Genomic DNA, 57671 nt, shown 5'->3' on the forward strand with positions numbered 1-57671 from the left:
ATTAACCCGCGATCCTGACTTACCAGTCATCCTGATGACAGGTCACGGGGACATCAATATGGCGGTCACAGCACTAAAAAAAGGCGCATTTGACTTCATTGCCAAACCATTTGTCACTGATCACATGATAGGAAGCGTTCGGAGAGCCTTGGAGATGCGGCGCTTGGTTATTGAAAACCAACGTTTGCGCAAGGCTGCTGCTGAAGCTGAACAAGATTTCCCCTTACTTGGTGAGACACAGGTGATGGTCCGGCTACGTGAAACAATCAGGCAACTTGCGAGTGTCGATGTCGATGTGCTTATTGAGGGGGAGACAGGGACAGGAAAAGAACTAGTGGCTCGAATGCTGCATCGCTGGAGTGCAAGGCACACTCACAGCTTTATAGCCATCGACTGCGCCGCACTCCCCGACGCAGTTGCCGATGACGTTCTTTTTGGAAATCGTATACAGCGCGGAAGAATTGCAGATTCCGATCGCGGAACTCTTTTTCTGGATGAAATTGACAGCATGTCTTCCTCATTGCAAGGAAAACTTCTGCGTGTTGTTGAAGAACGTGAGCTACCCGGTATTTCTGGAGAACCACGCGCCGTTAATATGCGAGTAGTAGCGGCGGCCAAAGTTAATTTGGGCGAAGCTGTAAAACATGGCCAATTCCGTTCAGACTTATTCTATAGGCTAGAAACCGTACGATTACGAATCCCCCCTCTACGAGAACGTCGAAAAGACATAGGAATTCTATTTTCATACTTTCTTGATGAGGCAGCGGCACAGTTCCGCCAGCCCCGTCCCCGAATAGATGCGACAACCGAGCATCGTTTAAATTCAGATGACTGGTCAGGTAATGTTCGTGAGCTTCGCAACTATGCAAAGCAAGTCGTTCTAGGATTGAAAAACGACACATCAAAAGAAACAAGCACGCTTCCGCTTTCAAAGCAGATGGATATATTTGAAGAAAAAGTGTTGCGCGAGGCGCTTGAACGCACAAATGGTGACGTTGGATACGCGGCGAATATATTAGCGATGCCCCGCCGGAGCCTCTATGCGAAGTTACAAAAATTTTACATCGATGCAGCTTCATTTAGGAAGCGTAGCCGCCGAATATAATAATAAGCCCGCATTTCTGCGGGCATATTATTATCGTGCCAATGAAACTATTACAGAATTATTCCCACTCGATCGTGCCCGGAGGCTTCGATGTCACGTCATAGACAACGCGATTGATACCGCGCACTTCGTTGATGATGCGGGTTGCTGCATTGCCAAGGAAGTTCATGTCGTAGTGGTAGAAGTCCGCAGTCATGCCATCAACCGAAGTCACCGCGCGCAGGGCACAGACGAATTCATAGGTACGGCCATCACCCATAACACCCACGGTCTGAACAGGAAGCAAAACGGCGAATGCCTGCCAGATGGCATCGTAAAGACCAGCCTTGCGGATTTCATCGAGGTAAATCGCGTCGGCTTCACGCAGGATTTCTAGCTTTTCGCGGGTGATACCGCCCGGGCAACGGATCGCAAGACCCGGACCAGGGAATGGATGGCGCCCAATGAAGCTATCCGGCAGACCAAGCTCTTTGCCGAGAAGACGAACTTCGTCCTTGAACAATTCACGCAGTGGTTCAACCAGCTGCATCTTCATACGCTCTGGAAGGCCACCAACATTGTGGTGCGACTTGATTGTGACCGATGGACCACCAGTGAAGGAAACGCTTTCGATAACGTCCGGATAGAGCGTACCCTGCACAAGGAAATCTGCGCCGCCGAGCTTCTTGGCTTCTTCTTCAAAGACTTCAATGAAGAGACGACCAATCGTCTTGCGCTTCTTTTCAGGATCGGTTTCGCCTTCCAATTCGCCAATGAAACGATCAGCAGCATCAACAAGGATAAGCGGGAGGTTGTAATGCTCACGGAACATTTCAACGACTTGGGCAGCTTCGTTTTTGCGCATCAGACCGTGATCGACCAAGATGCAGGTCAACTGATCACCGATGGCTTCGTGCGCCAGAAGGGCTGCAACGGAGGAATCGACGCCACCGGAAAGCGCACAGATAACCTTGCCGCTACCCACCTGCTTGCGGATTGCTTCGACAGCCTGTTCGCGATAGGCGCCCATCGTCCAGCCCGGCTTTACGCCGACAATGCGATGAACGAAGTTCTGAAGAAGCTTTGCGCCGTCTGGCGTATGTACGACTTCCGGATGGAACTGCACGCCGTAATACTTGCGCTTCTCATCCGCGATTGCGGCAAACGGTGCATTTGGCGAAGTACCGATGATGGTGAAACCATCCGGCAACGATGTGACGCGGTCACCGTGGCTCATCCAGACCTGATGGCGTGTGCCCTTGGCCCAGATACCGTAAAACAGCGGGCTGTCCGACTGCACATCGAGGAATGCCCGACCGAACTCGCGATCATGACCGCTTTCGACCTTGCCGCCCAGCTGGGCACACATGGTCTGTTCGCCGTAGCAGATACCGAGAACAGGGATGCCTGCGTCAAATACAGACTGTGGAGCACGCGGCGATCCGATATCGGTCGTCGAGTGCGGGCTCCCCGAAAGGATAACGCCCTTCGGTGCGAGCCTTTTGAAAGCCTCTTCCGCTGATTGGAAAGGGACGATTTCACAATAGACATTGGCTTCGCGCACGCGACGCGCAATCAGCTGCGTGACCTGGCTGCCAAAGTCGATGATAAGAATAGTGTCAGGATGTGCCGTGGTGCTCATGCGCAGCATCTAGATAAAAAGTGCCGGAAATGCAATGGACGAAGTGCCATGTTTCAACAATCGCGCATAGAAATAGCGCCTATACTGACATATCCTTGTCAGGAAGTGTCAGCACCCCATCCCAAATTGCAGCCTCCAACCGCTCAACGACACCAGCCATTTTTTCATCAATGACATGAAGATACTCGGTCCAGTCGCCGACATGACTCAATTCGCGCGCGCCATCGGATATACCGCGCAGGCCGATAAGCTCTACACCGAATGTCTGGCAGACCCGCAGGCAGGCAAATGTCTCCATATCGACCATGTCGGTATCGATATCGTCATAGGCTTTTCCGGAAACAATATTCGCGCCTGTTGAAAGCGTGGCTTTTGGCAAGTTCGGTATCAGGCAAGGCAATTCAATCGACTTTGGCAGATCAAGAAATGGCGTACGGCCTTTTTCAAAACCCAGCGGCGAAGCATCCATGTCGCGATAGGCAACAGAGGAGACCTGATACACTTCTGTCTGTTCAAGCTTGGCCGATCCGGCAGAACCTATAGAAATAATGAGATCAGGCAATTCACCCTGCTGTTCCAGTACGGCAAGAACGCGCGTCAGATTGATTGAGGATTCGACAGGCCCGACACCAATCATCAGTGGCAAGAAGAGTGAACTTAAATAAGGACCATACTCGGCTTCTGTAGCCATTACGTACAGAAGACGTTTATCTGCAATCGTTCTGATCACCCCTGTAGCCCTTTACGATCTTGAACAACCATCATTGTGCCTGTCATGGTCGCAATAAGCCGCACTTCGGTGTCTGTGACAGCGAAAGCCTGTCCATCACTGACCATAATCGTTCGTCCGGGCTTGGTAACTTCGCCTCGGAAAAGAAACCGATCACCTCTGCCGGGGGCAAGCAGATTGACCTTAAACTCGATTGTAAGCACCGCGGCGTCGGAAGGCATCAGGCTGAGTGCCGCATAACCGCAGGCCGAGTCCAGCGCTGCGGAAATGATGCCTGCATGGAGAATGCCATGCTGCTGTGTCAGCTCGTCCCGAAACGGCATCTCGACTTCCACAATACCGGGCTCACAACGGGTAAGCTCGGCACCGATCAACTTCATGGCTGCCTGTCGACCGAAGCTTTCTTCGACGCGCTCTTTAAAATCAGGCTCTGCAATTCTTTGCGCTGGCATAAAGCACCCTGAAGTCAGCCTCGTTTATGTAGAACACTCACATAAAACCCATCTGTGCCCGTTGACAATGGGGAAAATACGCTGCCTCGAGCCGGGAAAACAGGGGCAATGTCTCCAGCATCAGGAACAACTTTGCTCCAGAGTTCGCGAGGGGATGTTTCCTCGAAATTGCTGTTTTCGGAAAGGAAGCGCTCAACCTGCCTCGTATTTTCTTCCGCAAACAGCGAACAGGTTACATAGACCAATCTGCCACCCGGCTTGACATAATGCTTCGCGGCTTCCAGCACTTCATGCTGATCCTGCACACGACGCTCGAGCTGCTGCTCATTGAGGCGCCATTTTGCATCCGGTCTGCGCCGCCATGTGCCCGAGCCCGTGCAAGGCGCATCGGTGAGCACGAGGTCCATGCGCTCGATCAATGGTGCCAGCGCATCGAGATTGCCGTGTATCTGCGTGTTGCGGACGCCTGCGCGCTGCAACCGATCACTCATTGGCGAGAGGCGCGCACGCTCAGCATCATAAGCATGGACTTGCCCACTGTTCTGCATGGCTGCGGCCAGCGCCAAAGTCTTTCCGCCTGCGCCTGCGCAATAATCCAGCACCTGTTCGCCGGGTTTCGCACCCGCGAACAGCGCCGCGAGCTGCGACCCCAGATCTTGCACTTCAAACCAGCCATCAAGGAACGACTGATCCGTCTGCACATTGGGATGACGGCCAAGCGCTTCTAAAGGCGGAATACGCAAAGCCTGATTAAGCAGCGGTGCCTGCGCAACGCCGGCTTTTTCCAGAGCGTCGATGACCGCCTCTGGTTTGGCTTTCAACAGATTGACCCGCAGGTCAACCGGCGGGCGCGTGGAAAGTGCCGCGGCTTCATCCACCCAGCGCTCCCCGAACAACTCTTCAAACGAAGGCACACACCATTCGGGCACATCTGCCCGAACATAGGCAGGGGCATCCATAATATCACGGCTTTCCCAAGCATCTCGCCGGGCTGCTTCAATCATTGCCGGCGCAAATTTGTCGCCTTCAAGCACAGTATCAATTGCGGCAAAATCCATACCGCCTTCAGAGACCAGCGCACCAAATGCCAAGGCACGGGCGTCGTCTGCATCCATGCGCCACCCTATCGATAGTTTTCGACGCAAAGCATCATAAACAATGTTGCCGATGACGGCACGATCGCCCGCACCGGCAAAGCGATGCGATGCACCCCAATCCTTCAGTGCGTCGGAAGCCGGGCGCTTGCCCGCTTCAATATCATTCAAAACCTCGATTGCCGCCTGAAGGCGTCCGCCAAGCCGCATTGCCGCTCCTTCATATTTGTTAAGTGGGGCATAGCCTTCCTTAATGGGAAAAGGCAATCGGGAATTCAACAATAGACTATTTAAGCTTACAACAAAGCAAAAAGCCGGAGCGGGGGCATCCGGCTTTTCACTAAATGAAGAAAATACGCGACTATTCCGCTGCGTCCACTTCTTCATTAACGGCGATCGTATTTGCCTGATAGCCATGGGCATCATGAAGGGCTTTGCGAACACCTGCTTCATAGTCAGGATGGATAAGCTTGAAGTGAGCAAGCTGACGTTCAACGATGAAGCCAGGAACCCCGCCCATCGCGGCAGCAATGTTCGAGAACAAGCGCGCCTTCTGCCCATCATCGAACAGATTGAACAACGCACGCGGCTGCGAATAATCATCATTGCCAATGCGATGATTATAACGATCCGCATCGCCGTTGATGCGTAGCGGTGGTTCTTTGGCTGATGGCTGCTCGACCGGACCGTTGAACGAATTCGGCTCGTAATATGCATCCGGGTTACCCGTTGCGATGCCGCCATACGTGTTCATCTGGCCATCGCGATGATAGTGATGCACCGGGCATTTTGGCTGGTTCACCGGGAGGTTCTCATAATGTGTGCCAAGGCGATGACGGTGTGCATCGGCATAGGAGAACAGGCGCGCCTGCAACATCTTGTCCGGCGAATAGCTGATGCCCGGCACGATGTTTGAGGGCGAGAACGCAGCATTTTCGATCTCGGTAAAGTAGTTTTCCGCATTGCGGTTGAGTTCCATGACGCCAATATCGATCGGCGGGTAGTCGGCATGGGGCCAAACCTTGGTGAGATCGAACGGATTGTATGGCGTCTTGTCGGCGTCCAGTTCCGGCATAATCTGCACCTGAACCTTCCACTTCGGGAATTCACCCTTCTCAATGGAGGTGAACAGGTCTTCCTGCGTGGATTCACGTGTGCGACCGATCACATGTTCGGCTTCTTCATTCGTCCAGTGCTTATGGCCCTGCAGGGTCTTGAAGTGGAACTTCACCCAGTAGCGTTCGCCCGCATCGTTCCAGAAGGAATAGGTGTGTGAGCCATAACCGTTGATATGACGCACATCGGTCGGCAGGCCGCGATCAGACATCAGAATTGTTACCTGATGCAGACTTTCTGGCGAAAGTGACCAGAAATCCCACATGGCGGTTGCCGAACGCAGATTGGTCTTGGGATGACGCTTCTGGGTATGGATGAAATCGGGGAATTTCAGTGGATCACGCACGAAGAAGACCGGTGTGTTGTTGCCAACCAGATCCCAGTTGCCTTCTTCGGTGTAGAATTTCAGCGCAAAACCACGCACATCGCGCTCGGCATCAGCGGCACCCTGCTCACCGGCAACGGTCGAGAAACGGGCCAGCATCGGTGTCTTTGCACCCGGCTGCAACGCCTTGGCTTTGGTATATTTTGAAATATCGCCGGTGATGGTCAGCGTGCCGAATGCACCCCAACCCTTCGCATGAACAACGCGTTCTGGAATGCGCTCACGGTTCTGATGCGTCAACTTTTCGATCAGCTGATAGTCCTGCAATAAAACAGGGCCGCGCTCACCGGCGGTAAGGGAATTCTGGTTATCCGGAATAGGCGCACCAGCACTTGTAGTCATAATCGGACGGTCTGCCATAGGAATTTCCCTTCTGAAAAATAAATTGGTCGATCCAGCATTCAGCCTGGCTTTTGGTATGAGCAGCCCTGCTGCATCACACTCTGGCTGGGTAACGAAAAGAGTTTAGACTCGTTCCAATAATAATCTCCAATTGCTTTTTATGTTATTATTGATAGGATTTACTTATCATGTTTACGATCAGACAAATGCGCTATTTTGATGCGCTCGCAAGCACCCTCCACTTCCGGAAAGCCGCCGAGCTGGCCCATATCTCGCAACCTGCCCTCTCGGCCCAGATTGCCGAGATGGAAGCTGTGGCGGGTGCGCCTCTATTTGAGCGCTCACAGCGTAAAGTCATCATGACAGAGCTTGGTCGTGAGCTGCTGCCCGGCATTCGCACCATTCTGAAAGAACTTCATGCACTTGAGGAGATTTCAGCGCAAAGCAAAGGCCTGCTGCAAACACAATTGCGGCTGGGGATTATCCCCACTGTAGCGCCCTATCTGGTGCCGCATCTCATCCCGCTGTTGCGAGATCGTCACCCGTCATTTCGCCTGCAATTGCGTGAAAGCGTGACAGCCAAGCTTCTCGACGAGCTTTACGCAGGCGAAATTGACGCCATCGTCGCCGTCCTTCCGATCATCGATGATCGCCTTGCACATGAGAAGCTTTTCGATGATCGCTTTCTGATCGCTACCTCCAGCAATGACCAGACAATTCTCTCCTCGCCCATTACGCAGGATAATGTGGCGCTGGACCGGCTTTTATTGCTTGAAGAAGGCCATTGTATGCGTGATCAGGCGCTAGCGGTGTGCTCGCTGCCATCACAGCGCCAGCTCGTAAAATATGGTGCAACCAGCATGACCACACTTTTACAGATGGTCAGCCATGGCATGGGTCTAACGCTGATCCCCGAAATTGCAGTGCATGCAGAGACGCGCAGCAATCATATGCGGATTGTGCCATTTGACGGTGAGCAACCAAAACGCGAAATCGCTCTGTTCTGGCGCAGACAAAGCAAACGTCGCAAGGATTTTCAAGCACTTGCAGACTGTATTGTTGAAAGTGCAAACAAACTTCTCATTGATGATGCAGAGCTTGCCAGCCTCGCATGAAAAAGGCGGCGATGAACGCCGCCTTGATCGATTATTACATCAGGTGTGGTATTACATGCCGGCCGGATAGTTCGGGCTTTCGCGAGTGATCGCCACGCCATGCGAATGGCTTTCACGCAGACCAGCATTAGAGATGCGTACGAAAGTTGCCTTTTCGCGGAATTCTTCCAGCGTCTTGGCGCCGACATAGCCCATCGAGGCGCGCAGACCACCAGCAAGCTGGTGCAGAACTGCCGAAATCGGGCCCTTGTAAGCGACCTGCCCCTCAATACCTTCCGGCACGAGCTTCAATTCATCACGGACTTCAGCCTGGAAGTAACGGTCGGCCGAGCCGCGCGCCATGGCGCCAACCGAGCCCATACCACGGTAGGATTTGAATGAACGGCCCTGATGCAGATAAACTTCGCCCGGACTTTCTTCCGTACCGGCCAGCAAAGAGCCAGCCATTGCAGCAACAGCACCTGCGGCCAGAGCCTTGGCGAAATCGCCGGAAAACTTGATGCCGCCATCAGCGATCACCGGAATGTTATGCTTGTGCGCTGCTTCTACAGCCGACATGATCGCTGAAAGCTGTGGCACCCCAACGCCTGCAACGATACGCGTCGTGCAGATTGAACCCGGTCCGATGCCGACCTTGACCGCGTCTGCACCAGCATCGATCAACGCCTGCGTGCCGCCAGCAGTGGCAACATTGCCTGCCAGGATCGCGACATTGGGGTAAGCCTTCTTAATGCGAGCAACTGCATCCAGAACGCGCTGCGAATGACCATGAGCCGTATCGACGACGAGAAGATCAACGCCAGCATCGATCAGGCGTTCGGCGCGTTCATAACCATCTTCGCCAACGCTCGTTGCAGCAGCCGCACGCAGACGACCCTGCGCATCCTTGGCAGCATTTGGATTGAGCTGTGACTTTTCCATGTCCTTGACGGTAATCAGGCCAACGCAACGCCCTTTATCGTCAACAACCAGCAGCTTTTCGATGCGGTGCGCATGAAGCAGACGCTTGGCTTCATCCTGATTGACGTTTTCGCGAACCGTGACAAGGTTCTCACGCGTCATCAGTTCGTAAATCTTCTGTGCAGGATCGGATGCGAAACGCACATCGCGATTGGTCAGAATACCGACAAGACGGCCCGGTCCCTTGGCGCCGTTTTCGACAACCGGAATACCGGAAATACGATGTGCCTTCATGAGGGCCTGCGCATCGGCAAGCGTTGCGTCCGGTCCGATGGTGACAGGATTCACCACCATGCCGGATTCAAACTTCTTGACCTGGCGGACTTCTTCAGCCTGACGTTCAGGTGTCAGGTTACGATGAATAACGCCGATACCGCCTGACTGTGCCATGGCAATAGCCAGACGCGATTCCGTAACCGTATCCATAGCGGCTGACAGCAGCGGTAAGTTCAATTCGATGTCTTTGGCAATACGGGTGCGCAGGTCGACCTGTCCAGGCATGACCTCGGAATGACCGGGCTGCAAAAGCACATCATCAAAAGTGAGAGCGAGCGCGCCGGTCGAAGATTCCACGATTTTAGCCATTGCCAATTCCTTTACCGGTTTTACCGAATGAGAAAAGCCGCCTCTCCGGCAATGAGACCGGGAGCAGCGACTACGGTTTGTTACATGTTGAATTGGCACCGGCTGGTAACATGCTTATGACCGATTGGAAAGTCTTTTACGGACAAGTTTCGGTTACCAGCAATCATATTGTTTATTTATTGCAAACTCTTTGCTGACTAATGTCCTTTCAGACCAAGGGGAGTGGGAATTAGGATTATGGACAGACGCACATTCACAAAATCACTTGCAGGACTTGGGACAATACCATTCATTGTCTCTCATGCAGAAGCGGCAGACGGGGGAAACACGAAAATGCTCAAACTGATGGGCGGAAGCATCAGCGATGTACCGGGAATAAAGCTCGGCCATCACACACTGACAAAACGTCCGACCGGCTGCACGGTTCTGCTCTGCGAGGAAGGCGCTGTCGCTGGCGTCGATGTGCGCGGCTCTGCTCCCGGAACGCGCGAGACAGACCTGCTTGATCCTATAAACCTTGTAGAGAAGGTAAATGCTGTTCTTCTATCGGGTGGCAGCGCCTATGGCTTGAATGCCGCAACAGGCGTTATGCGCTATCTTGAAGAGAACAATCTCGGCTTCAAGATTGGCAAGGGTGTCGTTCCTATTGTTCCTGCGGCTGTTCTCATGGATCTCGGCGTCGGTGATTTTTCGATCCGCCCGGATGAAGAAGCAGGCTATCTTGCCTGTAAGGCAGCGAAAACAGAAGCGTCGGGTGGAGGGAATATCGGTGCTGGTGCAGGCGCCACCGTCGGCAAGATGTTCGGCATGGATTACGCCATGAAAGGTGGCCTCGGCACTGCAAGCTACAAGGTGCCTGGTACCGAAGTGGTGGTGGGTGCGATTGTCGCGGTCAATGCTGTCGGCGATGTCTATGCGCCGAATTCGCAGCAAATTCTGGCTGGCGCACGCAATGAAGACGGCAAGGGCTTCCGCAATATCATGGATTCGATCATGCAGGGCCGCAATGTCGTCAAGTCTGGCGGCGCCAATACAACCATTGGAGCAATTGCAACCAATGTACCTTTCAACAAGGCTGAACTAAAGAAGATCGCTGGCATGGCGCATGATGGCTTTGCGCGAACGATTAATCCGATCCACACAATGTGGGATGGCGATACGATCTTCGCGCTCTCGACCGGCCAGGCAACCGGTATTGAAGCTGATGTAACGGCTATTGGCGCAATTGCAGCAACTGTCATGGCCCAGGCGGTAGCCCGCGCAGTGATTGAGGCAGAAAGTCTGTCTGACCTCAACTTGCCAGCACACCGCGATTATGTTTGATCGGAAAGTTCTCGATAACCACATATGCATGCAATGATTGAAACGATGCGTAAGATACGCGATAGGAGAAGCAGCTTTTACAACGCAATCTTATTTGCAGCAGATTACTTTTCATATGGAAAACGGGCTCGGAAACCGCATGGCAAAAAACTCCCTCAAATTCGGCACAAGCGGCCTCAGAGGACTGGCAACCGAGCTTAATGGCCTCCCTGCTTATGCCTACTCACTGGCATTCGTCCAGATGCTCCATACGAGAGGAAAACTTAAAGCGGGAGATCGTGTTTTCGTCGGACAGGATTTGCGCCCTTCGAGCCCCGACATTGCAGCGCTTGCCATGGGGGCTATCGAAGATGCAGGATTTACTCCGATCAATTGCGGCGTGTTGCCGACGCCTTCTCTAAGCTATTTCGCCATGGCACAAGGTGCACCGTGTATCATGATTACCGGTAGCCACATCCCGGATGATCGTAACGGCCTGAAGTTTTATCGGGAAGACGGCGAAATCGACAAGGATGACGAGGCTGCAATCAGTGCCGCCTATGCCGCCCTTCCGGACGACATTGTAGCGCGTAAAGCTGCACATCTGCCAGCAGACGATGAAGCAATCAACGCCTATGCCGAACGTTATATCAAACTGCTCGGAACGAAAGTCCTCGCGGGTTTGAAAATTGGCGTCTATCAACACTCTTCAGTGGCGCGTGATCTCCTCACCCAAGTACTCAAGAATCTCGGTGCGAAAACAGTACCGCTTGGCCGCTCCGATGTTTTTGTTCCAGTGGATACCGAAGCGCTGCGACCAGAAGATATTGATCTTCTTGCGAACTGGGCAAAGCAAGATAATTTCGATGCAATTGTATCGACCGATGGTGATGCAGATCGCCCGCTTATCGCTGATGAAAACGGGCAATTCGTGCGTGGTGATCTTGTCGGCGCCATCACTGCCGCTTGGGCCGGGGCTGATGTAATCGTTACACCGGTCACCTCCAATACCGCCCTTGAAGAATGCGGAAAATTCGCGCGCGTTCTACGCACACGTGTCGGCTCGCCTTATGTAATCGCGGGCATGCAGGAAGCACTGAACGAAAACGCAAAAAGTGTTGTCGGATTTGAAGCGAATGGCGGGGTATTGCTCGGTAGCACGCTGGAAATGAGCGGAAAGCAATTGTCCGCCCTCCCCACACGTGACGCGCTCTTACCTATTCTGGCATGCCTGAGCACCATAAAGCAGGCGCACAAGCCGCTTTCTGAAATTGCCCTTAGCTATGGGTTTCGCGTTGCGTTAAGCGATCGTTTACAAAACGTAGCTCAGGAAAAAACTGCTGCCTTTCTTTCTGTTATCACACAGGAAGAAGCGCGTTTGCGCCTGTTTCCCTTAACGGATGCAGTTATTCGTCTTGAAACAATCGATGGTGTGAAGCTCTTCTTTGCATCGGGTAACGCAATACATTATCGCGCCTCTGGCAATGCACCGGAACTTCGCTGTTATGTCGAAGCGTCTGACGCAGCGCAGGCCGCCGAACTATTGACGATGGGTCTTGAAATCGCCCGTAACGCTACAAAGGAAGCTTGAGAAAAATGAGCCTAATTCCAGTTATTATCAGTGGCGGTTCTGGCTCAAGGCTCTGGCCGCTTTCGCGTGATGCGCATCCCAAGCCATTTATCGAACTCCCGGATGGTGGAACGCTTATCGGTAAAACCTACGCACGCGCTGCGAATCTCGATGGTGTTGATCAGATCCTATCCGTCACCAATCGCGATTTTCTTTTCCTGACGCTTGATGCCTATGCCGCTGCCGGCGCTCGTAAAATTGAGAATACGTTCCTGCTGGAACCGCTTGGACGTGACACCGCTCCAGCCATCGCGCTTGCCGCTCTTCAGGCTGCCGCGACCTATGGTGAGAACACCGTTCTACTCGTCATGCCAGCCGACCACCTGATCGAAGATGAACCTGCATTCGCTGAAGCAGTCCGCAAGGCACGCGTTATTGCGGAGACGGGTCGTATCGTCACATTCGGCATTGTGCCGAACCGCCCGGAAACTGGCTTTGGTTATATCGAAGTTGACGGCACCGATGTGCTGCGCTTCGTTGAGAAGCCGGATGCGGCCACCGCTCAGGTTTACGTTGATGGTGGCCATCATTACTGGAATTCGGGTATGTTCTGCTTCCAGGCAGCCACGATGATAGCTGCAATGCAGCTTCACGCACCCGATGTTCTCGCTGGCGCAAAGGCCGCACTCGAACAGTCGCGACGTGGTGTAAATGGCGATACCAGAACGCTGGAAATAGCGAAGGATCAGTTTGCAGCAACGCCTGCCATTTCCATTGACTATGCAGTCATGGAAAAAGCGCAGAATATCGCTTGCATTCCAGTGTCCTGTGGCTGGTCGGACATTGGATCATGGGCAGCAATGGCCGATCTGATTACGCCAGATGCAGATGGTAACCGACTGCGTGGTGAAACGGTTGTTGAAGACACGACAGGCAGCTTTGTTCTATCGGAAACCCGCCTCGTAAGCCTTGTAGGTGTCCACGATCTGCTTGTCGTCGATACACCGGACGCGCTTCTGGTTGCCCATCGCGACAAAGCACAGGATGTACGCAAAGTTTTTAACAAGCTGCGCGCGCAGGGCCACGAAGCTGCCAAACTGCATCGGACGGCACACCGGCCATGGGGCACCTATACAGTACTAGAGGAAGGCGACGGCTTTAAAATCAAGCGTATTGAGGTGAAACCCGGCAGCCGTCTCAGCCTGCAGGCTCACCACCACCGGTCTGAACACTGGATTGTTGTTTCCGGCACAGCGAAGGTGGTTAATGGCGAACGCGAAATCCTTCTGACCAATAACCAGTCCACCTATATCCCATGTGGCTTCAAGCATCGTCTGGAAAATCCAGGCATTCTGCCGCTGATTCTGATTGAGGTGCAAAGCGGTGAATATCTTGGCGAAGATGACATCGTTCGCTTCGACGACATTTATGGGCGAACCTGATCCTATGGACGACGAATTAGCGGTTCTTCGCAAGTGCGAATCCGCTATAATCGCTTCATGACAATCCGGCACCTGAGCGAAACCATTATCAACCAGATTGCCGCTGGCGAGGTGATTGAACGTCCCGCCAGCGTGATCAAGGAACTTGTTGAAAACGCAATCGATGCGGGCGCAACCCGCATTGAAGTTGTGACTGCCGGTGGCGGAAAAACGCTGCTGCGCGTGACCGATAATGGTTCCGGTATTCCATCCTCTGAACTTCCGCTTGCCGTTTCGCGCCATTGCACCTCGAAACTCAGCGATGATGTGAATGATATTCGTGCGCTGGGCTTTCGTGGCGAAGCCTTGCCGTCGATCGGTTCCGTTTCAAAACTCACCCTCAAATCTCGACCGCAAGATGCCGAATCCGGCTTTGAAGTTGCCGTAAGCGGCGGGCATCTGGACGGCCCACGTCCCGCAGCACTTAATCGCGGTACGATTGCTGAAGTGCGTGATCTTTTCTACGCCACCCCTGCCCGTCTTAAATTCATGAAGACGGATCGCGCCGAAGCAACTGCGATCACCGATGTCATAAAACGCATTGCTATTGCCTTTCCCCATGTGCGCTTCTCCCTCTCGGGCTCTGATCGCACCCCGCTTGAGCTTCCGGCAACGGGAACAGGCGCCGAGGCAACACTGGAACGTATCGGACAGATTCTCGGCAAAGAATTTTCAGATAATGCGCTGCATATCGATGCCGAACGCGATGGCGTGCGATTGGCCGGTTTTGTTGGTATTCCATCATTTAATCGCGGAAATGCATTGCACCAGTTTGCATATGTGAATGGGCGTCCCATTCGCGACAAGCAGATTTTCGGCGCGCTTCGTGGCGCATATGCTGATGTGATCGCACGTGATCGCCATCCGGTTGCAGTCTTGTTTTTGACAATTGATCCGGCGCAGGTCGATGTGAATGTGCATCCCGCAAAAGCAGACGTCCGCTTCCGCGATCCCGGTCTTGTGCGCGGGCTGATCGTTGGCTCTATCAAACAAGCGCTTGCACAATCTGGAATACGCCCGGCAACCAGCGGTGCGGAAGCCATGTTACAAGCGTTTCGAGCCGAAGGATTTCAACCTCGCCCAGCCACCAACAATTATACCTCACAAAACTGGCGTACATCCGCTCCAGCCCCACGTAGTGAATGGTCGCCTCAAACAGCGCACCCCGCGCATAAGCCGCTCGATTTCGATCATCTTCCAGCATTTCGCGAAGAATCGCAGACTGTTATCGAGACTCTCGTGAAACCCGCTGCAGATGCGCGCGCCACAATTTCGGAAGCATCGGTTGAACTGATGCAGAAGCCACTCGGTGCAGCGCGCGCGCAAATTCATGAAAATTATATCGTCGCGCAAACCGAAGACAGTCTCGTCATTGTCGATCAGCATGCAGCGCATGAACGGCTTGTCTATGAAGCGCTGAAAAATGCACTGCATTCGCGTCCAATCCCTGGACAAATGCTGCTGATCCCTGAGATTGTCGATCTCGCGGAAGAGGATGCCGAGCGGCTGTCATCCCATGCAGAAACATTGGCCCGTTTCGGGCTGGGCATCGAACAGTTTGGCCCAGGCGCGATTGCGGTGCGCGAAACCCCTGCCATGCTGGGTGAAATGAATGTACAACAATTGATCCGCGATCTGGCCGATGAAGTCGCGGAACATGACACATCTGACGGTCTGAAAGCCATGCTCAACCATGTAGCCGCAACGATGGCGTGTCACGGTTCCGTGCGTTCAGGACGACGCTTAAAACCAGAAGAAATGAATGCACTCTTGCGCGATATGGAAGCGACGCCCGGCTCCGGCACATGCAATCACGGACGCCCGACCTATATCGAGTTGAAGCTTACGGATATTGAACGATTGTTCGGAAGACGGTAGAACTCTTTCGAGATCAAGGAATTATAACATGAACAAATTTGAATCACCGCGCTCGTCAGAAGCAGTGCTACGTTATCTCGACGGCGATTTTGAAATCGTGAAGCACGGCTCCTATGTCGTCTGTGCGGTAACAGGCGCACAAATTCCGCTTGATGAACTGAAGTACTGGAGCGTTGCGCGACAGGAAGCTTATGCGACAGGATTGATTTCCTATGAACGGGAGCTGGACCTAAACCCCGAATTGCGCAGCCGCAAAAAGAGCTAAGCTTTAAATCTCAATCATGAGATAATTTAAAAAACATCTTTCAGCGCTTAAACAAAAAAGCCCAATGGGAGATTTCCCATTGGGCTTTTTTATTATTCAACTTCGTATTGGAAGTTATGCTGCCAGCGCTTCAGCTGTGTCGAGCGGTACTTCTGAGATCGTCTTGAGAACCTGGGAAGCGATCTGATAAGGGCAGCCCTGCGAGTTTGGACGGCGATCTTCGAGATAGCCCTTATAACCGTTCTGCACGAACGAGTGTGGCACACGAATAGAAGCACCACGATCAGCAACCCCGTAGGAGAACTTGTTCCAAGGGGCCGTTTCGTGCTTGCCAGTCAAACGCATGTGGTTATCCGGGCCATAGACGTCGATGTGATCCTGAAGGTTCTTTTCGAATTGAGCCATAAGCGCTTCGAAATAAGCTTTACCACCCACTTCACGCATAAATTTCGTCGAGAAGTTGCAGTGCATACCCGAACCATTCCAATCGGTATCGCCAAGCGGCTTGCAATGGAATTCAATGTCGATCCCATACTGTTCGCAAAGGCGAAGAAGCAGATAGCGAGCGATCCAGATTTGGTCGGCAGCACTCTTCGAGCCTTTACCGAATATCTGGAATTCCCACTGACCTTTGGCAACTTCTGCGTTGATACCCTCGTGATTGATACCCGCAGCAAGGCAGAGATCAAGATGTTCTTCAACGATCTTACGCGCAATGGAGCCAACGTTCTTGTAGCCAACACCGGTATAATAAGGGCCCTGTGGTGCCGGGAAACCCTGCTCAGGGAAACCGAGCGGGCGGCCGTTTTCGTAAAAGAAGTATTCCTGCTCGAAGCCAAACCATGCGTCGGCGTCGTCGAGAACCGTCGCGCGGCTGTTGGATGCATGCGGTGTGACACCATCTGGCATCATGACTTCACACATAACAAGTGCGCCATTGGTGCGCGCTGGATCCGGATAGATCGCGACAGGCTTCAACACGCAATCAGAGCTACGGCCTTCTGCCTGCAATGTGGACGAACCATCAAATCCCCACAATGGCAGCTGTTCCAGCGTCGGGAACGCATCAAATTCCTTAATCTGTGTCTTACCACGCAGATTAGGGGTTGGAGTGTAGCCATCGAGCCAGATGTATTCGAGCTTAAATTTTGTCATAGCCTAGTCTCTTTTGTTCTGCGTAATCAACCAATCCGCGACACATCACAGTCCATCTCATGCAATTCATCGCGCTCCATTTTATAGAAGCAATTAGCGTGCCAGAACTGAGAAACCGAAAAAATCAGACATAAAAAATCATAACCAATTGAATACACTATATTAAAATATAGAATTTGATGCACTTGGATCTTCAAACGAAATGAACTCGCGACAAAGGCATGTCATGCATTCAGGATATGCTTGCAAAATAGACAGTTGATTAAAATTTAATCAATGATCGAGACAAATGAAGCACGCAGTCCTGCAATGGATGAAACAATTATCGCGCAGTCCCACCTTGAGAAAGTCCCAGCACTTCTAATTATGTACCTGAAAAGCGATGTTCACTGATCCGATCTGGTAAGGGACACGTATTATTCATATGCAACTGGGTGCCATTGAGGAATAATGAATGACTGCGAATGCGCTTGTCTGGCTACGCAACGATCTGCGACTTGCTGACAATCCTGCCCTTCATGCCGCCGTTAAGCTGGGTGGCAAGATCACAGCGCTATATGTACATGAAACCAATCCGCAGTTGCGCACCCCCGGTGGCGCCGTGCTCTGGTGGCTGGAACAGAGTCTCAGCTTACTTGAAAAAAGACTTAACGAACGCAATGTCGAGTTGCTTGTGGTGCGCGGCGATGCGCTCAATGTTATTGAAAGCCTGATAGCGGAGAATGGCTTTGATACTGTTTTCTGGAACCGTCGCTATGCTCCACAAGAGCGGGATGTTGATGCCAGCGTAAAGTCCATATTGAAAGACAAGGGACTTAATGTGGAGTCCTTTGCAGGCAATCTCTTGGCCGAACCCTGGGAGATCAAAAGCGGCAGCGGTGGCCCCTATCAAGTCTTCACACCCTATGCCAGAACTCTGCGACAGCAGGGTGTGAGCAAGCCGCTGTCATCGCTTGAATGGAATGTCGAACGGTCCGCGCTCAAGCACAGGCCTGCACGAGAGGCTCAAAAGCAGCCTTTCTGGTCAAAAAAAATGAATGGCCTTTGGGAGATAGGCGAAGCGGCTGCCATCAATCAGTTATATCATTTCTTCGATCAGACCATTCGCAACTATGCCGGTGATCGTGATCGTCCCGATATCGAAGGCACATCAAAACTTTCGCCCCATCTGCGTTTTGGTGAAATCAGCGCAAGACAAGCATGGTATGCCACGCTTTCGCTGATGGATGAACATCCAGACACCCAGACCGGTGGCGAAAAGTTCCTCTCCGAGCTGATCTGGAGGGATTTTCATTATCACCAGCTCTACTATCGTCCAGATATCGCCGAAAATGATATGCGCGATACGCTGACTGACATTGAGTGGCAGAGCAATCCGCAAGCGTTTGAAGCCTGGAAAAAAGGCAATACCGGCGTTCCGATGATCGATGCCGGGATGCGTCAACTCTGGGCGACCGGCTGGATGCATAACCGCGTGCGGATGCTGGTCGCTTCGGTCCTCAGCAAAAACATGCAGATCGATTGGCGCGACGGCGAAAAATGGTTCTGGGACACACTGGTGGATGCCGATATCGCCAGCAATCCGGGGAGCTGGCAATGGGTTGCCGGTTGCGGCATGGACGCAGCGCCCTATTTCCGCGTATTCAATCCCGTATTGCAAGGTGACAAGTTCGATACCAACGGTGGCTATGTACGCAAATGGGTGCCGGAAATCGCCGCATTACCGGATCGCTGGATTCATAAACCCTATGCCGCCCCGGAAGACGTGTTGCAGAAAGCCGGTATCGTCCTTGGTAAAACTTACCCGCTTCCCGTGTTCAAAGCACCCAAAGCAGGCAAATAAAGATTCTTAAACCCCGGCAAGAAATATTCCGCTGATTGTTCGAGGGGGTCCGAGCCTTAAGCTTACAGCGTGCAAAAAGCTTCATGCACAGCTGATACAAAGCAGAGTTTATCTGAGCGCTTCGAGTTCTGCGATACGGGCCGCGCTGTCTTTTTCTAGAACGCGGGTCATTTCACGAATGATCGTTTCGGCCAGCACGAAAAGTGCCGCCGATGAGTCCCATGCAGACGGCACAGCAATGCGGCCCGCAAGCACATGACGTGATACGCGCGCGACGGGCGAAAGCCACTGATCGGTAACAAGGATCACTTCCACACCTCGCCCCCGCGCTTTCTCAGCCAGCGTTAGGAGACTGTCCTGGTAACGTCGAATATCAAAGACCACCAGCACATCGCGTTTGCCCATATCAAGCAGACGATCCCGCCAGACACTTTCCTGTCCACCAAGATGGAAGACATTCGGGCGGATAACGGTCATATGCGCTGCCATATACTGCGCGATAGGGTCGGTGAAGCGTCCGCCGATCAGATAGACATTGCCCCTGGAATTACAAAGCGCACCAACCGCCTGCTTAAGCTGCTTTTCGCCCAAATGCCGGAAGCTTTCGCGAATATTTTCAAGCGTATGCTCGACAGCCGGATAAGCCTTGTCCTGCTCTCTATCCGGTCGCTCATTGCGGTGAAGTGGCGATTGCAATTGCGCAGCAAGTTCATCCTGCAAACAAGCCTGAAAATCAGGGTAATTCTGGAAACCGAGACGATTGACGAAGCGCAGAATTGTGGGCGAGCTGACCCCCGCCTGCGCTGAAAATTCGGCGACCGTTTTCAAACCCAGCATGGGATAATTTGCGATCAGTGTCTGCGCTGCGCTGCGCTCACCGGCGGGCATTGCATCAATCCGTTCATTGATCAGTTCGGCGATTGTGGCACTCGTCTGCACGCTGTTTCCATTCAAGTCTGCCCTTTTCAAATTTGGGCGAAATTGTGTTTGACAAATTATCATATGCCGTATCAAATAATCCGCAATAGCGCATAATCTGAAAAAACGTAACATAAGTTACAGCGCGGGGAACAAACCGAATGACGGACGAGCGAGAAAATCGCACGGCTTCGTGCATGCCTGTTATTGTCGTCAATGGGAATGGCAACAGCCCTTGGCTGCTTGTCTGCGAACATGCTTCAAACTTCATTCCTGAACGCTTCAAGGGTCTTGGTTTAAGTACTGAGGCACTGAAAGCGCATATTGCCTGGGATCCAGGAGCGGTTGAGGTTGCACGTCTGCTGAGTGCAATTCTGAATGCTCCTCTGATCGAGTCCGGGCTGTCTCGTTTGCTGATTGACTGCAATCGACCGCTCGACGCCACGGACCTGATCCCGGAGATCAGCGAAACAACGATCATACCCGGCAATCACAATTTGAGTGCGATTGAACGCAGCAAAAGGATCGATCATTCACACCGTCCTTTCCACGCTTGCGTCGAGGAAGTGATTTCAGAACGCGCCAAGCGTGGATTGCCATCGTGGATTGTTACCATCCACTCTTTCACACCGGTCTATCGCAACATTTCACGACCCTGGCATATCGGCATCATCCATGATGAAGATGATCGCATCGCAAAACCGCTGATTGCAGCGCTTACGCAAGACAAGAGCCTGAATGTCGGCATCAACGAGCCTTACGCGCCCGCCGACCGGGTTTATTACACGCTGGAACGCCATGCGCGTCCACGCAACACGCCTTGTGTGATGATCGAGTTGCGCAACAACGAAATCGCCAGTGCAGAAACGCAGGCACAATGGGCCGAGCGGCTCGCCACGATATTCGCAGTCATTGAAAACGAGTTTGCCTCTCAAGCACAATTCGCCGGATCGAGAGCCTGAAGGAGCGGGAAATGCCCAAGCCAATCAGACTGTTCGTCAAATATGTTGATGCACTGAACTACTATGTCGGCCGTTTTGCGATGTATTTGTTCTTCGTGCTCGGCGCATGTCTTCTTTATTCGACCTTCTCACGTGTCGTTTTGGGCGTTCCGGTGAATTGGGTGCTCGAAATGTCCCAATTCCTGCTTTCGGCCTATTATCTGCTCGGTGGAGCTTATGCCATGCAACAGGGCGCGCATGTGCGAATGGATCTGTTCTTTGATCGCCTTACCCCGCGCAAGAAGGCTATCACCGACATGATCACTATCCTCTTCATCATCTTTTACCTTGGTGTAATGGTGATGGGCGGGATTTCATCCACCAATTACGCAATCACCTACAGCCAGAAAAACTATACCGCATGGGCGCCGTTGCTCTGGCCGATCAAGCTCATCATGACGGTGGGCATCTTCCTCCTCCTTCTGCAATGCATCTCGAACTTCTTCAAGGATTGGGCGTCGTTACGCGGCAAGACAATTAGCACTGTTGCAGGCCCGGCGATTGAGGAAGGCCATCACATATGAGCTCCGAATTCATCACCCTTTTCATGTTCGCCACAATGATGTTGCTGCTGATGACCGGGCAGCGCGTCTTTGGCGTCATCGGATTTGTTGGCACAATCGCTGCACTTCTGTTGTGGGGCAAAGGCTCTTTCGAGATGCCCTACAACGCCACTTTCGCGGTACTGAACTGGTATCCGCTGATCACGGTGCCGTTCTTTGTGTTCATGGGTTACATGCTTTCGGAGTCCGGCATCGCCAGCAATCTTTATCGCATGTTTCATGTGTGGTTCGGCGGCATTCGCGGCGGATTGGCACTTGGAACCGTCGGCCTGATGGTCATCATTTCCTGCATGAACGGTCTGAGCGTGGCTGGTATGGCCATTGGTGCGACGGTCGCCCTGCCCGAACTTTTGAAGCGTGGCTATAACAAGGTTATGGTGACGGGCGTTATTCAGGCGGGCAGTTCGCTCGGCATTCTGATCCCGCCTAGTGTGGTTCTCGTGCTTTATGCGATGATCGCGCGTCAACCGGTTCTTCAGCTCTGGCTTGCAGGTATCGGCCCCGGCTTGCTGATGGCCGCCCTCTTTGCGATTTACATCTATATTCGCTGCCGTTTGCAGCCGGAGCTCGGACCGACCCTGCCGAAAGAAGAACTCCAAAGCATCACATGGCATGATCGTTTCGTAGCCCTACGTGCAGGCATCCTGCCGCTTGTGGTGTTCGGCGCCATGATGGGGCTGTTTCTGACCGGCGTAACCAGCCTTGTCGAAAGCTCCGCCGTGGGCGCCCTGCTTGCAACGCTGGCAGCAATTTTCACTGGCCGCTTCAATCGTCGGGTGCTGGAAACATCGACGCTGAACAGTCTCACCGTCACCTGCATGTTTCTCTGGATCATTCTGGCTGCACTCTGCTTCTCATCGGTCTATGACGGGCTGGGGGCAGTAAAGGCTATTGAAAAAATCCTGCTCGGCACCTTCGATCTTTCGCCGTGGTCGATCCTCATTCTCATGCTCTTGTCGTTTATCGTGCTGGGCATGTTTCTTGATGATACGGCCATGCTGGTGATCGTCGCCCCACTTTATATTCCTCTGGTCAAAAGCCTCGGCTTTAACCCGATATGGTTCGGTGTTCTCTACACCATTACCTGCCAGATCGCCTATATTACCCCACCCTTCGGGTACAATCTCTTCATGATGCGCGCGTTAGCGCCCAAAGAGGTGACATTGATCGATATCTATCGTTCAATCGTGCCATTCTTCTTTCTCATGGTGCTCACCATCATCATTCTGATGATCTTTCCGGAGATCGCGATGTGGCTGCCGAACTGGTACATGGGACGATAAGAGAGGACCGATGAAAACAATGACGGAGGAACATGCATAAGAGTGGTCAAAAGAGCCGGAAAGCGGCCAGGCCAGCAAGAGCGCATCCCGAAAAGTATGAGGCGGTTTTCGGATAAAGATGCGCGATAAGACAAAGGGAACATCAAACAACAATTGGGAGAATGGGCATGAGCGAGAATAACAAGCTTAATAAACGTGACTTTCTCAAAAGAGCGGGGCTGACAACCGTGGGGGCGTTAGGCGCCACCACACTGGCTACACCTTATGTACGGGCACAAAGCCCCATTAAATGGCGACTGCAGACCTATGCCGGTCCAGCACTCGCAGAACATGTCATCAAGCCGTCGATCGATGCCTTCAACAAGGCTGCAAACGGCGAAATGGTGATCGAACTTTATACTGCCGATCAGCTTGTACCACAGGGCGAACTTTTCCGTGCTGTGCAGTCAGGTACCATTGATGCAGCGCAGAGCGATGATGACTCCATGGCGTCGCCTGTCGATGTCGCCGTTTTTGGGGCTTATTTCCCGTTTGCATCGCGCTATAGCCTTGATGTGCCAGCGCTCTTCAACTGGTATGGCCTCAACGAAATATGGGAAGAAGCTTACAAGGAAATTCCGGGCGTCACATGGCTGAGCGCTGGTTCATGGGATCCGTGTAACTTTGTGACCACCAAACCGATCCGCAGCGTTGCAGACCTTCAGGGGCTGCGCGTTTTCACCTTCCCGACAGGCGGACGCTTCCTCACCAAGTTTGGTGTCGTACCTGTGACGTTACCATGGGAAGATATCGAAGTCGCTATCCAGACCGGTGAGCTCGACGGCGTCGCATGGTGCGGCGCAACCGAGGCCTACACGGTCGGCTGGGCCGACATTAACAAATATTACCTCACCAACAACATCAACGGTGCGTGGGCTGGCTCCTATTTCGCGAATACCGAAAAATGGGATGCAGTACCAGACCATCTCAAGACTCTTTTCAGGTTAGCGATGGATTCCTCGCACTATCATCGCCAGCATTGGTACTGGTGGGGTGAAGCGCATTACCGCACCACCGGGGGCAAACTCGAACTCACCACTATTCCGGAATCCGAATGGAAGCAGATTGAAGATGCCGCAGTGGAGTTCTGGGACGACGTCGCCAAGCAGAGCGAACGCAATGCAAAAGTGGTCGCAATTCTGAAGAAATATCAGGAAACCATGCGCAATGCGGGTGCGCCTTATCGCTACAGCTAACAATTCAGGGCGTCGCGCAACAATGTGCGGCGCCTATGGTTTTATCCCGTGAGGAGCGAAGCATTAAATGGCCGAACAGTTGACTTTCGACACACTGAAAAAAGCCGTCGCAAATGACGAGATTGATACCGTGCTTGCATGTTTTGTAGATATGCAGGGGCGTCTGATTGGCAAACGCTTCTACGGACCATTCTTTGTGGAATCCGCCCATGATGAAACGCATGGCTGCAACTATCTTCTGGCTGACGACATCGATATGGAACCGGTGCCGGGCTATGAGGCCGCAAGCTGGGACAAGGGCTATGGCGATTTCGTCATAAAACCCGATCTTTCCACCCTGCGCCGCGCGCCGTGGTTGGAAAAGACAGCAATTGTGCTCTGCGATGTGCTTGATCATCACGACCACGAAGACCTTGCGCATTCACCCCGCGCCATCCTCAAGAAGCAGCTCGCACGTCTGCATGAGCGCGGTTATCGCGCCTATTTCGCTTCGGAGTTGGAATTCTATCTCTTTGATGAGACATATAAAACAGCACGCGCAAAACGCTGGCAGGATATGGAAACCGCCTCTCCTTATGTGCAGGATTATGTGATCCATCTGACCACCAAGGAAGAGCAGGTTCTGCGCGCCATGCGCAATCATCTGGGTGCCGCAGGTATTCCCGTTGAAAACTCCAAAGGCGAATGGGGGCCGGGACAGCAGGAACTCAATGTTCGTTATGCTGAAGCGCTGGAAATGGCCGACCGCCATGTCATCATGAAAAATGCCATGAAGGAAATTGCCGAGGCCCATGGCAAGTGCATCACTTTCATGGCGAAGTATGATTATTGCAGGGCGGGAAGCTCAAGCCATATCCACAACTCCATCTGGAGTGCCGACGGCAAAGAACCGCTATTCTTCGACCCCAAAGCCCCCAATACCATGACGCCGCTTATGCGCTCATGGGTGGCGGGCCAGCTCAAATATGCGGTTGAGTATACCTATTTTCTGGCACCCTATATCAATTCCTACAAGCGTTTTCAGGCGGGCACATTCGCACCCACAAAGATCATGTGGAGTCAGGACAACCGTACAGCGGGTTTCCGGCTCTGCGGCGAAGGCACCAAAGGCATCCGCATCGAGTGTCGCATCGGCGGTGCCGATCTCAACCCTTATCTGGCCTTTGCAGCGCTTATTGCTGCAGGGCTTAAGGGCATAGACGAGAATCTGGAGCTGGAAGATCCATTTGTGGGGGACGCCTACAGCGCGGTCAAACTCAAGGAAATTCCATACACGCTGCGCGAAGCTGCAGAAGCTCTCAAGAACTCGGCGTTCCTCAAGGAGGCGCTCGGTGAAAGAGTGGTCAATCACTATGTCCACACCGCGCACTGGGAGCAGATTGAATATGACCGCCGCGTCACAGACTGGGAACTGCATCGCGGTTTTGAACGCTATTAAATTATATAAAGCATAGAGGAATTGCCCAATGAGCGGCACGGCCAGAATTATCTCCCCTATCAATGGCTCAATTTATGCAGAACGCGCCTACGCCAGTGACACCGCGATCCATGCAGCAGTCACGGCAGCGCGTCAAGCTCAGCCCGGCTGGGCAGCGACAAGCATCGCAGAACGTGCGCGCTATTGCCGTTTGGCACTCGACGCACTTGCCGCAATGCAGGACGAGATCATCCCCGAAATCGCATGGCAAATGGGGCGGCCAACACGCTATGGCGGCGAGAATGGCGGCGTTCAGGAACGCGGCCAATATATGATCGACATCGCCGAAGAAGCGCTGGCGCTTTATGTTCCATCACAGAAAGATGGTTTTCGCCGCTACGTAAAGCATGTTCCGCTCGGCGTTGTCATGGTCATCGCGCCTTGGAACTATCCCTATCTCACCGCCGTCAACACGATCATTCCGGCATTGATGGCGGGCAATACGGTTCTTCTAAAACACGCCACACAAACACTGCTGACGGGTGAACGCTTCGCGCAGGCCTTTGAAAAGGCCGGTATTCCAAAAGGTGTATTCCAGAATATCGTTCTTGATCATAAGTCTACGGAAAAGCTGCTGGCGTCTGGCTCAATCGACCATGTCAACTTTACCGGCTCCGTCGGCGGTGGGCGAGCAATTGAAAAGGCAGCCTCCGGCACCTTCATGTCACTGGGGCTTGAGCTTGGCGGCAAAGACCCCGCTTATGTGTTGCCCGACGTCAATCTCGACCATGCTGTTGCCAATCTGGTCGATGGTGCTTTTTTCAATTCCGGTCAATGCTGCTGTGGCATCGAACGTATCTACGTGCATGAAGCCGTCTATGACCGCTTCGTCGATGGCTTTATCGACCTCACGAAGCAATATGTGGTCGGCAACCCGCTGGATGCTGCAACCACGCTAGGACCGATGGCGCAGGCACGGTTTGCCGATCTCATCCGCGAGCAGAAGGCCGAAGCCTTGCGCAAGGGTGCCAAAGCGCACGTTAATATGAAGGTTGAGAGCGACATCGCCGGTTCTCCTTATATCGCACCAGAAGTGCTCACCGATGTCGACCACCAGATGAGTGTCATGCGTGAAGAAAGCTTTGGTCCCATTGTTGGCATCATGAAAGTTCGCAATGATGACGAAGCACTCGCACTGATGAATGACAGCATTTACGGCCTCACCGCCTCTCTCTGGACAAGCGACACGGACCATGCAGCCAGCCTCGGCGACCGCATCGAAACCGGCACGGTCTTCATGAACCGCTGCGATTATCTCGACCCGGCACTGGTCTGGACGGGGGTGAAAGATACCGGCAAGGGTGCTGCCCTTTCGCCCATTGGTTACGGCAATCTCACGCGACCGAAATCCTTTCACCTGCGTGAAAAAATCTGATCTCATTTGAATATCTGGAAAGCAATCGACATGACCACTCTGACTTCCAAATGGAATTTCCCGACCACCGTGCTTTTCGGGCCAGGCCGTATAAAGGAGCTGCCTTCAGTTCTCAAAGCAAACGGTATCGAACGCCCATTGTTCGTCACCGATCCCGGACTCGCAAAACTCCCCGTCGTCGCTTCGACACTCGCCATTCTTGACGAAGCCGGCGTAAAATATGCGGTCTTTTCCGATGTGAAGCCCAATCCGGTCGAAAGTAATCTTAATGCTGGTGTGCAGGTTTTCAAAGATGGCAAGCATGATGGCGTGATTGCATTTGGTGGAGGATCGGCACTGGATCTGGGCAAGCTGATCGCCTTTCAGGCAGGACAGAGCCGAGATGTGTGGGATTTTGAAGACATTGGCGACTGGTGGACCCGCGCCGACAGCAATGCGATTGCGCCAATCATCGCCGTACCGACAACAGCGGGCACTGGTTCAGAAGTTGGCCGTGCGGGCGTGCTGACCAACGAAGCGACACATACCAAAAAGGTAATTTTCCACCCAAAAATGCTGCCTGCTACGGTGATTGCCGATCCTGAACTCTCAGTCGGGATGCCCCCCTTCATCACGGTCGGCACTGGTATGGATGCGCTGGCGCATTGTCTGGAAGCCTATTGCGCACCGGGCTTTCATCCGATGGCTGACGGCATTGCGGTTGAAGGCATCCGTCTTGTATTTGAAAATCTGCCCAAAGCCTATGCTAATGGCGCAGATATTGAAGCGCGCGCCAATCTGATGGCCGCAGCTTCCATGGGAGCAACTGCATTCCAGAAAGGGCTTGGTGCCATCCATTCCCTCTCTCACCCTATCGGTGCGCTTTACGACACGCATCACGGCATGACCAATGCTGTTTTCATGCCTTATGTTCTGCATCATAATCGGGCAGCAATTGAAAAGCGCATCGAACGGCTTGCGAATTATCTGGGTATTGAAGGTGGCTTTGACGGATTTGTCGACGCAATTATGAAACTACGCAGTGATCTTGGTGTGCCGAATACGCTACCGGATTTCATCAAGGGACTCGACATGGACGAAAACCGTAAGACACTGATTGCTGAAATGGCAATCGTCGATCCGACAGCAGGGGGCAATCCAACTGAGCTCACGAAGCAGGGGGCACTTGATCTGCTCAATGCCTCCCTCACAGGCAGGGCTTGAAGTCTTAAGCCCCGCGTATTTTTCTATATGCGCGGGGCTTTTCTGAAAACGCATTCTAGCAGCGTTGGAAGATCAAATCGCTATTTTGTATAAAGGTCTCTTGAACGCTCCAGATGATGACGCATGGTAGCTTCCGCACCGTCAGGATCTCGGTTTGCGATACTATCAAGTATCTCTTCATGCTCAACGAGGGTATAGTTTTCCTTTCCGGTCCAGATCAGCATGTGGGTGTGATATTCGCGCAGCCACGCAAGCATGGATTCACTCACCGCGACAAAGATCGGGTTGCCTGAAATCTTCGCGATACGGATATGAAACTCCATATCGGCTGAAATGAATGCATCCGCATCACCCAACAATTCCCGCTGCCGCTCGACAATGGCACGAAGATCGGCAATGTCCTGATCGCTCGCTTTAAGGGCAGCTTCTCGTGCAATACCACGCTCAAAAAAGATACGTGCACTCTTGAGATGCTCCAGCGTATCAATCGATTGAGCGAGCATAATTTTCGCTGTGGGATCAACCTGCTGAAAGATAGACCTTGCAGTGAGCTTTAACACCTTAGCACGTTCGCCATGCGAAATGCTGACCAGCCCCATCTTGGCAAGTGACTGCATCGCCTCGCGGATCGCCGGACGGCCAACGCCGAAGCGCTCCATCAATACACGCTCCGACGGCATTTCATCGCCCGGCACCAATTCACCAGACGTAATCATGTTTTCGAGCCGGTCAAAAACTTCGTCAGATAACTTACGGCGAACGATGGGTTCTATGGGCTTGTTCATTGCATCTCACTGTTCATGAGCTTCGTCCCCCCTTATGCATCTTCAAGCGACGCGATGAAAGTTGTTACCCACATTCTCATGAATGGGCCAACAATTTTCCACTTGCAGATATTGGAATACTCATTATACCAGTTCACAATCAGAGCCAAGTGCTTCAATCGCATCCTGAGAAGTGAGGAGAACTTTCCGGCGAATGCGCGACATAAAATGTCAGTGTCTTTCTGACATGGGTGGAACACCAAAGCGCATCCCGAAAAGTGTGAAACGGTTTTCGGGATGCGCTTTAAAACAAGTAGCGAGCGACAAACGATCCGATGAATATCTGTCTGACCTATCGCATTGAGACAACCGGCAGCATCGAAAAGATGGCCGCCAAAATCGCCAGCGATCAGTCGACCGGCACTTTTGTCGCCCTCCCCGGCGAGACAGAGGAGCTAAAAGCTCGCGTTGCAGCACGTGTGTTGGAAATCCGTCCGCTTGAAAACGCAACAGTTCCAGCCTGGCCAGAGCTTGAACCCGGACACGGCCCTATCAAGCGCGCTGATGTCGACATTGCTTTTCCGCTCGATGCGATCGGTACTGATCTTAGCGCACTGATGACGATTGCCGTTGGCGGTGTTTACTCGATCAAGGGTATGACCGGCATCCGCGTGGTGGATATGAAGCTGCCGGAAGCTTTCAAAAGCGCACATCCAGGCCCGCAATTCGGCATAGCCGGAAGCCGTCGTCTGACAGGCGTTGAGAAGCGTCCGATTATCGGCACCATTGTCAAGCCAGCCCTCGGTCTGCGTCCATACGAGACCGCAGAACTCGTCGGTGAACTGATCCAATCCGGTGTCGATTTCATCAAGGACGATGAAAAGCTGATGAGCCCGGCCTATTCGCCGCTCAAGGAACGCATTGCCGCGATCATGCCGCTTATTCTCGATCACGAGCAGAAAACCGGCAAGAAGGTCATGTACGCCTTCGGCATCTCGCATGCCGATCCTGATGAGATGATGCGCAACCATGATATGGTGCTTGAGGCTGGCGGCAATTGCGCCGTAGTCAATATCAACTCGGTTGGCTTTGGCGGCATGAGCTTCCTGCGCAAGCGCTCCGGCCTCGTCCTTCATGCACACCGTAATGGTTGGGACATCCTGACCCGCAATCCGGGCGCGGGCATGGATTTCCGTGTTTATCAGCAGTTTTGGCGTTTGCTCGGTGTCGATCAGTTCCAGATCAACGGCATCCGCGTGAAATATTGGGAGCCGGACGAAAGCTTCGTCAACTCGTTCAAGGCTGTCAGCACGCCACTGTTCGACCCGTCAGATTGCCCGCTACCTGTGGCTGGTTCCGGCCAGTGGGGTGGACAGGCACCGGAAACCTACGAGCGTACCGGGCGCACGACAGACCTGCTTTATCTTTGCGGCGGCGGCATTGTCAGCCATCCGGGTGGCCCGGCCGCCGGTGTGCGCGCCGTGCAGCAGGCATGGGAAGCAGCAGTAGCTGGCATCCCGCTTGAAACCTATGCATCGGACCATCCTGAACTTGCAGCTTCGCTCGCAAAGTTCGGCCCCGTTAATTCAATTGGGGGAGGCGAATAATGACCAAAGATCTGCTTCTATCCTATTACGGCGATGACCTTACCGGCTCAACCGATGTCATGGAAGCCATGGCCTCCAACGGCGTTGATACTGTGTTGTTCATGAATGTGCCGGATGAAGAGCTTCTTTCGCGCTTTTCGCACTGTCAGGCTATCGGCCTCGCAGGAACGAGCCGAAGCGAAACACCGGAATGGATGCAGGAAAATCTCACGCCTGCATTCAACTGGCTCAAAAGCCTGAATGCTGCGATTTCTCATTATAAGGTCTGCTCGACATTCGATTCCGCCCCGCATGTCGGCAATATCGGCAAGGCTGTTGAAATCGGCAAAGCGATCTTCAACCAGACCTATGTGCCGCTGGTTGTCGGTGCACCGCAACTCAAGCGTTATACCGCTTTCGGCAATCTTTTTGCCGCCTATCAGGGCGAAATCTATCGTATTGACCGCCATCCGGTCATGAGCCGCCACCCTGTCACGCCAATGCATGAAGCGGACCTGCGCGAGCATCTTGCGCAACAAACAACACTCAAAACCGTGCTTGCCGATCTCGTCGCGCTTTCAGCCGCCGATGCGGATGAGCGTGTGAACGCAATTGTCAAAGATGCGGACGGCATGGTGTTGCTTGACGTTGACAGCCGCGAAAGCCAGCTCCAGGCAGGCGAACAACTCTGGCGCTTGCGTCCTGATGCTGGCTGGTTCGTTGCAGGCTCGTCAGGCGTTGAATATGCACTTCTGGCCGCATGGGCCAAGGCCGGACTGATTGGTGCGAAAAAAGAGTTTCCGCTTCCCGGCAAGGCTGACCGCATAGCAGTCGTTTCGGGCAGCGTATCGCCAACCACCGAACGCCAGATCCGCCATGCAACCGCTTCGGGCTTTACTGGCATTGATCTCAATCCGCTTGAGCTTCTTGGCGAAAACGGCAATCAGGCGATTGAAGCTGCCATTGTTGCAGGTGAGAAGGCGCTTCAGCAGGGCAACAGCGTGATCCTCAACACCGCCCTTGGCCCGGCGGCTGATCGCGGAACGGAAATCGATAAGATCGCAGGCAGCCGACACAAGCTGGCCCGCAGCCTTGGCTTCATTCTCCGCAGTCTTGTCGAGCGCGAAAAGCTTACCCGTGCGGTCATTGCAGGCGGCGATACGTCCAGCCACGCATTGCGTGAATTGCATGTCGATGCACTCACCACGCTTTTGCCGCTGCCACAAACACCGGGGTCGCCGCTTTGTACGGCGCACGGCGCTCACGCCGCCACCAACGGCCTTCAGATTGCTCTCAAGGGCGGTCAGGTCGGTTCTGACGGGTACTTCAGCCAGATTCGTGACGGCTTGACCGCCTGAAACTGGAAGACTCATTGACTGGTATACCAGTCGAGTTATCAAAACTACGGGAAGGAAATACAATCATGACAGCTATTGCTCTGTTCGGAGCGGGTGGCAAGATGGGCTACCGTTTGGCCAAGAACCTCAAAGGTTCGCGCTTTGACGTTCGTCATATCGAAGTTAGCGACGCAGGCAAGGCACGCCTGAAGAACGAACTCGACATCGACACCATCGATGCAGATGCAGGTCTCGAAGGCGCCGAAGTCGTTATTCTGGCTGTACCGGATACCATCATTGGTAAGGTCGCGGCATCCATCGTTGACAAGCTGAAGCCAGGCACCATGATTATTGCGCTCGACGCAGCAGCACCGTTTGCCGGTCATCTGCCAGAACGCGCAGACCTCACCTATTTCGTGACCCATCCTTGCCATCCGCCGATTTTCAACGACGAAACGGACATGCAGGCAAAGAAAGACCACTTCGGCGGCCTGTTTGCAAAACAGCACATCGTTTCGGCTCTCATGCAGGGCCCGGAAGAAGCTTATGCACTGGGTGAAGAAATCGCCAAGGTGATCTGGGCGCCAGTCATGCGTTCGCACCGCGTAACCGTTGAACAGCTTGCAATCCTCGAGCCGGGTCTTTCGGAAACCGTTTGCGCGTCGCTTCTGGTTGTCATGAAGCAGGCCATGGACGAATGTGTTCGTCGCGGCGTTCCTGAAGAAGCCGCACGCGACTTCCTGCTCGGCCACATGAATGTTCTCGGCGCTGTCATCTTTGGCGAAGTCCAGGGTGTATTCTCCGATGCCTGCAACAAGGCGATCGAATTCGGTATTCCTGCGCTGATGCGCGATGATTGGAAGAACGTTTTTGAACCGGAAGAAATCGCAGAGAGCATCCGTCGCATAACGTAATAATTATGGGGAGGGCGTAAGCCCTCCCCTTTTCAGCCTTTTGGGAGACGGGCTTATTGGGAGGTCTGTATGCAACTTACCCGCAGGAAAACTGCGCGCGGTTTTGCAATTCCAACAGTTTTCGCCAATATTGAACGAGTGTACATCCCGAACAGTGCAAACCGGTTTACGGAATAAGATGCGCTAAAGCATGTCGCGGAAAAGTTGGATAAAATGGCAGAATTGAATGGCGCGCTGATCGGTTGCGGCTTCTTCGCAATCAACCAGATGCACGCATGGAATGAGGTTTCGGGTGCCAGAATCGTGGCCATCTGCGACCGCGATCGTGAGCGTTTGAAGATTGTCGGCGACCAGTTTGGCATCGAACGCCGCTACACGGATGCGCAGGCGCTGTTTGCAGATGGCGGCATCGACTTTGTCGATATAGCCACGACAGTTTCAAGTCATCGCGCTCTGGTGGAGCTCGCAGCCTCTCACAAGGTACCTGCAATCTGCCAGAAACCTTTTGCCAAAACGCTTGATGATGCGAAGGCCATGGTGAAGGTTTGCGATGAGGCAGGCATTCCGCTCATGGTTCATGAAAACTTCCGCTGGCAGACGCCTATTCAGGCGGTGCGCAAGGTGCTCGACAGTGGCGTCATCGGCACGCCATTCTGGGGACGCTTCTCCTTCCGTTCGGGCTTCGACGTGTTTTCCGGCCAGCCTTACCTTGCAGAAGGCGAACGCTTCATCATCGAAGATTTAGGCATTCATACGCTTGATATTGCACGCTTTATTATGGGCGATGTGACCAGCCTTGTTGCCCGCACCAAGCGTGTGAACCCAAAGATCAAGGGCGAAGATGTAGCAACCATTCTCATGGACCATGAAAATGGTGCTACTTCCATTGTTGACGTAAGCTATGCCACCAAGCTCGAAACTGATCCTTTCCCGGAAACAATCATAGAACTTGATGGCACAGAAGGTTCGATTCGGCTTTATCAGGGTTATCGCCTTGACGTGATTACGCCGAACGGCACCACGGTTTCCGACGTTTCACCAAAACTGCTCTCATGGGCATCACGTCCATGGCACAACATTCAGGAAAGCGTTTTTGCCATTCAGCAGCACTGGGTGGAGAAGCTTTTAACGCGCGAAGAAACCTCGACGTCGGGTGCAGATAATCTCAAGACCTTCGCGCTTGTTGAAGCCGCCTATGACAGTGCCGCTAGTGGCAACCGTGTAGAGATTACGGCGTTGCTTAAATGAGCAACACCGACCCTTTCCTGCTTTATGGAACACGTGAAGCCGAAGTCCAGCCGATACGCCTGAAAGCGGGCCTGCTTGAGGTTGATCTAAGTGACGGCAATCTTCGCACCATCACTTACGACAGTGTAGAAGTCCTGCGCGCTGTCTCCTATCTGGTGCGGGATCGCGACTGGGGAACCTATAAACCGGAAATCCATGATCTGAACGTCGAGCGAAACGACAGCGGTTTTCTCGTCACCTATCAGGCGCGTTGCAAAGGCCGGGATGCGACCCAACTCACCATTGATGTACGCATTCAGGCAGAGAGCGGAGGCAGGCTCACTTTCGATGCTGTTGCCAATAGCGCGACAGGTTTTGAAACCAATCGTTGCGGTTTTTGCATCCTCCACCCAATCGTCGGCGTGGCAGGCTCAACTGTGAGCGTCGAGCATATCGACGGTACACTCAATAAAACCCGCCTGCCCGATCTGATCGAGCCATGGCAGCCTTTCAAGGACATGCGTGCAATCACCCATGAGGCCATTCCCGGCGTTTCAGCCGAATGTCGCATGGAAGGTGATACGTTTGAGATGGAAGACCAGCGCAACTGGTCGGATGCATCATACAAGACCTATGTGCGTCCACTGGCTTTGCCGTGGCCTTACCAGATGGAAGCCTTAAACCCCCAGCATCAGCGCATCGTGCTCAACATTTCCGACACGCGCGCGGCGACACCAAATAGCACCCGGTATGCGGAGCCGGTGAGCATCACGCTTGGTGAAACAACCGGCAGAATGCCCAATATCGGCATTATCATCACACCGGAAGAAGCCAAAGCCAGCCTCGCTGCAATTGATCTGTTGCAAGAAACTGGCCCGCAGGATCTGTTATTTCATTACGATCCATTTGCGGGTCATAAAAGCTCGGCTTTCGCTGATTTTGCAGCCTTGGCTTCGAAGCATCGTGGGCGCGTTTCGCTCGAAATTGCATTGCCTTGCGAGAAATCGCTGATCGACGAGACGGCAGAAATTGCTTCTGACATGAAAGCGGCTGGCTTTGACGCGGATGCAATCATCATTTCACCGGCTATAGACCGGCAGTCAACACCGCCCGGCAGCGCATGGCCGCCCTGCCCGCCGCTTGAAGATGTGTATGCGGCAGCAAGAGTAGCCTTCCCGAATGCGCGGCTTGGCGGCGGAATGTTGAGCTATTTTACCGAGCTTAATCGCAAGCGCGTTCCGGGTGAGCTTGTGGACTTCGTCACCCATTGCACCAATCCAATTGTTCATGCCGCTGATGATCTGAGCGTCATGCAAACATTGGAGGCACTGCCTTTCATCACCCGTTCGGTGCGGGCGATATACGGCGAAAAGCCCTATCGCATCGGGCCGTCGACCATCCCCATGCGCCAGAACCCCTATGGCAGCAGAACGATGGAAAACCCGAATGGCAAGCGCATTGCGATGGCCAATCGTGATCCGCGTCATAATGGAAAATTCGCTGAAAGCTTTGCAATGGCCTATGCAATTTCGGTGCTGAATGCTGGTCTTGAGAGTCTGACGCTTTCAGCCCTTACCGGACCTTTCGGGCTTCTTGCAGGCGAGAATGAACCGACAGCTAAGGGTGACAAGCGCCCTTTGTTCAATGCAGTAAAAGTGCTTGCACAGCTTGCCGGCAAAAACTTCAGACTGTGCCAGTCTTCGCGCCCGTCGGGCGTTCTTGCTGTTGCCGTAGAAGACCTGGTCTGGCTGGTCAACATTACATCCCACGAGCAGGACGTGGCCATCTCAGGCGGCGAGACGATAGCGCTGCCACCCTATAGCGTGCTGGCATTGAGCATCTAAAAAAACGGGCCATTGGCCCGTTTCTTATTCTGCATTAACGGCGTTTTGCTGGCTGCTCGCCAAGGGTCATCCCGTGGCGTTTAGAAAGCTCGGCAATAACATGCTCAAGCTCCTGCGCCTTGCGAGCAGAATCCCAGCCAAATTCAACGCTGAGAATATCGGCGATTGCCGCGAGATTGGCATTCGAAAGCGCGCCGTCAATCGCGAGCGTCGTGCGTCGCAGAACAACGTCGGAGAGATGCACGACCAGTTCATTGCGCGCAATCCATGCAATCTCCGCACGGCTTATCGTGTCCGTATCAGGCAGGAGTGTAACGCCAACCTTGGCTTCATCCTGAATAATCGGCAGGGCAGTGGTGCCATAGCGCTGCAAAAGTGTTTCGACACGTTCGACTGCCAGCCCGGTTTCCTTAGCGTGTTTCGCCACCCATGCGGCGCGTGCACGCTCATCCGCAGGGTAATCTTTACCGCCGCCGATGGTCAGTGTCCGTGTTGATTTGACACGTTCACGACCAAAGCGCTTGAGGACCGTATCAGCCACTTCTTCGGCAAAGCCACGGAAAGTGGTCCACTTGCCGCCAACCAGCGAAATGATTGCAAACGGGCGGCCTGCGTCCGGCTCAATAACCGGCGCCGAGTGGTCACGACTGATCAGCCCCGGCTCAGATGCATTGGAGGCGGGCAGCGGACGAATACCGCTATAGGTATAGACGATCTGGCTGCGGTCGAATTTCAGCTTCGGCAACAACGACTGCAGGCTTTCGATGAAGTAATCGATTTCCTTGTCTTCGGCGAAGACCTCATCCGGGTTGTTGGCCGGAATATCGGTCGAGCCAACCAACGCAAGACCATGATAATCATAGACGAGGCAGATACGACCGTCATCCGCCTCGAAATAGATCATGCGTCCCTTGAGGCTTTTAACCAGTTCAGGGTGGTCAACAAGGATATGCGATCCCTTGGTGCCGCCGATCATCTTTGTCTCTTTGCCAAGCGCCGCATTGACATGATCAATCCACGCACCAGCGGCATTGATGACAATCTTTGGCTTGATCGCGAATTTAGTGCCATCCGGCCCTTCAAAACTCACTATACCGTCACTGGCTGCAACAATTGCCGTGAAATTGGCTGCTGCACTTTTCGGATTGGCCTTCAAACCATCGCTAACAAGCTCATAAACCAGACGTTCCGGCCTGCTGACCCATGCATCATAATAAATACCGCCAGCAACAATCGACGGTGTCATATAAGGCATTTCCTTCAAGGCACTCTTCTTGAAGAGAAAATTATGCTTTGGCATAACGCGCTCACGCGCACCAAAATAATCGTAAAGGCCAAGGCCAATCTTGATGAGAACCGCGCCACGGCTGCGTGGCGCTGTGGTTGAGCCAAACAGGGTACGAAGTGCTGCCGTAATCCCCTTGGTCCAGGAGAAAACCGGAATAAATGTCGGTAGGGGACGGACGTTATGCGGCGCATTTTTGAGCAATATATTGCGCTCGACAGTTGACTGCGCCACGAGACCAAATTCACCGGTTTCGAGATATTTAAGGCCACCATGAATGAGGCGCGACGGGGCCGCACTGGTGCCTGAACCAAAGTCACTCTTATCAACGATCAAACAGCTCACGCCTTGTTCACTCAGATCGCGATAGAGCCCCGCGCCATTGATACCCGCGCCCAGAATGAGTACATCAACGCCGTCAGCTTCAAGTTGACTGATGCGGCTCTTCATTTGGGCACTGTCTACGAAATCGTTCATTTCACTGTCTTCGCTATCTTTTAATCTGTAAGCGCATCGATTTTAGGCCAGATCGGTCCAAGTGCGGATGCGATTTCCTTGAACAGCGCATAGCGCTTTTCATATTGCTCGGCTCGCACGCCATCCGGTGTATAGGTACGGCCAATCGCATCGAGGTCACGCGGATCGCTGTAAACATCTGCGAAAACGCCCGCTCCCTTGCCTGCACAAAGCGCTGCACCCCATGCTGCCGCTTCATCCGTATCGGTGACTGTCACCGGCATACCCAGCACATTGGCAAACATCTGCGCGAATGAAGGGCTGCGCGAAACACCGCCAGTCAAACGCGCTGCTGAAATTTCAAAACCGTCTTTGAGATGATCGACGTGGATACGGTGGTTGAAGGCAATGCCTTCCCAGACCGCGCGCAGCATATCGCCACGTTCCTGCCAACCGCGCAGGCCGAAGAACGCGCCACTAGCCATCGCGCCGTAAGGCGAGCCGAACAGATAAGGGTGGAACAGAGCTGTTGAAGGCTTGGCCAGTGCAGCATCGATTTCCGGGCGCAACATGTCATGGATCGAGCGGCCCGTTTCTTCAGCTTCGCGGCGCTCCGCCGGACAGAGTTTGTCGAGGAACCAGTCATAATTTGCGGTGGAAGCAGGCGAAATGGACATATTGTTCCACTCTCCCGGTGCAATCCCATTGCGGCAGAACCAGCTCTTACCGATATTGGGTGTCGATGAAAGCGTTTCATTGATCGAATAAGTGCCTGCGACAACCGCAACTGTACCAATCTTGAGACCGCCGACACCCAGCGCAGAAGCGGTCACATCATGTAACCCGCCGACGACAGGAGTGCCTTTGACAAGGCCGGTTCGACTGGCGCATGCCTGCGAAACACCACCGATAATTTCGTCCGAACGTGACATGGGCGGGAGCGCTTCCCAAAGTGCCTCGAGGCCGAAAAGTTTGAGAGCGTCTTTGGAATAGTCTTGCGTTTTATAATCAGTGAAAGACGTCGATGCCTCGGTGCGGTCGGTACCAACGTCTCCCGTCAGGCAGAAACGCAGCCAGTCCTTGCATGCAATCACATGGCCGATACGTGCGTAACGTTCAGGCTCGTTTTCCTTGACCCAGGACAGAATGGCGGAAGGTGCAGAAGCGTGTGGCAACTGCCCGGTTATCGCAATTGACTGTTCTGCAACCGCGCTGTCCAACCAGCGTTCGGCAACGTCAACGGCGCGGCTATCGAGCGACAGAATGCCTTTGCCAAGCGGGCGGCGATCTTTATCAAGCATATAGATGCCGTCACCATGGGCGGTGGTGGCAATGGCGAGGATGTCAGAGGCCGGGCGTCCGCTTTTTGCGATCGCTTCGGCAATTGCATCCGCAGTTGCATTCCAGAACTCATCCATGTCGCGCTCGACATGGCGTGGATGTGGAAATGATTGCGCGACGCGGCGACGGGCAACGGCCAGCGTCGAGCCGTCAACGTCGAATATCACGGCCTTGGTGACGGTCAGTCCGCTATCAATTCCCAACAAAGACGGCATGGATCGTATTTCCTGATATGTATGCGATGAAGTACTGAAGTTTATTCTTTTGTTCCGCCAGAACTGGCGATAACCACATTGATGTTCTGCGCCTGCATGCGTTCAATATGTTCATGCGGAGTCTTGTCATCGACGATGACAACATCAAAATCATTGAGCGCGCCGAAATTGTGTAGAGCCCGGCGCTCGAATTTTGTGTGATCGGTCAGAAGTACCCGCTTTGCAGCGCTGTCCAGCATCGCACGCTTTGTCTCGACCATTTCAGGCGACTGGTGAAAAAGAAGATCATCCATGATGGCCGAGATAGAAATAAATGCCACATCCGCACGCAGACGGCGGATTTCATGGATCGTCATACCCCCGACAAAGGCGTTGCACCAATTGTAGAGCTGCCCACCAAGACCGAGCAACGTGACATCTTTCATGTCGCGCACTTCGTTCATCAGCGTCAGCGAATTGGTAATGACCGTCAGCGGCCCCTTGCCCGGAAGATAAGGCACCATTTGAAGAACAGTTGTGGAGTCATCGAAGAAAATGGCCTGACCCGGCTCCACAAACTGCATCGCGGCTTCGGCGATCAGTTTCTTTTCTTCAGATTGACGAGCAACGCGATACAGATCGCTTGCCTCTATGAGGCTTGTGGGGGCAGCGGAGACAATACCGCGTGATTTGCGAAACAGGCCGCGACTGACCAGCTCGTCCACATCGCGATGTGCTGTCATGAGGCTGATTGCGAAACGTTCGGTCAAATCTTCGATCCGCACCGATCCTTCCGACATAATCATTTCAGCAATTTGCTGGCGGCGAACCAGCTGACGTGCGTGCCGGCTATCGTTTGGCACCTGCTCTGTCAGAAGGTTTTCTCTGCTTGCTTTGTTGCTTGTGACCATGCTTACCACTCGTCCCCAGCCCGCTCAATTTATTGACCGGCCCCGATTCATAGCATCGGTACGAAAAATAGAGAGAAGAGCGCGGGAGTTAGCCCGCGCCCCTTAAATGTAGATCTTACTGTTCGAGAACAAACGGAGCAGTGTACTTGTCGACATTGTCCTTAGTGATCAGGAAGCAATCAAAGAGCTGCTTTTCCTGATCAACACCAGTCTTGCCGGTCTTGATGAAGTTGTCGGCCTGCTTGACAGCGGCTTCCGAGAAGATCGCAACTGGCTGCAGAACGGTGTACTGCAGTTCACCAGCCTTGATCGCAGCAACTGCATCTGGCGAACCGTCGAAACCACCAACCTTGACCTGATCAAGCTTGCCAGCCTTCTTCAGAGCAGCAATTGCACCGAGAGCCATCTCGTCGTTACCCGAGATAACGCCGATGATGTCCGGGTTTGCCTGAAGCAGAGCCTGCATCTTGTCGTGGCCCTGGGTACGGTTCCAGTTAGCAACGTCCTGACCAGCCTTTACGAGGTCCGGATACTGCGAAAGAACAGTTTCATAACCGTTTGAACGGGTGGCAGCATTGTTGTCCGACGGCGAACCGAACAGCTCAACATATTTACCCTTGTCACCAACGCTCTCAACCCACTGCGTTGCACCAAGTGCCGCGCCCTGTGCGTTGTTGGAAACGAGCTGTGCTTTAGCGAGGCCTTCCTGGTTGATTTCAGCGTTCACGAGAAATACCGGAATGCCAGCTGCGACAGCGCGCTTGACTGCACCGACGGAGCCGTCAGCATTTGCCGGGTCGAGAATGATCGCAACCGACTTGTTGGTGATCGCAGTATCGATCAGGTTGCTTTCGGTGTTGGTGTCACCTTTGTGACCGCCAACAACAGCCGAATAGCCGAGGCCTTCAGCGGTCTTCTTGGCGATTTCGCCTTCCGTGTACCAGTATGGGTTTGAAGGATCGTTGACCACGATCGAGATCAAACCTTCAGCCCATGCGGTGCTGGCGATAAGCGGCAATGCTGCAGCAGCAGCAAACAGAACGCGCATACCCTTCTTAAACATGTCTCACTCCCGTAAAAATTATCACTGAGTTGTACCGGTTACCCGGCGTTTCCATTCCAGTGGGCGAGACTTATGCGTAATCGCCGTCTTGGAAAGTTTTCGCTACCCCCCGAAGAACCAGCTCTGCCCGGAACGGTGGGCAGAGCTGTAATTTATCAACGTCGGGAATATTGAATGCTGTTGAGCAGAACTGCGAGCACGATAACCGCGCCAGTAAAGACAGTCTGCCAGTAGGACGATACGCCGATGATCACGAGGCCATCGGAAAGGAAGCCGATCACGAAAGCACCGAGAAGCGTGCCAAGAATTGTACCGCGACCACCCGTCAGCGCTGCGCCACCGATAACAACTGCGGCAATTGCCGTCAGCTCGTAAGTGGTGCCTGCTGTCGGACCAGCCGAAGTCAGCTGCGATGACAGAACCAGACCAGCGATTGCAGCACAGATGCCCGAAATCACATAGACAGAGATCTGTACCCGCTTCACTGGAACGCCTGAAAGCTCGGCTGCACGTTCGTTACCACCCGAAGCATAGAGCCAGCGACCAAATGCGGTGCGGTTGAGCACAACTGCGACGATGATCGCGAGAACAGCAAGTACCAGCACGCCAATCGGCACGCCAAAAAGCGTGTTGAAACCGAGCCAGTCAAAGCCGGTATTGCCAAGTTCGGGACGACCGCCGAGATTGTTGTAGGTCAGACCATTGGTCATCAGCAATGCTACACCGCGCGCACAATAAAGTACGCCCAGCGTCGCCACAAAGGCTGGAACGCGCAGATAAGCGATCAGAACACCGTTGATGGCACCAACAAAGGCACCAAGTGCACAGGTGATGATGACAACTGCCCAGACCGGGAAATAAAGGATAACGCCCAGTTCCGGAATATTGACGCCCTGCATAAGGAAGCCAGCGACAACGCCCGCAAGACCCAGTGTAGAACCGACCGAAAGATCAATACCGCCGTTGAGGATAACCAGCAGCATGCCAATCGCCAGCAAGCCGAAAATGGCCACATGCGAGGACATGATGAGGAAGTTATTGACGGTAAAGTAATAAGGCGAAAGGAACGAGAAGGCTGCGATGATCGCAATCAACGCAAAGAACGCACGGCCTTCGAGCAGCAAATGCACGATGCTGGTTTTGCGCTTTGTCCCGGTGGACGCCGCCTTTTTGTCGTTGGTGCTCGTGACTGACATTCTATCAGTGCTCCATAACTATTTTAGTGACCGACCATGGACTCGCCCGAGGCGGCCATGATCTTTTCCTTGGAGACATCGGAGCCGAATTCGGCTGAGATGCGTCCACGGTGCATAACGATGATACGATGAGCGATGCTGAGGCACTCGCCGACTTCAGATGTCGTATAGACGACTGCAAGGCCATCCTTGGCCTTTTCAGCCAGCAGCTTGAATACTTCTGCCTTGGCGCCAATATCGATACCGCGGCTTGGTTCATCCAGAAGAATAACTTTCGGCTCAGTCGCCAGCATCTTGCCAATAACGACTTTCTGCTGGTTGCCACCGGAAAGCGAACCGATTGCAGCTTCGCCACCATCCGTCTTGATGTGAACATTCTTGATCGACTGATCGACAATGTTCTTTTCACGCTTCGTCGAGGTGAAAAGGCCTTTCGTCATCTCGCCAATGCTTGCCAGCGAAAGATTGCGGCCAACCGTCATCGTCTGCACGAGACCATCACGCTGGCGATCTTCAGGCACCAGAACCAGACCCTGATCAATGCGCTGGGCAATCGTGAGGTTTGCTACATCCCTGCCTTCCAGCAGAATTTTGCCCGCGTTTGCCTTAAGGCGACCCGCAACCGTTTCAAGAAGTTCGGTACGTCCCGCGCCCATCAGACCGTAAATACAAACGATCTCACCGGCACGCACATTCAGCGACATGTTATCGACAAGAGCAAAATCACCGGACTTGTCCTGAACAGTCAAGCCTTCGACGGAAAGCGCAACATTGCCCCATTCATAGCCGGTTGGAGGCGAACCGAGATCAAAGTTCTCACCCACCATGTTGCGAACGATCCATTCGAGATCAATATCGGATCGCGGTGCATAAGCGGTCATGGTGCCATCGCGCAGAACCACGGCATGATCGGTGATCTGCAGCGCTTCTTCCAGATGATGCGAAATATAAACAATCGCCACACCACGCGCTTTCAGGTCACGAATGACCTTGAACAGAACTTCCACTTCCGAAGCACTAAGCGCCGAAGTCGGCTCATCCATGATCAGAATGCGGGAATTTACCGAAAGCGCACGCGCAATTTCGACAACCTGTTGCTGGCCGAGACGAAGCTCTTCGACAAGGGTCAGCGGATCAATATCTTCTTCAAGTTCCGCCAGAAGCTCGCGCGTCAGGCGTTCTTCCTCTGCGAAATTGACGCCCGTTGCGCCGCGAATTTCGCGTCCCATGAAGATGTTGTCGCGCACATTCATATTGGGCGCGAGGCTCAACTCCTGGTGGATGATGGAAATGCCACGGTCGCGCGCTTCGGTGGAAGAATTGAACACTACCGGCTCACCATCAAGGATGATCGTGCCCGAAGTTGGCTGAATGACGCCTGACAGAACCTTCATCAGCGTCGACTTGCCAGCGCCATTTTCGCCAAAAAGCGTTGTGACCTGACCGCGACGAATTTCAAAATTCACGCCTTTGAGCGCGTTGATACGCCCATAAGCCTTGGCAACATCATGTGCGGAAAGAACGACTTCGCCGTGCTTGCCTTCAACGTTGGTTTGAACGGTCATTTTACTTCAAACCTCACCGGCGTAACCAGCCAGTTCTTCGGGTTGACCAGCTTGAAAACGCCCGTGACCGAAACTGTCTTGCCGACGAGATTATCGACATCGACACCTTCTAGAACCTGCTTCTTCATCTCATTATTGAGAGCGGAACCCGCATTCTGGAACTCGATCTGATTCTTGAACTGACCGAATTCGATTGTACCAGTTGCATCACGCAGATCGGTGCCGTTTACAGCCGGCCCCGTCTGAACGCGAATTGCCATGCCTTCAGGAAAACCATCGACCTTGATGACATTATAATTCGACTTACGTTCTTCGACAGTGCCAGTGAACTTGACCGGAATAACCGGGTTCACGCTGCCGACACCGTATTTCTTACCGGCTGCGTCCTTATCGGCAACAAGGGCGGAACCAACTTCGACAGCCTCTGCGGCGCGTTCTTCAACGCTTGCTTTGACCTTTGGAAACTCTGATGCGCCATAGGCGTCGGGTGAGAAAACCTGCTGACGCACATCAGCGTCGGAGCCAATCCTCACGACTTTGGTGTCAAATCCAATTGCACCGACAACCACGACCGCAGCGACCACACTCCAGAGGACTGCGCGGTTCAGCTTGGCGGGCTTCTGTGAAACTTGATTAGCTTGTGTACTCATAATCAAACGCCTTCAGCAAATTCTGCCGGATTGTCGTTGTAAAAACGGATTATGCGGCTGAATTCATACCGCTTGTAGACTGCACTCGCGATAAAACACCCAACCAGCAGCAGCTAAACGGATGCTTGAACAGGTGGATATGGGAGTGACAAATTTCTGCATGACGATCCTCCACATAATTCCCTGGCCCCGCCCCTCCGCGCAGCATGGAAACAGATGCGCCGCGACCATATGCTATGGTAGCGGCATGTTATCAACTTCAATAATGATGTTATAAACACCAATAACTGTCAATCAGATGTTTTCGAAACACGCCGCGTTTCGCACAGTTGCGGGTTAAAAACTGACCATTTTGTCGCTAATTTCACCCCGCAGAATGAAACACGCAAGCTTATTTTTAAAAGCCGCCACCTTCCTTAGATGTCCTTATAAAAAGTTTCGATATTCATTTTTATTATGTAAAAGCAATCATATAATTAATTAAATCACACCTTTCCTTCTGACAGAAAGGACTAATCTGTGCACCAGGAAACCGAGATTCACTCTATAATTTTCACCACAATCACCTTTTGGTGAAAAAAAATGCTTTCCCACGAAAATTTTACAGACAGGCCGTTATCGTTATGTTATCTCGATCATAAGCAAAGGCCCATTCTCGTTAAAAACATGGGTAGCGAGCGACAAATTTCGTCGCGGGAGGAATCCAAATGTCCGCCAAGGATCTCATTGGGAAAGCATAATTCAGTCATGCGTGGTCAAGGTGATATAATCATCGGCATCGACGCGGGCACATCCGTCGTCAAGGCTGTGGCGTTCGACCTTAGCGGTCGGCAACTCGATTCGGCAGCAGTCCGCAATAAGTATGAAACTGGCGAACATGGCGCTGTGACACAGTCGCTTTCCCAGACATGGGAAGACTGCGCGAGCGCATTGCGTGGCCTTGCCGAGAAGGTACCCAATTTAAGCCAGCGCACGGCCGCTGTTTCTGTCACGGGTCAGGGTGACGGTACATGGCTGGTCGGGCGAGACAACAAGCCTGTCGGCGATGCCTGGATATGGCTTGACGCTCGAGCGGCCAATACAGTGACCAAACTCGCGGCAGGACCGATGAACCGCGCGCGCTTTGAAGCGACCGGTACGGGCCTCAACACCTGCCAGCAAGGCACCCAGATGGCGCATATGGACAGTTTCGTACCGGAACTGCTCGACAATGCGGAAGTCGCCCTTCATTGCAAGGACTGGCTTTATCTCAACCTCACCGGCGTCCGCGCCACAGACCCTTCAGAAGCCAGTTTCACATTCGGGAATTTCCGAAATCGTCAATATGACGATGTGGTCATTGAGGCTCTCGGCTTGAAAAAGCGCCGTGGTTTGCTGCCCGAAATTGTGGACGGCACTTTGAACCAGCATCCTCTAACTCCTGAAGCGGCAGCAGCGACGGGCCTTTTGGCTGGAACGCCGGTCAGCCTCGGTTATGTCGATATGGTGATGACCGCGCTTGGCGCTGGCGTTTATTGCGGCACTGCGGATGCGGGCTGCTCGACGATCGGATCAACTGGCGTGCATATGCGTGCAAAGCAGGTTTCCGACATTCATCTGAATGCAGAAGGCACGGGCTACGTCATTGCTCTGCCGATTCCGGGCGTCGTCACGCAGGTTCAGACCAATATGGGCGCGACGATCAATATCGACTGGATCCTGCAGATCGCTGCCGACCTCATGTCGACGGCAGATAAAAAAGTCTCGCTCAACGAGCTGATCCCGCGTCTTGATGAATGGTTTAACGCAAGTCGCCCCGGTGCACTGCTTTATCATCCTTATATTTCCGAAGCCGGAGAACGCGGACCTTTCGTCAATGCTTTTGCCCGCGCTGGCTTTATCGGTCTTTCAAGCCGCGATCGTTTCCCGGAACTGGTTCGTTCAGTGGTCCAAGGCCTCGGCATGGCGACGCGTGATTGCTATGCAGCCATGGGTGATATGCCTGCCGAATTGCGGCTGACAGGTGGGGCTGCACGCTCGCGCGCACTGCGCAGCACGTTGTCTGCGGCGGTCAACGCACCTGTGCGCGTTTCATCGCGTGAAGAAGCAGGGGCGGCAGGGGCAGCCATGATGGCTGCGGTTGCGATTGGCGCTTATAAGACCATGGATGACTGCATAGCCGAATGGGTGGCCCCGCTGCTCGGTGCCGCCGAGGCGCCTGATGACGTACAGGCGAAACGCTATGAAGAACTCTTCATAGCCTACAAGGACGCAAGACTGGCTTTAGGGCCTATCTGGGACAAGCTTGCAGCCGATAGATAATTCGACAATTGGCTGAAATTACATATTATTTTGCCGGAATGCCGGCATCCGAAGGAGCATGAAATGGCTGAACCGGAAATCTACGATCTGTTTGTGATTGGCGGCGGCATCAACGGCGCGGGGGTTGCTCGCGACGCAGCCGGGCGTGGCCTCAAGGTTGTGCTGGCGGAAAAGGACGACCTTGCCGAAGGCACCTCGTCCCGCTCAGGCAAGCTGGTGCATGGCGGCCTGCGTTATCTCGAATATTACGAATTCCGCCTTGTCCGCGAAGCGTTGATCGAACGCGAAGTTCTGCTCAATGCGGCTCCACACATCATCTGGCCGATGCGCTTTGTTCTGCCGCACAGTCCGCAGGATCGTCCGGCCTGGCTCGTTCGCCTCGGCCTGTTCCTCTATGACCACCTTGGTGGTCGCAAGAAACTGCCCGGAACCCGCACGCTTGATCTGAAGCGCGACCCGGAAGGCACACCGATTCTCGATCAATATACCAAGGGCTTCGAGTATTCCGATTGCTGGGTGGATGACGCCCGCCTCGTCATTCTCAATGCTCTGGGTGCTGCTGAAAAAGGCGCGACCATTCTCACCCGTACGCCGGTTACCTCCGCACGTCGCGAAAAAGGCGGCTGGATCGTTGAAACGAAGAATCGCGATACCGGAGAAGTGCGCAGCTTCCGCGCGCGCTGCATCGTCAATTGCGCGGGCCCGTGGGTTACAGACGTTATCACCAATGTTGCTGGTTCAAATTCTTCGCGCAATGTGCGTCTGGTCAAGGGCAGCCATATTATCGTGCCAAAGTTCTGGTCGGGGGCGAATGCCTATCTTGTGCAGAACCACGACAAGCGCGTGATCTTCATCAATCCATATGAAGGCGACAAGGCGCTCATCGGCACCACCGATATCGCTTATGAAGGCCGTGCCGAAGACGTCAGCGCAGACGAAAAAGAAATCGATTACCTGCTCACCGCAGTGAACCGCTATTTCAAGGAAAAGCTTAAGCGCGAAGATGTACTGCACAGCTTCTCCGGCGTGCGTCCGCTGTTCGATGACGGCAAGGGCAACCCATCAGCCGTCACGCGCGACTATGTATTCGATCTGGATGAGACCAATGACGCGCCTCTCCTCAATGTTTTTGGTGGCAAGATCACCACATTCCGCGAGCTCGCAGAACGCGGTATGCATCGTTTGAAGCACATCTTCCCGAATATGGGGGGAGACTGGACACATGATGCACCGCTTCCGGGCGGTGAAATCCCGAATGCGGATTACGAAACCTTCGCAAATAGTCTTCGCGACAGCTATCCGTGGATGCCGCGCAAGCTCGTCCATCACTACGGACGTCTCTATGGTGCCCGCACCAAGGACATTGTTGCAGGCGCATCCGATCTTAACGGTCTTGGACAGCATTTCGGCGGCAATCTCTATGAGGCTGAAGTCCGCTATCTCGTGTCGAAAGAATGGGCGAAGACGGCGAACGACATTCTCTATCGCCGCACCAAACATTATCTGCACCTGACTGACGCTGAACGCGCTGCTTTCATTGCATGGTTCGACAACACAAACGTGGTCGCTTGAGGTTATCATGGCTCTGACTTTATCGCTGAACACCAATCCGCTTGTGAACCGCTTTGCAGAGCCGGATGATCTGATCGAAACCGTTGCGCGCGACCTGCGCCTGCGCGATCTTCAGCTCACGCACGAGTTCATCAATCCGAGCTGGCAGGCTTCGACCATTCGTCGCCTGACCCGCGACATGGACAAGGCATTAGAGCGCACCGGTGTCCGCGTAACGTCGGGCATGACCGGACCTTATGGCCGCCTCAACCATTTCGGTCATCCTGATGCAGACGTTCGCCGCTACTATGTCGACTGGTTCAATACATTTGCCGATATTATCGGCGATCTCGGCGGCAAGTCGGTGGGAACACAGTTTGCAATTTTCACCTACAAGGATTTTGACAATCCCGAGCGCCGTGAAGAGCTGATTAAGATTGCGATCGACTGCTGGGCGGAAGTTGCCGAACATGCGAGCCGTGCCGGTCTCGACTATGTCTTCTGGGAACCAATGAGCATTGGTCGTGAATTTGGCGACACAATCGCTGAAAGCATCAAGCTTCAGGATCGGTTGACTAGCGCCAATATGGCGATCCCGATGTGGATGATGGCCGATATTGATCATGGCGATGTCACCTCCACCAACCCCGACGATTTCGACCCTTATGCTTGGGCGCGTGCCGTGCCCAAGGTCTCACCGATTATTCACATCAAACAGAGCCTTATGGATAAGGGCGGTCATCGTCCTTTCACCGCTGCTTTTAATGCCAAGGGCCGTATCCAGCCTGAACCGTTGCTCAAGGCTTTTGCCGAAGGCGGTGCGGTGGATAACGAAATCTGCCTTGAACTCTCATTCAAAGAGCGTGAGCCGAACGATCGTGAAGTTATTCCGCAGATTGCGGAAAGTGTGGCCTTCTGGGCACCGCACATTGACACGGGTGCAGGCGATTTGAAAATATAACTACAAGAAAAGAATAAAGAATCGGGAGTAGGCAGCACTAAATGGCAGATTCAGACGATTCATTGGCTCTTCGTGCCGCCTGGCTCCATTTCATTGCTGGAATGACTCAGTCAGCGGTCGCAAAGCGGTTGGGTCTGCCTTCTGTGAAAGCGCATCGATTGATCGCCAAGGCAGTTGCGGATGGCGCGGTTAAGGTAACAATCGACGGCGATATCACTGAATGTATTGATCTCGAAAACCGGCTCGCAGAGCAATATAATCTTGAATATTGCGAAGTGGCACCTGATCTCGGCGAGGATCCCCTGCCCCTCCTGTCGCTCGGAAGTGCGGGTGCAGAATTTCTGCGCCGCGAAATCGAACATGGTGATCATGAAGTGATTGGCCTCGGCCACGGTCGCACGCTTTCGGCGGCGGTCAATCACATGCCACGCGTTGCGGCCAAGGAGTTACAATTTGTGTCGCTGCTCGGTGGTCTGACACGAAATTTTGCTGCCAATCCGCATGATGTAATGCATCGCATCGCGGAGAAGACTGGCAGACCCGCTTATGTGATGCCAGTGCCTTTCTTTGCCAACACTTCAGAAGATCGCGAAGTGCTGCTTGCACAAAAGGGCGTTACCAGCGTCTTTGAAATGGGATGCCGTGCCGAACTAAAAATCGTAGGCATTGGTACTGTGGACGCGCACGCGCAACTCGTCACATCTGGCGTGATTGATCTGTCGGAGATGGAAGAGATTGCAGAACGTGGCGCTGTCGGCGAAATGCTCGGACATTTTTTCGATATCAACGGCACGCGGCTTGAAACAGGGCTGACTGCACGCACCATTGCCGCCTCGGTGGAACATGCCGATATGAGCCGTATCATAGGCCTTGCTGGTGGGCTCTCCAAAGCAGGCGCCATCCGTTCAGTGCTTAGAAGCGGTCGTCTTTATGGGCTGATTACCGATGAGCGTACGGCCAAAGCACTTCTGCAATAGCCACAACGTCGATCAACAAAATATCACAAAATCACATTTTATATGGATTGTTTTGTGATTTTGTGATCTAAGTTTGTGTGATAACCCAACACGCTCTGAGATCGGACATTCCGTGAAACGCGACGAAAGAAGACAAGCGATCATCAATCTGCTGATTGAAAATCATGCAGTCGATCTCGATGATCTTTCCGAGCGTTTTGCCGTCTCCAAGATGACCATCCATCGCGATCTGGATTCACTTGAAGAATCCGGCGTACTGCGCAAAGTACGCGGCGGCGCAACCATGGATGCAGGCTCACAGTTTGAAAGCGATTTTCGTTTTCGCGTCCAGCAGGACAATGAAGCCAAGATCGAGATGGGCCGTGCAGCGCTGGACCTGATCGAACCCGGTATGACCGTAATGATCAATGACGGCTCCACCGCTGCGGTTCTCGGAAGCATGTTGATTGAGAAGCGCCCGCTGACGGTGATTACCAACAATGCGGTCATCATCGAAAATCTCAAGGGCGAAGGCGGCATCAATCTGATCGCGCTTGGCGGGGTATTTTCAGCAAAGTTCAATGCGTTCTTTGGCCTGCTGACCGAGGAAGCCCTGTCAAAACTCAGCGCAGATATTGCCTTCATTTCCGCGCCTGCGGTCAATGGACGTCTTGTCTATCACATGGATGAAAACGTCGTCCGCACCAAGCGCGCCATGACTGCTTCGGCAACCCGCACATGTCTGTTGGTCAATCATCAGCGTTTCCGCCGCACAGCCCTGCATGTGATGGCCGACCTTGGCGATTTCGATGCGATCATCACGGATAAATCACCGGGGGACGCACTTGTGGCCGAACTGGAGCCGGCAGGCATCAAACTGACAATTGCAGAATAACACACAAGAAGAAAGACCATTCAAGCATGTCCAAATTCTGGGTAGGTACGAGCTGGAAAATGAACAAGACGCTTGCGGAAGCACGCGTTTTCGCGAACGCACTGAAGGACGCCGATGCTGACCGCTCGGCAGACATTCAGCGCTTCGTCATTCCACCGTTTACTTATGTTCGTGAAGTGAAAGAAATTCTGTCGGAAACATCCGTCAAGGTTGGCGCGCAGAACATGCACTGGGCTGATCAGGGTGCATGGACCGGCGAAATTTCGCCGCTGATGCTGAAAGATTGCAACCTCGATATCGTAGAACTCGGCCATTCCGAACGTCGCGCAAACTTTGGCGAAACCAACGAAACGGTTGGCCTCAAGGTTGAAGCAGCCGTTCGTCACGGCCTGATCCCGCTGATCTGCATTGGTGAAACGCTTGAAGACCGCGAAAGCGGACGCGCTGCGGAAGTGCTTGCTGAAGAAGTGCGCGGCGCACTTTCCAAGCTTTCGGACGAACAGAAAAAGGCCGAAATCCTGTTTGCCTATGAGCCTGTCTGGGCGATTGGTGAAAATGGCATTCCAGCCTCGGCAGATTACGCCGATGCCCGCCAGGCCGAAATTATTGCTGTTGCAGAAGGCATCCTTGGTCGTCGCGTGCCATGTCTCTATGGCGGATCGGTCAATCCTGGCAACTGCGAAGAACTGATTGCCTGCCCACATATCGATGGCCTGTTCATTGGCCGTTCGGCATGGAACGTGGAAGGCTATCTCGACATTTTGGACAAGTGCGCCAAAAAGATTCAAGCTAATTAAGGAGCAATATCATGAAAGTAGCAGTAGCAGGCGATAGCGCCGGTGAAGGTCTGGCCAAGGTTCTTGCAGATTATCTGAAGGACCGTTTTGAAGTGTCCGAAATCTCCCGCACGGACGCTGGTGCAGACGCATTCTATGCAAACCTCTCGGACCGTGTCGCATCCGCCGTTCTCGACGGCACCTATGACCGCGCAATTCTGGTTTGCGGCACCGGTATCGGCGTTTGCATTGCAGCCAATAAGGTTCCCGGCATCCGCGCAGCGCTGACCCACGACACCTATTCGGCAGAACGTGCAGCACTCTCCAACAACGCGCAGATCATCACCATGGGTGCACGCGTTATCGGTTCGGAAGTTGCAAAGACCATTGCCGATGCATTCCTCGCACAGACATTTGACGAAAACGGCCGTTCGGCTGGCAATGTCGACGCGATCAACGAAGTTGACGCCAAGTACAACAAGCGCTGATTTTCGGATGTCTTGAAACAAAAAGCGGCGGGTTTTCCCGCCGCTTTTTTTGTGTTGTAGCTCGATTATTCTAGCTGAACTTCGGGTCCAGCGAACCATCGCGATAACGCTTTGCCATATCGGACAGTGGGATCGGACGAATTGACTGAGCATGGCCAGCGGTGCCGAACTGCTCGAAGCGATCCTTGCAAAGCTTGGTCATCGCAGCCATGGCAGGCTTGAGATACTTACGTGGATCGAACTCGCTCGGATCTTCCTGCAACACGCGGCGGATCTGGCCCGTCAGCGCCATTCGGTTATCGGTGTCGATGTTGATCTTGCGCACGCCATGCTTGATACCGCGCTGGATTTCCTCGACAGGCACACCCCAGGTTGGCTTCATCTTGCCGCCATACTTGTTGATGATTTCCTGCAAATCTTCCGGCACCGAAGACGATCCATGCATGACGAGATGCGTGTTTGGAAGCTTACGATGAATCTCTTCGATCACGTTCATTGCAAGCACGGAACCATCAGGCTTGCGGCTGAACTTGTAAGCGCCATGCGAAGTGCCCATTGCGATTGCCAGTGCATCGACCTTGGTTTCACGCACGAATTTCACAGCTTCATCAGGGTCTGTCAGAAGCTGGTCATGCGAAAGCTGGCCTTCCGCACCGTGGCCGTCTTCTGCTTCACCCATACCCGTTTCGAGCGAACCGAGAACACCAAGCTCACCTTCGACGGAAATGCCGCCAAGATGGGACATTTCACTGACCTGACGCGTAACCGAGACGTTGTAATCCCAGTCAGCAGGCGTCTTGCCGTCAGCTTTCAGTGAGCCGTCCATCATGACGGAGGTAAAGCCTGCCTGAATTGCAGTCATGCAAGTGGCAGCTTCGTTGCCGTGATCGAGATGCACACAAACAGGAATATGCGGATAGATTTCCGTGACCGCATCCATCATGTGGCGCAGCATGATATCGTTTGCGTAGGAACGCGCACCGCGCGAAGCCTGCAGGATCACCGGTGCATTGGTCGCATCGGCCGCTTCCATGATGGCAAGCGCCTGTTCCATGTTGTTGATGTTGAAAGCCGGAACGCCATAGCTGTGTTCAGCAGCGTGATCAAGCAATTGCCGCAGCGTAATACGTGCCATCTGAGTTTCCTCCTAAACTAAATCAGTTACGCGAACGCGCGTAATATTCGCCGAGCACATCGACTTCTTCCGCAACACCGAACACCAGCGCGCTGCGCTCGTGGTAGGTTTCGGGAACGATATCGAGGATCGGTGTGGAACCATTGGTCGCCTTGCCACCAGCCTGCTGGCTGAGGAAAGCAATCGGATTGGCTTCATAAACAAGGCGCAGTCGGCCTTTTTCATAGCCCGGACGCGCATCGTCTACGTAGAAGAAGATGCCGCCGCGCTGCATGATGCGATGCATGTCGCCGACCGCTGCACCCAACCAGCGCATATTGAAATTGCGCCCGCGCGGGCCGTCTTTGCCACTATAGCAATCATCGACATAGGCCTTCATCCCAGCGGAGAGATGACGATAAACAGACGCGTTATAAGCGAGATCGGACGTGCGTTCAGGAAGCGTCACATTCTTGCGGGTGATCTGAAAGAGGCCGCTGGCAGGATCAAACGTTGCAAAAAGAACGCCATCGCCGACCGAGAAGGCGAGATCAATCGAGTTGCCAAACGACACATAGCCTGCTGCAAGTTGACGGCTGCCGCGTTGAAGGAAAGGTTCTGAAGTGTCCGCCGGAAAAATCGAGAAAATGGTGCCGAGCGGCGCGCCGAGCCCCACATTGCCGGAACCATCGAGCGGGTCAATTGCTACAGCAACCAGACCATCTGCTTTGCCCTGAACCGGAAGTTCCGCCTCTTCGGACAGAACCGATGCAGCACCCGCCGCAATCAGCAGTTCAACAAAGAGATTGTGCGCGCCGACATCAATGCTCTTCTGCTGATCAGAATCGCTGTTGACGCCAACGAGCTTACCCGGATCACCGGGAACGGAGCCACGAGCAATACGACCGGCAAGACGAATAGAACCAGCGAGAATTGCCTTGATCACGTTGCTCGTCGCAAGACGCAAACTATCCTGACCTGCCCAAATGTCGAGATACTCGCCAGCAGCCTGCGCATCTACGCGATCATTATCGCCAGCAAGAACAAGCGGTGCGTAATTTCCTGCCATAGTCATTCGCCCTGCTCCCGAAGAAGAAGCAGTTGCGGCACGTTGGAAGCGGGGGAAACGGAATTCATTTACTGGCAATCTCCATGCAGATGTCTTCAAGACACGCCCGCTAGTGGGCTGAGACATGGACGACGTAACACCGTTCTGAGATCATCACAATGATGTGGATAACATTATAACGATTTAAATGTTAGATTATGTTTTAAAATGATGTTACTCGCGAACAAACTCCGTCATTTCGCACGCACAACCCATGAAAAGGCTTGAGGAACGCTCTACGCCCCCCTGCTCTTTTTCAATTCGTGAGAAAATTTCGCGCATCTCGGGGTAATCCGCAGTGACAACATTGAGAGTGAATGTCTGCTTTAGAGCGCATCCCGAAAACTGTGAAACGCCACACAGTGAAATCAGTCTACAGGACTGTTTCCTGTTCCCGCCACGATCACACAAAGATGCGCGTTAAAACAGAGGATGAAAGCGCACCCTGATCCAATCAGATCGAAATGCGATCTAATCGCGTTGTTTCTTGTCCGGATCAAAAGTCACAAAAAAGCGATAAGCCGACCATAGACCAAGAGCGCCAAACAAGATGGCCCAGCCAGTTGCCCCCATAGAAACTTCGAACCCGGCCCAAGCAAAGCAGCTTCCTGAGATCAATACCCGTGTCCATAGAGGTCGAAAGCGCGGGTCATCAAACTCAAACATCGATCAGCCTTATCAGGTTACAATTAACGATTACGCAAAAATTCATACAACTGGTAACGCGCTTCAGCTCACTTGATAAGGACAATTTGCTTCAAGTTTAAACCGCTGCCTTTGAGAGCGGAAGTTTGGCTCCGCCGAGGTTTCTTTCAGTGAGCGCGCGTTCCTCGACGATGGAATAACGGAAGCGGAAAAGCTTGGCAGGGCGCCCGCCAGTTTCACTGTCACTTTCTCCCGTCTCTTCAACCAAATTTTGCTGTTCGATCAGCCGGCGAAAGTTTTGCTTATGCAGTCGCAATCCGGCAAGAGCCTCCACAGTACGCTGAAGCTGCAAAAGGGTGAAACTGTCTGGCATGAGTTCAAAGACTACAGGCCTATACTTAATTTTTGCACGCAGCCTCGCTATTGCAGTCGCTAATATACGGCGATGATCTGCAAACATATGCAATCCGGCAGTACCTTCAGTTGTTCCAGCTTCTTTGACGAGACCTGCTTCATAAAGAAGCTCATATCGCTGAAGAACGAAATCTTCATTCCAGCGTTCCCCGTCCAGTCCAAATGAAAGCGCAACCCGACGTGAACGTTGCGAGACATGATCTGGATCAGCCTGCCCAGTCCAGCGACGAAGCTCTTCGCTCAGGACAGTCAGGACATCAGGCACACCCCGACGGTGATCTTCCCATGGCAAATAGTCATACCAACCACGCCAACTAGCCTGATCGGCAGCCGCATCACCTTCCCGTACAAGCCCGAGATAGCTTATTGAAATTGTTCGCTCGCCGAGCTTGTGACGGTCACGGTCCGCAAAGGTGTAAAGCTGCTCAAGATAGCCAACCGGATGAGCCGTTTCTTTTTGAACCCACGCACGCAGACCAGATTGCAGCGAGCGATGCTCAGTTTCAAACGGACCGGAAGGCAACGCTTGCCCCTGACGCACCGTCATCACACGTGGCTGCTCACCTGTGACGGCGGTGAGAGCGGCAATCAACTCAGTATGGGCAATATCGTCCGTCAATACCGTCGCTACTTTCACTAAATCGTTTTGCCACCAGTATTCTACTTAATTTAAATACAAGCACCTTCAGTTATTGCGCATAGCATTCCCATTACAGGTTTTTAAACCCTTAATGTTAAGACATAAATGTCATGGCATAACATCAAAACCAAACCATTTTGCTGATAGCTGCCTTATTGTGCAGTCTGCCTTAGCAGCTTCAACTTCATCGTTGATTTTTTCCAAAAGTTCCGGGTTTCCTTTTCGAATTCCGACACTCATCCCGCGACCCAGAACGTCACCGATGGCTTTTAAGCTATCTTGTTCTGATCGTAGCGGGAACAGAAATCCGTTCAGCGAATGGATTTCCCCGCGAAGGCGGTTCCGATTTTTGCGCCGATGCGCTAGCGCACAAAAAACGCCGCATGAGGATGCGGCGTTTCTCTATTTTATGAGTATCGCGATTACGGCGTTACGTCGAAACCGAACCACTTTTCGGAAAGCTTCTTGATCGTGCCGTCAGCCTTCGCAGCTTCGATGGCTTCATTGAACTTTTGCTTGAGTTCAGGTTCGTTCTTGCGGATACCAACGGCAACACCACGGCCAAGAATGCCACCCTTAAAAAAAGGGCCGGTCATAACGATATCTTCATTGCCCGGCTTTTTGGCTGCGTCCGATAGATAAGCAAGCGAAGCAACGATGAGGTCAACACGGCCAGACTTCAGATCGAGATCATGCTGGTCGGTGGTCTTGTATTCGCGAATATCCGTCGAATCCTTGAAGTACTTGTCGAGCAGTGAAAGACCGAGCGAAGCAGTCTGAACGCCAACGGTACGGCCCTTGATTTCAGCCGCAACTTCATCAATCACTTTCTGGGAAGCAGCTTCATCCTTGGCAAGATAAAGCGTTTCACCAGTGTGCGGCAGCTTGGCAAACGGGCTGTCTTTCAATGTTGCGAAAGTCTGCGGTGTCAAGCCATAGGAAACCGTGAAATCGATGGTTTCTTCGCGCTTTGGTGTAGCGGTCAGACCAGCCATGATGGCGTCGAACTTGCCCGCATTGAGCGCTGGAATGATACCGTCGAAAGGCTGTGCCACCAGCGTGCATTCAGCCTTCATACGTGCGCAAAGATCTTTGTAGAGATCGACTTCGTACCCATCCAGTGTGCCGTCTGGCTTGGTGAAATTATACGGACGGAAAGCGCCTTCCGTAGCAATGGTGATCTTGTCCCACTTTTTCTCTTCTGCATGTGCAGAAACGGTCGTGAGAACCAGAGCCGAAACGAACAGGGCTTTGAACAATCCCATGGTCTTCATTTGATTTAACCTTACGCAGTTATTTGCTGACACGCCTTCTGGCATAAATCAGCGTTGTTTGAAATAATCAGGCCGCATTTTCGTGGCTGATAAATTTGCGGAAACGCTCGGATTTTGAATTTCCGAACACTTCTTCCGGCGCACCATCTTCCTCAACCAGA

Annotated in this window: 49 protein-coding genes (2 of these 49 only partly in view); 27 read left to right on the top strand and 22 right to left on the bottom strand. The window is 53.2% G+C overall.

What is annotated here, in order from left to right; all coding sequences use genetic code 11:
- Nucleotides 1-1105, top strand: the 3' portion of a protein-coding gene (locus H5024_RS11730) for a sigma-54 dependent transcriptional regulator (RefSeq protein ID WP_187547021.1). The gene continues 227 nt to the left of window position 1, outside the view; the window shows 1105 of its 1332 coding nt (coding positions 228-1332); the start codon falls outside the window, past its left edge; it ends in the stop codon at nucleotides 1103-1105.
- 58 nt (nucleotides 1106-1163) lie between these two features.
- Here H5024_RS11730 and guaA read toward each other — a convergent pair whose 3' ends face one another.
- The 5 genes from guaA to katA form a co-directional block, all read right to left on the bottom strand.
- On the bottom strand, nucleotides 1164-2726 hold the full coding sequence (gene guaA, locus H5024_RS11735; protein WP_187547023.1) for a glutamine-hydrolyzing GMP synthase: 1563 nt from the start codon (nucleotides 2724-2726) through the stop codon (nucleotides 1164-1166).
- Between the two features lie 79 nt (nucleotides 2727-2805).
- The gene (locus H5024_RS11740) at nucleotides 2806-3456 is read right to left on the bottom strand and encodes a 5'-methylthioadenosine/S-adenosylhomocysteine nucleosidase (protein ID WP_187547025.1); all 651 of its coding nucleotides are present in this window, start codon (nucleotides 3454-3456) and stop codon (nucleotides 2806-2808) included.
- Entirely contained in the window at nucleotides 3453-3908 is a 456-nt protein-coding gene (locus H5024_RS11745) for a PaaI family thioesterase (RefSeq protein WP_187547028.1), read from the bottom strand. The genes H5024_RS11740 and H5024_RS11745 overlap by 4 nt, the downstream gene beginning before the upstream one ends.
- Nucleotides 3909-3922: 14 nt before the next feature.
- Complete coding sequence (locus tag H5024_RS11750; protein ID WP_187547032.1) at nucleotides 3923-5212, bottom strand: RsmB/NOP family class I SAM-dependent RNA methyltransferase; 1290 nt, start codon at nucleotides 5210-5212, stop codon at nucleotides 3923-3925.
- A gap of 151 nt (nucleotides 5213-5363) precedes the next feature.
- Nucleotides 5364-6863: a catalase KatA gene (gene katA / locus H5024_RS11755; RefSeq protein WP_187547034.1), complete on the bottom strand. Its 1500-nt coding sequence runs from the start codon at nucleotides 6861-6863 to the stop codon at nucleotides 5364-5366.
- Nucleotides 6864-7033: 170 nt separating this feature from the next.
- Here katA and H5024_RS11760 point away from each other — a divergent pair, with 170 nt between their 5' ends.
- On the top strand, nucleotides 7034-7960 hold the full coding sequence (locus H5024_RS11760) for a hydrogen peroxide-inducible genes activator (protein WP_187547041.1): 927 nt from the start codon (nucleotides 7034-7036) through the stop codon (nucleotides 7958-7960).
- 51 nt (nucleotides 7961-8011) lie between these two features.
- On the opposite strand, the gene guaB is transcribed toward H5024_RS11760, so the two are convergent.
- Nucleotides 8012-9505 carry an IMP dehydrogenase gene (gene guaB, locus H5024_RS11765; RefSeq protein ID WP_187547043.1) on the bottom strand — a complete coding sequence of 498 codons (1494 nt, stop codon included), beginning with the start codon at nucleotides 9503-9505 and terminating at the stop codon, nucleotides 8012-8014.
- A 237-nt stretch (nucleotides 9506-9742) separates the two neighbouring features.
- On the opposite strand from guaB, the gene H5024_RS11770 reads away from it, so the two are divergent.
- The 5 genes from H5024_RS11770 (at nucleotide 9743) to H5024_RS11790 (ending at nucleotide 16001) form a co-directional block, all read left to right on the top strand.
- Nucleotides 9743-10828 (top strand): P1 family peptidase, encoded by a 1086-nt coding sequence (locus H5024_RS11770; protein ID WP_187547045.1) that lies wholly within the window; start codon nucleotides 9743-9745, stop codon nucleotides 10826-10828.
- A gap of 139 nt (nucleotides 10829-10967) precedes the next feature.
- Nucleotides 10968-12398: a phosphomannomutase gene (locus H5024_RS11775; protein ID WP_187547047.1), complete on the top strand. Its 1431-nt coding sequence runs from the start codon at nucleotides 10968-10970 to the stop codon at nucleotides 12396-12398.
- A 5-nt stretch (nucleotides 12399-12403) separates the two neighbouring features.
- On the top strand, nucleotides 12404-13819 hold the full coding sequence (locus H5024_RS11780; RefSeq protein ID WP_187547049.1) for a mannose-1-phosphate guanylyltransferase/mannose-6-phosphate isomerase: 1416 nt from the start codon (nucleotides 12404-12406) through the stop codon (nucleotides 13817-13819).
- A 57-nt stretch (nucleotides 13820-13876) separates the two neighbouring features.
- Complete coding sequence (gene mutL / locus H5024_RS11785) at nucleotides 13877-15736, top strand: DNA mismatch repair endonuclease MutL (protein WP_187547051.1); 1860 nt, start codon at nucleotides 13877-13879, stop codon at nucleotides 15734-15736.
- A 28-nt stretch (nucleotides 15737-15764) separates the two neighbouring features.
- Nucleotides 15765-16001 carry a DUF2093 domain-containing protein gene (locus H5024_RS11790; protein ID WP_187547053.1) on the top strand — a complete coding sequence of 79 codons (237 nt, stop codon included), beginning with the start codon at nucleotides 15765-15767 and terminating at the stop codon, nucleotides 15999-16001.
- 114 nt (nucleotides 16002-16115) lie between these two features.
- On the opposite strand, the gene H5024_RS11795 is transcribed toward H5024_RS11790, so the two are convergent.
- The gene (locus tag H5024_RS11795) at nucleotides 16116-17156 is read right to left on the bottom strand and encodes a glutamine synthetase beta-grasp domain-containing protein (RefSeq protein WP_187547055.1); all 1041 of its coding nucleotides are present in this window, start codon (nucleotides 17154-17156) and stop codon (nucleotides 16116-16118) included.
- 454 nt (nucleotides 17157-17610) lie between these two features.
- Here H5024_RS11795 and H5024_RS11800 point away from each other — a divergent pair, with 454 nt between their 5' ends.
- A complete protein-coding gene (locus H5024_RS11800) occupies nucleotides 17611-18999 on the top strand; it encodes a deoxyribodipyrimidine photo-lyase (protein ID WP_187547058.1) in 1389 nt (462 codons plus the stop codon).
- A 108-nt stretch (nucleotides 19000-19107) separates the two neighbouring features.
- On the opposite strand, the gene H5024_RS11805 is transcribed toward H5024_RS11800, so the two are convergent.
- Nucleotides 19108-20001 carry a MurR/RpiR family transcriptional regulator gene (locus tag H5024_RS11805; RefSeq protein WP_348770691.1) on the bottom strand — a complete coding sequence of 298 codons (894 nt, stop codon included), beginning with the start codon at nucleotides 19999-20001 and terminating at the stop codon, nucleotides 19108-19110.
- Between the two features lie 77 nt (nucleotides 20002-20078).
- On the opposite strand from H5024_RS11805, the gene H5024_RS11810 reads away from it, so the two are divergent.
- From H5024_RS11810 to H5024_RS11840, 7 genes are all read left to right on the top strand, one after another.
- On the top strand, nucleotides 20079-20879 hold the full coding sequence (locus H5024_RS11810; RefSeq protein WP_187547062.1) for an N-formylglutamate amidohydrolase: 801 nt from the start codon (nucleotides 20079-20081) through the stop codon (nucleotides 20877-20879).
- Between the two features lie 11 nt (nucleotides 20880-20890).
- Nucleotides 20891-21442, top strand: a complete 552-nt coding sequence (locus H5024_RS11815) for a TRAP transporter small permease subunit (protein WP_187547065.1) — start codon at nucleotides 20891-20893, stop codon at nucleotides 21440-21442.
- On the top strand, nucleotides 21439-22764 hold the full coding sequence (locus H5024_RS11820; protein WP_187547068.1) for a TRAP transporter large permease subunit: 1326 nt from the start codon (nucleotides 21439-21441) through the stop codon (nucleotides 22762-22764). Before H5024_RS11815 ends, H5024_RS11820 begins: the two co-directional genes overlap by 4 nt.
- A gap of 167 nt (nucleotides 22765-22931) precedes the next feature.
- Entirely contained in the window at nucleotides 22932-23999 is a 1068-nt protein-coding gene (locus H5024_RS11825) for a TRAP transporter substrate-binding protein (RefSeq protein WP_187547071.1), read from the top strand.
- Between the two features lie 67 nt (nucleotides 24000-24066).
- On the top strand, nucleotides 24067-25437 hold the full coding sequence (locus tag H5024_RS11830) for a glutamine synthetase family protein (protein WP_187547073.1): 1371 nt from the start codon (nucleotides 24067-24069) through the stop codon (nucleotides 25435-25437).
- 28 nt (nucleotides 25438-25465) lie between these two features.
- Nucleotides 25466-26851 carry an aldehyde dehydrogenase family protein gene (locus H5024_RS11835; protein WP_187547075.1) on the top strand — a complete coding sequence of 462 codons (1386 nt, stop codon included), beginning with the start codon at nucleotides 25466-25468 and terminating at the stop codon, nucleotides 26849-26851.
- A 30-nt stretch (nucleotides 26852-26881) separates the two neighbouring features.
- The gene (locus tag H5024_RS11840) at nucleotides 26882-28054 is read left to right on the top strand and encodes an iron-containing alcohol dehydrogenase (protein ID WP_187547076.1); all 1173 of its coding nucleotides are present in this window, start codon (nucleotides 26882-26884) and stop codon (nucleotides 28052-28054) included.
- A gap of 80 nt (nucleotides 28055-28134) precedes the next feature.
- Here the strand turns inward: H5024_RS11840 and H5024_RS11845 are convergent, their stop codons facing one another.
- A complete protein-coding gene (locus H5024_RS11845) occupies nucleotides 28135-28839 on the bottom strand; it encodes a transcriptional regulator NanR (protein ID WP_187547079.1) in 705 nt (234 codons plus the stop codon).
- Between the two features lie 314 nt (nucleotides 28840-29153).
- Here H5024_RS11845 and oiaX point away from each other — a divergent pair, with 314 nt between their 5' ends.
- The 5 genes from oiaX (at nucleotide 29154) to H5024_RS11870 (ending at nucleotide 35726) form a co-directional block, all read left to right on the top strand.
- A complete protein-coding gene (gene oiaX, locus H5024_RS11850) occupies nucleotides 29154-30425 on the top strand; it encodes a 3-oxo-isoapionate-4-phosphate decarboxylase OiaX (RefSeq protein ID WP_187547081.1) in 1272 nt (423 codons plus the stop codon).
- Nucleotides 30425-31762, top strand: a complete 1338-nt coding sequence (locus tag H5024_RS11855; RefSeq protein WP_187547084.1) for a four-carbon acid sugar kinase family protein — start codon at nucleotides 30425-30427, stop codon at nucleotides 31760-31762. Before oiaX ends, H5024_RS11855 begins: the two co-directional genes overlap by 1 nt.
- A gap of 65 nt (nucleotides 31763-31827) precedes the next feature.
- A complete protein-coding gene (locus H5024_RS11860) occupies nucleotides 31828-32655 on the top strand; it encodes a phosphogluconate dehydrogenase C-terminal domain-containing protein (RefSeq protein ID WP_187547085.1) in 828 nt (275 codons plus the stop codon).
- Nucleotides 32656-32868: 213 nt separating this feature from the next.
- The gene (locus tag H5024_RS11865; protein ID WP_187547086.1) at nucleotides 32869-33903 is read left to right on the top strand and encodes a Gfo/Idh/MocA family oxidoreductase; all 1035 of its coding nucleotides are present in this window, start codon (nucleotides 32869-32871) and stop codon (nucleotides 33901-33903) included.
- The gene (locus H5024_RS11870; RefSeq protein ID WP_187547087.1) at nucleotides 33900-35726 is read left to right on the top strand and encodes a hypothetical protein; all 1827 of its coding nucleotides are present in this window, start codon (nucleotides 33900-33902) and stop codon (nucleotides 35724-35726) included. Before H5024_RS11865 ends, H5024_RS11870 begins: the two co-directional genes overlap by 4 nt.
- Nucleotides 35727-35760: 34 nt before the next feature.
- Here the strand turns inward: H5024_RS11870 and H5024_RS11875 are convergent, their stop codons facing one another.
- The 7 genes from H5024_RS11875 to H5024_RS11905 all read right to left on the bottom strand — a co-directional run bounded on the left by H5024_RS11875 (nucleotide 35761) and on the right by H5024_RS11905 (nucleotide 44387).
- Nucleotides 35761-37461: a glycerol-3-phosphate dehydrogenase/oxidase gene (locus H5024_RS11875; protein ID WP_247875344.1), complete on the bottom strand. Its 1701-nt coding sequence runs from the start codon at nucleotides 37459-37461 to the stop codon at nucleotides 35761-35763.
- A 47-nt stretch (nucleotides 37462-37508) separates the two neighbouring features.
- Nucleotides 37509-39023: an FGGY-family carbohydrate kinase gene (locus H5024_RS11880; RefSeq protein WP_187547091.1), complete on the bottom strand. Its 1515-nt coding sequence runs from the start codon at nucleotides 39021-39023 to the stop codon at nucleotides 37509-37511.
- Nucleotides 39024-39064: 41 nt separating this feature from the next.
- Nucleotides 39065-39913: a DeoR/GlpR family DNA-binding transcription regulator gene (locus H5024_RS11885; RefSeq protein WP_187547094.1), complete on the bottom strand. Its 849-nt coding sequence runs from the start codon at nucleotides 39911-39913 to the stop codon at nucleotides 39065-39067.
- A gap of 115 nt (nucleotides 39914-40028) precedes the next feature.
- Nucleotides 40029-40976 carry a D-ribose ABC transporter substrate-binding protein gene (locus H5024_RS11890; RefSeq protein WP_187547096.1) on the bottom strand — a complete coding sequence of 316 codons (948 nt, stop codon included), beginning with the start codon at nucleotides 40974-40976 and terminating at the stop codon, nucleotides 40029-40031.
- A gap of 155 nt (nucleotides 40977-41131) precedes the next feature.
- Nucleotides 41132-42172 (bottom strand): ABC transporter permease, encoded by a 1041-nt coding sequence (locus H5024_RS11895; RefSeq protein WP_187547098.1) that lies wholly within the window; start codon nucleotides 42170-42172, stop codon nucleotides 41132-41134.
- Between the two features lie 23 nt (nucleotides 42173-42195).
- Nucleotides 42196-43737 carry a sugar ABC transporter ATP-binding protein gene (locus H5024_RS11900; RefSeq protein WP_187547100.1) on the bottom strand — a complete coding sequence of 514 codons (1542 nt, stop codon included), beginning with the start codon at nucleotides 43735-43737 and terminating at the stop codon, nucleotides 42196-42198.
- Nucleotides 43734-44387, bottom strand: coding sequence for a DUF2291 domain-containing protein (locus tag H5024_RS11905; protein ID WP_187547102.1), 654 nt, complete (start codon nucleotides 44385-44387; stop codon nucleotides 43734-43736). The genes H5024_RS11900 and H5024_RS11905 overlap by 4 nt, the downstream gene beginning before the upstream one ends.
- Nucleotides 44388-45134: 747 nt before the next feature.
- On the opposite strand from H5024_RS11905, the gene H5024_RS11910 reads away from it, so the two are divergent.
- From H5024_RS11910 to H5024_RS11940, 7 genes are all read left to right on the top strand, one after another.
- Entirely contained in the window at nucleotides 45135-46688 is a 1554-nt protein-coding gene (locus H5024_RS11910; RefSeq protein WP_187547105.1) for an FGGY-family carbohydrate kinase, read from the top strand.
- Between the two features lie 63 nt (nucleotides 46689-46751).
- On the top strand, nucleotides 46752-48260 hold the full coding sequence (locus H5024_RS11915) for a glycerol-3-phosphate dehydrogenase (protein WP_187547107.1): 1509 nt from the start codon (nucleotides 46752-46754) through the stop codon (nucleotides 48258-48260).
- A gap of 7 nt (nucleotides 48261-48267) precedes the next feature.
- Nucleotides 48268-49200: a TIM barrel protein gene (locus tag H5024_RS11920; RefSeq protein ID WP_187547109.1), complete on the top strand. Its 933-nt coding sequence runs from the start codon at nucleotides 48268-48270 to the stop codon at nucleotides 49198-49200.
- Between the two features lie 41 nt (nucleotides 49201-49241).
- A complete protein-coding gene (locus H5024_RS11925) occupies nucleotides 49242-50177 on the top strand; it encodes a sugar-binding transcriptional regulator (RefSeq protein WP_187547111.1) in 936 nt (311 codons plus the stop codon).
- 112 nt (nucleotides 50178-50289) lie between these two features.
- The gene (locus H5024_RS11930; protein ID WP_007878294.1) at nucleotides 50290-51051 is read left to right on the top strand and encodes a DeoR/GlpR family DNA-binding transcription regulator; all 762 of its coding nucleotides are present in this window, start codon (nucleotides 50290-50292) and stop codon (nucleotides 51049-51051) included.
- A gap of 26 nt (nucleotides 51052-51077) precedes the next feature.
- Complete coding sequence (locus H5024_RS11935) at nucleotides 51078-51848, top strand: triose-phosphate isomerase (RefSeq protein WP_187547113.1); 771 nt, start codon at nucleotides 51078-51080, stop codon at nucleotides 51846-51848.
- Nucleotides 51849-51859: 11 nt separating this feature from the next.
- Nucleotides 51860-52315 (top strand): RpiB/LacA/LacB family sugar-phosphate isomerase, encoded by a 456-nt coding sequence (locus tag H5024_RS11940; RefSeq protein WP_187547115.1) that lies wholly within the window; start codon nucleotides 51860-51862, stop codon nucleotides 52313-52315.
- A gap of 70 nt (nucleotides 52316-52385) precedes the next feature.
- Here H5024_RS11940 and fba read toward each other — a convergent pair whose 3' ends face one another.
- The 6 genes from fba to H5024_RS11970 all read right to left on the bottom strand — a co-directional run.
- Complete coding sequence (gene fba / locus H5024_RS11945; RefSeq protein WP_064321482.1) at nucleotides 52386-53450, bottom strand: class II fructose-bisphosphate aldolase; 1065 nt, start codon at nucleotides 53448-53450, stop codon at nucleotides 52386-52388.
- A gap of 22 nt (nucleotides 53451-53472) precedes the next feature.
- Complete coding sequence (locus tag H5024_RS11950; RefSeq protein WP_187547117.1) at nucleotides 53473-54504, bottom strand: class 1 fructose-bisphosphatase; 1032 nt, start codon at nucleotides 54502-54504, stop codon at nucleotides 53473-53475.
- A gap of 796 nt (nucleotides 54505-55300) precedes the next feature.
- Nucleotides 55301-56215: a hypothetical protein gene (locus H5024_RS11955; protein WP_187548584.1), complete on the bottom strand. Its 915-nt coding sequence runs from the start codon at nucleotides 56213-56215 to the stop codon at nucleotides 55301-55303.
- A 129-nt stretch (nucleotides 56216-56344) separates the two neighbouring features.
- The gene (locus tag H5024_RS11960; RefSeq protein ID WP_348770715.1) at nucleotides 56345-56560 is read right to left on the bottom strand and encodes a transporter substrate-binding domain-containing protein; all 216 of its coding nucleotides are present in this window, start codon (nucleotides 56558-56560) and stop codon (nucleotides 56345-56347) included.
- Nucleotides 56561-56658: 98 nt separating this feature from the next.
- Nucleotides 56659-57510 (bottom strand): transporter substrate-binding domain-containing protein, encoded by an 852-nt coding sequence (locus H5024_RS11965; RefSeq protein WP_187547122.1) that lies wholly within the window; start codon nucleotides 57508-57510, stop codon nucleotides 56659-56661.
- Nucleotides 57511-57577: 67 nt separating this feature from the next.
- On the bottom strand, nucleotides 57578-57671 hold the 3' portion of the coding sequence (locus H5024_RS11970; protein WP_187547126.1) for an ATP-binding cassette domain-containing protein. 701 nt of this gene lie beyond the right edge of the window; 94 of the gene's 795 nt are visible here — the last part of the coding sequence; its start codon lies beyond the right edge, outside the window; the stop codon is at nucleotides 57578-57580.

Origin of the sequence: Ochrobactrum sp. Marseille-Q0166 (assembly GCF_014397025.1) — a bacterium.
Taxonomy (GTDB): Bacteria; Pseudomonadota; Alphaproteobacteria; order Rhizobiales; family Rhizobiaceae; genus Brucella.

What these genes read in the sequence shown, in the direction of transcription:
- mutL (WP_187547051.1), top strand. Translation starts at nt 13,877, where the DNA reads ATGACAATCCGGCACCTGAGCGAAACCATTATCAACCAGATTGCCGCT.
- H5024_RS11840 (WP_187547076.1), top strand. Translation starts at nt 26,882, where the DNA reads ATGACCACTCTGACTTCCAAATGGAATTTCCCGACCACCGTGCTTTTC.
- guaB (WP_187547043.1), bottom strand. Translation starts at nt 9,505, where the DNA reads ATGGCTAAAATCGTGGAATCTTCGACCGGCGCGCTCGCTCTCACTTTT.
- H5024_RS11820 (WP_187547068.1), top strand. Translation starts at nt 21,439, where the DNA reads ATGAGCTCCGAATTCATCACCCTTTTCATGTTCGCCACAATGATGTTG.
- H5024_RS11825 (WP_187547071.1), top strand. Translation starts at nt 22,932, where the DNA reads ATGAGCGAGAATAACAAGCTTAATAAACGTGACTTTCTCAAAAGAGCG.
- H5024_RS11885 (WP_187547094.1), bottom strand. Translation starts at nt 39,913, where the DNA reads ATGGTCACAAGCAACAAAGCAAGCAGAGAAAACCTTCTGACAGAGCAG.
- H5024_RS11925 (WP_187547111.1), top strand. Translation starts at nt 49,242, where the DNA reads ATGGCAGATTCAGACGATTCATTGGCTCTTCGTGCCGCCTGGCTCCAT.
- H5024_RS11915 (WP_187547107.1), top strand. Translation starts at nt 46,752, where the DNA reads ATGGCTGAACCGGAAATCTACGATCTGTTTGTGATTGGCGGCGGCATC.
- H5024_RS11870 (WP_187547087.1), top strand. Translation starts at nt 33,900, where the DNA reads ATGAGCAACACCGACCCTTTCCTGCTTTATGGAACACGTGAAGCCGAA.
- H5024_RS11760 (WP_187547041.1), top strand. Translation starts at nt 7,034, where the DNA reads ATGTTTACGATCAGACAAATGCGCTATTTTGATGCGCTCGCAAGCACC.
- H5024_RS11910 (WP_187547105.1), top strand. Translation starts at nt 45,135, where the DNA reads ATGCGTGGTCAAGGTGATATAATCATCGGCATCGACGCGGGCACATCC.
- H5024_RS11920 (WP_187547109.1), top strand. Translation starts at nt 48,268, where the DNA reads ATGGCTCTGACTTTATCGCTGAACACCAATCCGCTTGTGAACCGCTTT.
- H5024_RS11770 (WP_187547045.1), top strand. Translation starts at nt 9,743, where the DNA reads ATGGACAGACGCACATTCACAAAATCACTTGCAGGACTTGGGACAATA.
- H5024_RS11815 (WP_187547065.1), top strand. Translation starts at nt 20,891, where the DNA reads ATGCCCAAGCCAATCAGACTGTTCGTCAAATATGTTGATGCACTGAAC.
- H5024_RS11805 (WP_348770691.1), bottom strand. Translation starts at nt 20,001, where the DNA reads ATGATAATTTGTCAAACACAATTTCGCCCAAATTTGAAAAGGGCAGAC.
- H5024_RS11865 (WP_187547086.1), top strand. Translation starts at nt 32,869, where the DNA reads ATGGCAGAATTGAATGGCGCGCTGATCGGTTGCGGCTTCTTCGCAATC.
- H5024_RS11810 (WP_187547062.1), top strand. Translation starts at nt 20,079, where the DNA reads ATGACGGACGAGCGAGAAAATCGCACGGCTTCGTGCATGCCTGTTATT.
- H5024_RS11900 (WP_187547100.1), bottom strand. Translation starts at nt 43,737, where the DNA reads ATGACCGTTCAAACCAACGTTGAAGGCAAGCACGGCGAAGTCGTTCTT.
- H5024_RS11860 (WP_187547085.1), top strand. Translation starts at nt 31,828, where the DNA reads ATGACAGCTATTGCTCTGTTCGGAGCGGGTGGCAAGATGGGCTACCGT.
- H5024_RS11950 (WP_187547117.1), bottom strand. Translation starts at nt 54,504, where the DNA reads ATGACTATGGCAGGAAATTACGCACCGCTTGTTCTTGCTGGCGATAAT.
- H5024_RS11800 (WP_187547058.1), top strand. Translation starts at nt 17,611, where the DNA reads ATGACTGCGAATGCGCTTGTCTGGCTACGCAACGATCTGCGACTTGCT.
- H5024_RS11780 (WP_187547049.1), top strand. Translation starts at nt 12,404, where the DNA reads ATGAGCCTAATTCCAGTTATTATCAGTGGCGGTTCTGGCTCAAGGCTC.
- H5024_RS11935 (WP_187547113.1), top strand. Translation starts at nt 51,078, where the DNA reads ATGTCCAAATTCTGGGTAGGTACGAGCTGGAAAATGAACAAGACGCTT.
- H5024_RS11905 (WP_187547102.1), bottom strand. Translation starts at nt 44,387, where the DNA reads ATGAGTACACAAGCTAATCAAGTTTCACAGAAGCCCGCCAAGCTGAAC.
- H5024_RS11775 (WP_187547047.1), top strand. Translation starts at nt 10,968, where the DNA reads ATGGCAAAAAACTCCCTCAAATTCGGCACAAGCGGCCTCAGAGGACTG.
- H5024_RS11880 (WP_187547091.1), bottom strand. Translation starts at nt 39,023, where the DNA reads ATGCCGTCTTTGTTGGGAATTGATAGCGGACTGACCGTCACCAAGGCC.
- H5024_RS11855 (WP_187547084.1), top strand. Translation starts at nt 30,425, where the DNA reads ATGACCAAAGATCTGCTTCTATCCTATTACGGCGATGACCTTACCGGC.
- H5024_RS11795 (WP_187547055.1), bottom strand. Translation starts at nt 17,156, where the DNA reads ATGACAAAATTTAAGCTCGAATACATCTGGCTCGATGGCTACACTCCA.
- fba (WP_064321482.1), bottom strand. Translation starts at nt 53,450, where the DNA reads ATGGCACGTATTACGCTGCGGCAATTGCTTGATCACGCTGCTGAACAC.
- H5024_RS11965 (WP_187547122.1), bottom strand. Translation starts at nt 57,510, where the DNA reads ATGAAGACCATGGGATTGTTCAAAGCCCTGTTCGTTTCGGCTCTGGTT.
- oiaX (WP_187547081.1), top strand. Translation starts at nt 29,154, where the DNA reads ATGAATATCTGTCTGACCTATCGCATTGAGACAACCGGCAGCATCGAA.
- H5024_RS11790 (WP_187547053.1), top strand. Translation starts at nt 15,765, where the DNA reads ATGAACAAATTTGAATCACCGCGCTCGTCAGAAGCAGTGCTACGTTAT.
- H5024_RS11895 (WP_187547098.1), bottom strand. Translation starts at nt 42,172, where the DNA reads ATGTCAGTCACGAGCACCAACGACAAAAAGGCGGCGTCCACCGGGACA.
- H5024_RS11845 (WP_187547079.1), bottom strand. Translation starts at nt 28,839, where the DNA reads ATGAACAAGCCCATAGAACCCATCGTTCGCCGTAAGTTATCTGACGAA.
- H5024_RS11745 (WP_187547028.1), bottom strand. Translation starts at nt 3,908, where the DNA reads ATGCCAGCGCAAAGAATTGCAGAGCCTGATTTTAAAGAGCGCGTCGAA.
- guaA (WP_187547023.1), bottom strand. Translation starts at nt 2,726, where the DNA reads ATGAGCACCACGGCACATCCTGACACTATTCTTATCATCGACTTTGGC.
- H5024_RS11890 (WP_187547096.1), bottom strand. Translation starts at nt 40,976, where the DNA reads ATGTTTAAGAAGGGTATGCGCGTTCTGTTTGCTGCTGCTGCAGCATTG.
- H5024_RS11875 (WP_247875344.1), bottom strand. Translation starts at nt 37,461, where the DNA reads ATGAAGAGCCGCATCAGTCAACTTGAAGCTGACGGCGTTGATGTACTC.
- H5024_RS11830 (WP_187547073.1), top strand. Translation starts at nt 24,067, where the DNA reads ATGGCCGAACAGTTGACTTTCGACACACTGAAAAAAGCCGTCGCAAAT.
- H5024_RS11835 (WP_187547075.1), top strand. Translation starts at nt 25,466, where the DNA reads ATGAGCGGCACGGCCAGAATTATCTCCCCTATCAATGGCTCAATTTAT.
- katA (WP_187547034.1), bottom strand. Translation starts at nt 6,863, where the DNA reads ATGGCAGACCGTCCGATTATGACTACAAGTGCTGGTGCGCCTATTCCG.
- H5024_RS11940 (WP_187547115.1), top strand. Translation starts at nt 51,860, where the DNA reads ATGAAAGTAGCAGTAGCAGGCGATAGCGCCGGTGAAGGTCTGGCCAAG.
- H5024_RS11750 (WP_187547032.1), bottom strand. Translation starts at nt 5,212, where the DNA reads ATGCGGCTTGGCGGACGCCTTCAGGCGGCAATCGAGGTTTTGAATGAT.